This window comes from Acinetobacter sp. ANC 4470, from assembly GCF_002135335.1.
In the GTDB taxonomy this organism is placed as follows: domain Bacteria; phylum Pseudomonadota; class Gammaproteobacteria; order Pseudomonadales; family Moraxellaceae; genus Acinetobacter.
This window is the reverse complement of the sequence record NZ_NEGC01000004.1, coordinates 288,357-331,475: the sequence shown is the minus strand read 5'-3', so window position 1 is coordinate 331,475 and position 43,119 is coordinate 288,357. Positions and strand designations below refer to the sequence as shown.

The window sequence follows — 43,119 nt, the reverse complement described above, 5'->3', positions numbered from 1 at the left end:
TAGCATAATCTGTTAATAACTCATTTGGAAAAAGCGAAGGCATACACTGAAAAGTGAATAAATAAGACCCAAGCAAGTATCCATAAACAGTTGTGCTGGCGACAATAGCAAGAGTGAACCACCTGATCCCTTCCCGAACTCAGAAGTGAAACCTCTTCGCGCTGATGGTAGTGTGGGGTTACCCATGTGAGAGTAAGTCATCGCCAGCTCATTATTCCTAAAACACCCCCAACAAGCGTTGGGGGTGTTTTTTTATCCCTGATAATATGATTATTAATTCTAAGCCTATTTGAGCAGAGGCGAAGACTCGATATTATGAAGTTTCTTGTTGTATTGAATTACTGGCATTTTTAAGCATATATAGTAATTGTCCTAAAAGGATGTCTTTCTCTGCTAATGCAATAATAATCATAGGATGATTTACAGAAGGAACAGATGTTAATATGGCCTTGCCATTTTCAGCATCTAAAGTGATTGATTGGCAGCCATTTAAGTGGATTTCCTGCATGAAGGCGGAAACCATAGCGAGAATTGAGCTGCTGACAGCAGCTAACTTCCCATTATTATAATTGTCTTTTTTATGAATAGTCGCGAGTTCAAAACCATCTGTTGAACATAGCATAATAAAGTTAACACCTCTAACACTATGTATAATCTCTTGAATTTGAGATTTAGCAAATTGAATTAGCTCTGGTGATGCTGCTCTATTATTTTTAAGCGCAAACATAATGACTCCTTTATGCAGTTATTTGATGATTAATTTCTATAGATGTGATCAATGCTTCAAGTAAAAGGAGTACATCTTCTTTTTTTCGAGCATCGATAAAAAATAGAGGTGAATATAGATCCTGACTAATGAGCCAATCTTTATAAATTAAAGTTGATTTTGTGTTTTCTACATCTGTATGTGTAATACCAATTGCAATATTGTCAGTATAATTTTGAAAGGTATCGAGGTAGTTTTCGAGTTCTTCAATCGGATTTTCAACCGTATGGTCGATTAAAATAATGGCACCAATAGCGCCTTTACAGATCACCGACCAAATAAAATCAAAACGACTTTGTCCTGGAGTACCATATAAACCGATTTTAATGCCATCCTCAAGGGTTACTTCACCATAATCTATACCAACTGTAGTTTCCATTTTATTGTGGCTTTGCTGATCGGTATTAAAAGCTTCAGTAAGTAAAACGGGTACATCTGAGAGTGAGCGAATGGCCTCTGTTTTACCTGCTCCCATTGAGCCTGCAAAAACTATTTTATATTGTTGTAGAATCATAAATCACTCCTTAAAAGCCAAATTTTCTGCGTAATTTACCGAAAAAGCTTTGTATCGTATTTTGTTCTTCTTGTTTAACTTCTTGTGGTGGCGGGGTGTAATGCTTGTCCCAGATATTTATTTTTTCAATATTATTTGCTGCGATGTTGGTTGCGATAAAGTGCTGTACTGTATTTTGAGATAAGTTAAGTTGTTCAGCTATTTTTGAAATTTTCCCCCCTTGTATAAAACAGGCGGATAATTGAAAAATAATTTTCCGATTGGATTGATCAGATGGTTTTGGCCATGTATGAATTTTATAATGGCCATCTTCAGGAGCTAAATTGTGAATAATTTCAGGTGAGTTCCAGAATAGATTCCATAGCCAATCCTGTAATATCAATTTATCTTTGCGTGAGACTTTGGTTAGATCTGTTGTATTCGCTAAGTTATAATGAAAACTATAGTTTGTAGTCTTAGTTATTCTTTGGGTATTCAGCCAAACTATATTTTGTGCAGGATCTATGACTGCTAGTGTTCCCACGTCATCTTGTAGATGTAATTTTGATTTATGTTGGGTATTATTTAAATTAAGAAAAAATTTTTTATCAAAAGATTCGTTCGCAATGAGTGGTTCTTCAAATAGAGTTTCTTTATGAGTAACATTAATCAGATCGGGATTGATCCATTCAGATACATTTTGTTGTTCAGTTATAGGTAAGAATAGTAGGTTGTTTTTGAGCTGTACTGGGTGAGTGGATGGTTTTGATATCTTCTGTATATTTTCCGTTTTATAGAAGTTTTCATCAATAAATAGGCAATCAATATTTGGATCTGTAGTTGTAACCCACTCGATCATATAATTTTGTGGGATTAAGTTACGTAGCTGAATTTTTAACTCTTCAGAATGGTTGATACTTAATCCAGCAATGGCAATATTGAGATTATGCTTATTCATAAGATCACCCTGTTTTATTAGGTTTAGGGGGATTTAATAATTAAAAAACCCTATATATTTTAATATACAGGGCTTTTTATCCAATTTAAGAAAAACTTAGTCCTTGTTCATAGCCTTTTAATTCATGGCGTGCCATGGCTAAATTTGCTTTAGAGCGGTCAAGTACAAGATAAAGAAAAACATTTTCATTTTTTTCAAGAGGACGAATGATATGGTATTGCTTACCTAGAGTAATTAAGATGTCTTCAATTGAATCATTCAGATTTAATGCTTTTGCCACACGTCGTTTAGAACGAACAACTTCTGTATTGCCGGCAGCAGCTAACTCCAGATCAATGTCACCTCCACCTTGTGTTGCAAGTGCCAAGCCACTTTCACTATCAACTAATGCAGCTGCATGGAAACCATCGATATTTGTTAATGAATCAAGTGATATTTTAGCCATATTTATTTTCTCTCTCTGAATTGTTATAAGGAATTATTTGATATGTTCTTAGCTTGCTTGAATTATTGGTTAACAAGTTAATTTAATTATAGAAGTGCGTTTGATTTTATCAATGTAATTAATTTTCTAACCAAATGATATCGAGAGTGAAGTTGAAAAGTTGATCATTTTAGTTGAGGTAAGTGTGAGTTAATTCACATATTCTCAAAATAACCACGCAGTCGTTGTGTTTTTGTTGTGGTGTTTGGAATTATTTGATAATGTAATTAAATGTAAAAAATAACAGAAAAATTATAAAATTACATGATTTAACGTAAGTTTACATATTGATACATGCTGGGGTTTTAAAGAGAGTAATTTTAAATGTTAAGTCATGAAAAAGATAACCTAAGCTTAGGTTATCTTTTTGGGTGATTAAATAAAGATTTGAGTTGCTGCACAATATAAAACCCAAAGAATAATGAGCGCGACTATAGGTTCAAAAATTTTTGACCACATTGGAACAGGCACTGCTAAAGTTTCTGAGCTATTGTGTAGATCTTTATTTGCATGAATTTGTGGTTGACTGACCATTTGATTAAACTCCTTCATTGTTGAGTCTAATGATATCTCTTCTTGCATGATCGGTTTAGAGCCTTTTAGTTCTGATAGACCATTTGTTAGCCAAACCCAGTCAGTGGCTTGACCTGAAAGATGTTCAATTTGACCTAGAAGTAATTCATGTAATCCGTGAACTTTGAGATTGCCAATATCATTGAGTTGTTTAAGCTCTACTAATTGTAATTTTAATATCTCAGTGACAGTTTGCTCTAATTCATTTTTAGGTAATATGGATTGATTTTTTGAAGAAGTGGTTAGGTGACGTGCCACCTCTTGAATAAAGAGTTCATTAGGTGAAGCTATTTCTTGATAAACTTTTTTGTCATCAGTACGCCAGAGTGTAATCAGCTTACCTAATACCAGCGCATTAATTTCTAATAAGTACTCTTTTCGTTCTTCTTTGGTGTATGGTTCGAGAAGCTGAGGCTTCTGAGTATAAATCTGCTCAGCAAAATATTGTACTAAATCAAAAGCCATCAACTTACTCCATATTATTTTAGTCTAATAACCGTAGGCTCGGTTTTTTCTTAGGTTGTTTAGTTTCTTCTGCCTGTGTGGTTGATTTTAAAGTATCTTCAGGGATTTGGATATCTTCATATTCATTTGGATCAAAGAATAAACCTTGACCATTTTCACGTGCATAAATACCCATTACGGCATTGAATGGGATGTAAATCTCACGTGAAACGCCACCAAAGCGAGCAGAGAACGTGATTGTGTTATTGCTTATATTTAATTTGTGTACGGCATGAGGTGCTAGATTCAGAACGATTTGTCCATCTTGAATAAATTGTTCTGGAACCATGGTATTCGGTTGGGTAGCATCGACCAATAAATGAGGCGTGAGATTATTGTCACAAATCCATTCATAAATTGCACGAGCAAGATATGGGCGTGTAGGAGTGAGGTTTAATTCGGGTTCAGACATTGAAAAATACTCTATTAATTAACTAAAACATCACGATATTTATTTTTTTCCTGCATGGTCATTGACTTGGTAAAAGCAGGACGGCTAAATATACGTTGGCAATATAATAAAATCGGTCGGCAATGTTGTTTCGGGAGTTCAATCCCCATTGAATTTAACCGTAAAAAGATGGGGGCTAACATGCAATCTAGAATGGTAAAATTTTCCGACATGAAGTAAGGGAAATGCTGAAATAGCGGGGTTAAGGAAATCAGTATATCGCGTAGTTGCTTTTGTGCTTTGGCTTTTTCTTTTTCATTTAAACTATCGGGATGACGCAACATAATATCTGCGAGTTTTAGCCAGTCTTGCTCGAAGCGCCAAATATATTGGCGTTGTTCTGAACGTGGCATTGGCGCATCGGCGTAGAGTTTATTTTGACGGTAACGATCATCTAGATATTCAGAAATAATTCCTGTATTAAAGAGTTTAAGTTCATTTTCAATCAGCATCGGTAATTGATTGTATGGATTTAAGCTAGCGAGGTCTTCGTCGTCTTCATCCACCATAATAAGATGATATTTAATTTGCTTCTCGGCAAGGACATAACGAATCCAATGTGAACGAAAGTCATCTGCATGGCTATACAGTGTAATTCCTTGAAGAGGTGCGGTTTCGACGGACATAATCCCAAACAAAGCAAAGTGAATAGAACAGGATACTAAAATTCAGCATGAAAATCACGAGAACAAGTAAGAGAAATTTTAATCAGTTGTTATGATGCAATAATTTATGCTGTTATCATTGATAAATGATTAAGGCACTTTTGGGGGCGTGAGTGTTTTGCGGTAAATATTAAAATTTAAAATATAAATTGTTTTAGCGCATTGATGAAAAATTAAGACATAAAAAAGCCTTGGATAAACCAAGGCTTTTTGTCCGATTCGGTAAACGAATTAACGTTTAGAGAACTGAGGACGTTTACGAGCTTTACGTAAACCAAGTTTCTTACGTTCAACTTCACGAGCATCACGAGTAACGAAACCAGCTTGACGAAGAGCAGGTTTTAAAGTTTCGTCTAGAGCGATCAAAGCACGAGTAATACCGTGACGGATTGCGCCAGCTTGACCACCAATACCACCACCAGCAACAGTGATGAAAAGGTCAAATTTTTCAGTAACTTCAAGAAGTTCTAAAGGTTGACGAACAACCATACGAGCAGTTTCGCGACCGAAATACTGTTCGATTGAACGGTTATTGATTACGAGTTTGCCTGTACCAGGTGACAAGAAAACACGTGCAGTTGCGGTCTTACGGCGACCTGTACCATAATTAGTAGCCATGTGCTGTTATCCCTTAGATGTCCAAAACTTGTGGCTGTTGAGCAGTATGAGGATGCTCAGAACCAGCGTACACTTTCATTTTTTTGATCATTGCATAACCAAGAGGACCTTTTGGTAACATACCTTTTACAGCTTTTTCTAAAACTGTTTCAGGTTTGTGAGCAATTAACTTCTCGAAGTTAGTCTCACGGATACCACCAGGGAAACCAGTATGGCGATAGTATTTCTTATCCTGAGCTTTTTTACCTGTTACAGTAATTTCTTCAGCATTGATAACAACGATGTAATCGCCAGTGTCAACGTGCGGAGTATAAGAAGTTTTATGCTTACCGCGTAAACGACGAGCGATTTCAGTCGCAAGGCGACCTAAAGTTTTGCCAGAAGCATCAACAACATACCAGTCATGTTGAACTTCAGCAGGCTTAGCGCTGAGAGTTTTCATTAAACCACTACCTATTATAGTTGGTTTGGACTATGGAATCTGTCCAAACAAAAGGAGACCGAATTCTACCTGAAAGACAGGTGAATCACAATGAAAATATAGAATTTCAAGCGCTGTATTATAAGCTACTGCTCAATATTTGACTAGTAGCTTTTAAGATATTGCGCTATTTGTTTATTTTGATGAATATCAATGATTTGATTTGAAATAAAAATGCTGAAAGCAAAAATAAAAACGACAGCTCAGAGTGCTAAAGTTCAACTTATTGGATTAATTTTATTTGTACATCTTCTACCAGTTTTATATATCCATTTGTATTTTATTATAATTCAACCTAATGCTGCAGTGTGGATTGGCTTTATTGCCTATTTTACTTTACCTCATTGTGCAATTATTTTTATTAGTACCGATTGTTTACAGCATTTTTTTGCTTAGTATTTTAAGCCTTGCCTACCTTTTGTATCGATCTTTTTCTTTAGTTAATTATTGGCTTCTTATCGCATGCAGTGCCGCCTCTATTGTGGCTATTATTATCTATATTGCATTATTTATTGCTTATTTATCTGATGGTATTGTTCTACCACTGGCTTAGCTAAAAACATAAAAATCAACGGTAATTATTTGAAAAACTCAGTAAAATAACGGCACTGAAATTAAGTCTGCATAGGTCAGCCATGCTTCCTCTATATGTCACCAGCGGTGAACCTTCTGGTATCGGTCCTGATATTTGCCTAAGTTTGGCAGATCGGGTTGATGAGCGTCCAATTGTAGTTTTGGCAGATATTCATATGCTGAAGCAGCGGGCTGAAACTTTAAGTCAGCATATCGAATTGATTGAGTATCAAGGACAACCTGATACATCTGCACTGGGGCAACTTTATGTGGAGCATGTTGCATTAAATACAGAGGTTGTTCTAGGACAATTAAATTCTCAAAATTCAGCTTATGTACTCGAGCAATTACGTCGTTCAGCTGATTATGCCATGCAGGGCAAAAGTGTAGGCGTTGCAACTGCACCGGTACAAAAATCAATTATGAATGATGCAGGCATTCATTTCAGCGGGCATACTGAATATTACCAAGAGTTTGCGGGTGTTGAACGTGTGGTGATGATGCTGGCAACCAAGACTTTACGGGTTGCATTGGCGACTACGCACCTTGCATTACGTGATGTGCCAGATGCCATTACTGCAGAGCGTCTGCATCAAGTGATTGATATTTTAATTTATGATTTAAAAACCAAATTTAAGATTGATCAGCCGCATATTTTGGTCTGTGGCTTAAATCCTCATGCAGGTGAAGATGGTTATTTAGGTCGTGAAGAAATTGAGGTGATTAATCCAGTGCTTGAACGCTATCGTGCACAAGGCATTGATATGAGCTTAAGCTTACCTGCCGACACTTTATTTACGCCTGAGAATTTAAAAGATGCAGATGCCGTTTTGGCGATGTATCACGATCAAGGCTTACCTGTGTTAAAATCTCAAGGATTTGGTGAAGCCATTAATATTACTTTAGGCTTACCGTTTATTCGTACTTCTGTAGATCATGGCACAGCGCTCTCCCTTGCAGGTACTGGACTGGCAAAAAGTTCAAGTTTGCACGTTGCTGTCGATTTAGCCCTTGATTTAGCCCGTCACTGATTTTTTGGTGAATAACCTTCACGTTGGAACTGTTTTTATGTATCAGATTAATGCCCTAAACCCAAAAGAAGAAGGGCATCAGGCTCGAAAACGATTTGGTCAAAACTTTTTACATGATCAACGTGTGATTGCTAAAATTGTGCGATCGGTCAACCCACGTGCAGGCGAAAATATTGTTGAAATTGGTCCCGGTCTTGCAGCATTAACTTCACCTTTGATTGGTGAATGTGATGCTTTAACTGTGATTGAGCTAGATCGTGATTTGGCAGCTGGTTTGCCGGGTCGTGTGCCATATCCTGAGCGTTTAACGATTATTGAAGCTGATGCTTTGAAATATGACTATACCGAGTTGTTTCAAGAAGACCGCCCATTACGTGTAGTCGGGAACTTGCCTTATAACATTTCAACGCCGCTACTTTTTCATCTTTTGCAATTTGGTGACAAAGTTAAAGACATGCATTTCATGTTGCAAAAAGAAGTCGTTGATCGTATTACGGCTTCCCCAAATACCAAAGAATATGGTCGTTTATCAGTGATGATTCAGTATTACTGTAAACCGACATTTTTATTTGAGGTACCACCTGGGTCTTTTAATCCACCACCGAAAGTTACTTCTGCTGTGTTCCGTTTAGAGCCATACGCGGTAAAACCGATTGTGGCTAAAAATGAAAAAGCTTTGGCCCGTTTGGTTTCGCATGTTTTTACACAACGTCGTAAAACCTTGCGTAATAGTTTGAAGGGAATGATCGTAGAAGAAGCTTTCGAGAACGTAGGTATTGACCCGATGGCGCGCCCAGAAACTTTAACTATGGCTCAATTTGTTGCTTTGTCAGATCAAATGGTGGCTTAAAAGTGGCTCGCTCCGATATTAGATACAACTATGTGATAGGTGATATTCAGGGTTGTTTTGAAGCCTTGAAAGCATTACTAAAAGAAATTAAGTTTGATCCCGATCAGGATTTTATTTGGTTTGCAGGTGATTTGGTTGCTCGGGGTGAAAACTCAATAGGTGTACTACGTTTTGTGAAAAAACTGGTTGATCGTGGTGTAGCTGCAACGGTATTGGGCAATCATGACTTAACCCTTTTAGCCTGTGCACGTGGTTTAAAAGAGCTAAAAGATAAAGACAATACGCGTGATGTGATTGATGCAATTGACAGTGATGATCTGATTGATTGGCTACGTAAACAGCCATTATGTCTTTTTCCAAATGAGCACACGATTTTGACGCATGCCGGTATTCCATGTATTTGGTCGGCAGAGCAAACATCTACTTTCGCTAAAGAAGTTGAAGCCATTATTAGCCATGAAAATTTTGACATGGTTGATACTTTCTTAGCTGAAATGTACGGCAAACAACCTGATTTGTGGTCAGATGATCTAAGAGGTAATGCACGGCTACGTTGTATTACCAACTATTTAACCCGTATGCGTTTAACCAATGCGGAAGGGAAAATGGAGTTCAGTTTTAAAGATTCACTTGATGATCCAATGCCTGCTGGTTTTCAGCCTTGGTTTGAATTTGAGTCAGAAGCTGCCAAAACGCATCAAATTATTTTTGGTCATTGGGCGGCATTACAGGGTAAAACTATTAATGCTCAGATTCAGAATGTTGATGGTGGCTGTGTATGGGGCAATCAACTGATTGCTTATCGCTTAGAAGATAAAGCATTTTTAAAAGTCGATAATCCAATGCTGTAATTTTTTGCTTTATTTTAAACGCTGATCTAAGTGACATTGTGGCTTGTTGTCTCGTCCTGAAATAAAAAAAGCCGCAATTGTGCGGCTTTTTTTTTACGATACAGCTTAGTTTATACGAATCCAAGTTTGATTGCGTCCTAATGCTGAAACACCCATATAGGCTCTAAGGGTTAAGCGTTTTCCTGAGGCATTCAATTTCATTTTTGCATCATAGATTTTGCCAGCCAGCGGATCAATCACGCGGCCATGTTCATAGTTGCCTGTGCCTTGAACGTGCTTCAAGCCCTTGAGAAGCTCCATGCCTAAAATTGGTTTATTGGTGTATGGTGCTGGGCATTTATTACATATTTCTTTTGGTGTATAACCAGGACGAGGTGTGATTTTAACAATCTTACCTGTAAATGTGCCGTTGCTTTCTTTACTAATTTCAATAATTGCTTTTGGAGAGCCTGATTTATCATCAATTTGTTGCCAAGTACCACTTAAATCCTGCGCCAATGCAGATCCACTTATTGCCGCACCAAGCAGCAGAAGTCCCAATTTTAAATTTAGTTTCATAAATATTCCTATGCGATTCCATTGCCACTTTAAATTTCAATTGGCGCAAAAAACCTATTCTTGGCGAATCCAGGTTTGTGTGCGACCAATAGCAGAAATACCGATATAGCCCCTTAAAAGTAGGCGTTTACCGTTAGTTGATTGTTTTCCTTTCAGATTGTAAATCTTACCAGAAAGTGGATCAAGAATTTTACCGCCCGCGTACAGGTTTTCTCCTTCATTTTTTAAATTTTTAAATACTTCTAAACCTAAAATCGGCTGATTAGTATAAGGAGCAGGACAATTGACACATTTTTCCCGAGGGGTATAGCCTGGGCGAGGGGTTATTTTAATAATTTTTCCTGTAAAGGTATTATTTGAATTTTTACGAATCTCAATGATCGCTTTCGGTGAACCCGTTTTATCATCAATTTGTTGCCATATCCCTGCCAGATCTTGTGCCAATACATTCCCACTGAAAAATAAACTGGCAAAAGTAACAATCAAAATATTCTTTTTCATATCAATTCCTTTGCTTATGGAGAGTAATTTTTTTATCCAGTAGCAACATATTATGAGTGTCTAGGAATTAGTCAATATATTGCATAATAAAAAAATAACAATAATGTGAATTATTGAAATAACTGTGAATAAAAAAGCCACATAGTGTGGCTTTTTTTCAGAATAGGACATTAATCATTTTTGATCCACGTCTGACTACGTCCCAAAGCCGAAATACCGACATAACCACGTAAATTTAGACGTTTACCATTGGCACTCAATTTTGCTTTCATGCTGTAAATATTGCCAGAAAGTGGGTCGATAATTTTACCGCCACTAAAATTTAGTCCCTCAACGTATTTTAACCCAGTTAACACATCCATCCCCAGAATAGGTTTATTGGTATACGGTGCTGGACATTTGATACAGGTTTCTTTGGGTGTATAGCCTGGACGTGGTGTTATTTTTACAACTTTTGCCGTATATGTACCATTTGATTCTTGGCGAATCTCAAGAATCGCTTTTGATGAACCTGTTTTATCATCAATGTTTTTCCATGTCCCTGTAATGTCATTTGCCAATGTCAGACTGCTGAGTGAAGAAAAAACCAATGCTGTTAAAAATTTAATACTTTTCATTAACAAATTCCTTTTTGATAATTTTGTGACTCATTTTTAGTTTAAGATTATTTTTTATACTAAACAATCATTAATTTATGATTTTTCAGTCACATTTTTTGTAAATAAAGTATAAAAGTTGGCAGCCATATGGCTGTAAATACGGCATTCACTGCCATGCCAAAAGCAGCATAACGTCCTGCTACGCTACCTCTTTGCCATGCTTGGGCGGTACCAATGGCATGTGCAGCTAAGCCTAATGCCAAGCCAGATGCTCTTTCATCATGAATATGACGCAAGATAAATGGGGAAAATGCAGCACCAATTACGCCAGATAAAATCACAATCAGAATCACTAAGCTGAGTGGGGCGTGGAGTAACGTCGCAATATTAATTGCAATTGGCGTGGTCACCGCACGTGTTGCAAATGCCATAATGCTTGCATCTGACATATGTAATAAATAGGCAAGCCCCATGGGTAATGCCACTGCACTAATACTGGCAAAGACCAAAATACCGACAATTGCTTTGAGTGGTAAGTCGTCATAACGCATTGCTGCCAATGGAATGGCTAAGGCAACAGTGACATAACCAAGCAAATGATTAAAAAGTGGATTGACTTGGGTCATATAAGATTCATAAGGAATACCAAATACAAATAACAGCCCAATAATGAAGAACATACCAATCACAATGATTGGAACTTGTGGGAGTCTTTTATTGATAGGTTTAGCAATCAGATACGCCATGAGCGTGATGATCAAACCAGAGAGGACTGCGAACATATGATTTCCCTATAACCAACGTTTGGCCATTTTTGCATAAATCCATAATGGAATAAGGGTACTGATTACCATGACGATGAGAAAAACAGGAATCTCTTTGCCCATTTGTACCAACATAATCAGTGAACCCGCACTAATGGGTAAGAAGGCAAAAGCACTTTCTTTCATAATTTTATTGTTGGTATCGACTAAACGTGCTGGTAATTTATGTACATTTCTCCAAACAAGTAATGCCATTAATAAGCCAATTAAACCAACTAGATTCCCTAATTCAGGGTGATTAAATTGTGTCATTAACCAGACTGCCCCCTCACGAAAGCAGATGATTAATGCAAGTGTACCGATCCATGCTGGCCAGTCGATTCTTTTTATCCAATCCATTTTTACCAAACTTTAAAATTATACTTATCACGTTTTAACCGATTTATCGTTTAATTTCAAATTCCTCAAGCGGTCTTTTAAACTGTATGGCTTTATGACCTAGAATTTCATCAATTGGTAGATGGGCTTGTTTAATTAATTGTTCCAACTTTTGTGGGGCAATAATGATGTGTAAATGCAGGTTGCCTGCATCATCATAATGTTCAGTTTGAATGACATTTAAGGCATACAATTGAGTGCGCAATTTGCCATATTCTGGTTTTAACACCAACTCGAAGCTTTGCAGTTGTCCCATCAGGCATTCTTGAACGGCTTGGCGTAATAGGTTTAAGCCTTGTTTAGAATGTGCCGAGGCATAGACACGATCGGGTACATGTGGTTTGGCATAGACAATTTTGGCATCTTCGCCGCTGATATCTATTTTGTTATAGACACGCAGTACAGGAACGTTTACCCCGATTTCTTTTAAAACTTTCTCAACTGCTTCAATTTGCTCCATCATATCGGGACTACTAGAATCAATAACATGTAGCAGTAAAGTCGCCTCTAAAGTTTCCTCAAGCGTGGCTTTAAAGGATTCCACCAAAGCATGTGCGAGGTTACGGACAAAACCTACGGTATCTGCAAGGACTAAAGCACCAATACCATCCCAATTTAAACGACGCAAAGTGGGGTCAAGCGTTGCAAACAATTGATCTGCAGCATAAACGTCGGAACGGGCCAATATATTGAATAATGTCGATTTACCAGCATTGGTATAGCCGACGAGAGAGATTGTTGGAATCGCGGCTTTTTGCCGTGCAGCACGACCTTGGATACGGGTCTGGCGAACTTTTTCTAGTTTATCTTTCAGCTGTCCAATACGTAAACGCAGTAAGCGACGGTCTGTTTCCAGTTGTGTTTCACCGGGGCCACGTAAACCAATACCGCCTTTTTGACTGTCTAAACTAATGCCACTACCAACCAGTCGAGAAGACAGATAGTCTAATTGTGCCAATTCAACTTGCAGTTTACCTTCATGGGTACGTGCACGTTGTGCAAAGATATCTAAAATCAGGCGAGTACGGTCGATGACACGACATTGCATAACTCTTTCTAAATTACGTTCTTGAGAGGGGCTGAGGGCATGATCAAAAATCACCAAATCTGCTTCTAAAGCTTTTACTAATTCAGCGATTTCTTCAGCCTTTCCTGAGCCGATAAACAGTTTAGGATCTGGTTTAATGCGTTGAGCGGTAATGTGTTCTAGAATTTCAGCACCAGCAGACTGCGCCAATAAGCGAAATTCTTCAACATCAAGGTCATCTAACAGTTGTACTGATACACTGACTAATATGGCGCGGTTGCTATCTTGATGTCGCTCAATATATTCCACTAAATGCGATCTCAACTACATGAAAACTTTATTTTAGTGGAAAATTAACCCTGATAGTGAAAAATAGCGAAAACTTCAGTATGCATCGTAACAAAACGTTGAGTTAACGAAAATAGAGCAATGATTTTCTCGTGCGACCCGCCTTCAGTTTTTAACTGACTGACAAATTTGAAAATTTTAAAGCTTAAAAGTTGTTTATTTCCGCTATATCGCGATTCGTGTAATTTATGTTTTAGATGGAAAAAGAGCTTTCAGTGATTTTAATTATCCAACAAAAAGTATCGGGTGGTTTTTATGATCAATGCAAGATGAAAATGAACAGTATAGAATGGCAGAAAATAAACGATTAAAAGCTGTATTTGCTAATTAGTGATCAATCTATGACTCAATCCTCTGTAACTGAAAGTTCGTCGTTAAATAGCATGTCTAAATTTTTCTTATATAGTAAAAAATTATTGGCTGGTTTGGGCGCGATTACACAAGGGTTTTATTTGGTTTTTCGTCATCGTTTATATAAAGATCCGAACAACCCAAATAATACACGCTATGTGCAACATTTTTGCCGACAATTAAGCAAAGTGTTTAATATTGAAGTTCAAATTCATGGTCAGATTCCAAGACAACCTGCTTTATGGGTGAGTAATCATATTTCTTGGTTAGATGTCGCTGTTTTAGGTTCAGGCGCTCGAGTTTTCTTTTTAGCAAAAGCTGAAATTGAAAAGTGGCCATTATTTGGAAAATTGGCTAAAGGTGGCGGAACGCTGTTTATTAAACGAGGTTCTGGTGATTCAGTTAAAATTCGTGAACAAATTGCCACGTTCTTAAAACAAGATATTCCAGTGCTGTTTTTTCCTGAAGCCACGACTTCTGATGGTTCAAAAATAAAAAAAATCTATGGTCGTATTTTAGGTGCTGCAATTGAAGCCAATCGCCCGATACAAATTTGCTTAATTTGTTATGTGAATCAACATGGGCAACTGGATATGGTTGCACCGTTTGTCGATAACTTACGTTTTATTGATCATGTCAAAAATGTTTTGGAAATGCCTAAAGTGACTGCCCATTTAATGACATTGCCAGCAATTTCAGTTGAAGGACATAGTGTCGAGACTTTAACTCAAGAAGTCCAAACCAAAATGGTTGAAGGTTTAGCGCAGTTACAGCAAAAAGTTCTTCGAACCACAGCTTAAAATAGCCAAGAAAAAGAGTGCCTCCTAATAAAGGAGGCTTACATAAAGCCTTCGATCGGTAACCATGAAATGACTTTCATCCCAGCTTTTTGCCACCATTTCATTTTCGGTTCTTTGAGATAGGTTTTAATGTCGCCATTATGCTTTTTAATTTTCCAGTTGATATTTTGATTGGCATCTAAAACCAGTTTATAGGCGTATTTAGATAAATTTTCATCCATCGTCTGATGAATTGCTTTGGCTAAGTTTGGGCTATTGAGTAGAACGCCAATTTCAGTATTTAAATAAGCAGAACGAGGGTCAAAATTGAAAGAACCAATAAAGACTTTTTTTTGATCAAGCACCATGAGTTTGGCATGTAGGCTAGAGCGGCTTAAACCTTTTAAGCTCACTTTGGTTTTTTCCGCAATTTCATCTGTATTTGCATTTAAGTTTTCAGCTTCAGGTGCAGACAGAAACTCATATAGTTCTACATTATTTTTTAATAAATTTTTGCGATATTTCGCATAAAAAGCATGGACTACAGCGACATCATTGGCTTTAAAAGAATTGGTCAGTACACGGACTTGAATATTGCTTTGTGCTAGATCGCTGAGCATTTTTTCGCCTTTTTTTTCAGGAACGAAATAAGCTGAAACGATATCAACACTTTCTTCTGGTTGATCTAAATGATTAATCAGTTGAAAATTTAAATATTGTTCTTTCTTGGCTTTAGATTTGATTTTACTTGGTGAATCATGCACAACTTCGGCTTTGACCCAATCAAATTGAATACTATTATTGAGCCACTTTTCAACATCATGTGATCGGGTGGCTAAATCAAGATAATTTTGTACGGTAATTTCTTGATAATAATAATTGAGTTGTTGCTTTAAACTTTCAAAACGCAATGCATAGTGTCTTGGATTAACAATTTGTTTCACTGGAAAGGCGTAATCATCATTCCAATACTCATCAAAAGAATGAATAATTTCATCAGATGCAGAGCCCACCAGCATGACATCGACATCAGAAAATTGATAATTGTCACTGACGTTATAATATTGATTACTCATATTGCGACCACCAATCAGGGAAATTTGATTGTCTGCAATAAAGCTTTTGTTATGCATACGGCGGTTGATGCGTTTTAAGTCGAGCACCATATCCATGGCGCGGTAATGTCTAAATCGGTAGGGGTTATAGAGTTTGACATCGATATTCTGATGTTGATCGAGTGCAAGATAAATACCTTCCATTTTTTGGGCATTGTTATCATCCATCAATAAACGGACTTTTACACCACGATCAGCCGCTTTAATAATAGAATAGAGTGCAAGTGAACCAATTCTGTCGTTATCCCAAATATAATATTGCAGATCTAAAGTTTTTTCTGCTTTATCAATCAAGTGGATACGTGCTGCTAAAGCTTCAAGCGGATCATGTAAAACATGATAACCCGTAAGGTTAGGATTTTTTTCTCTTAATGGCTCAACGATTTTAGCCAGTGATGTTTGCTCTGTTTCTGTATCGAAGGCATATTCCATCGGTTGTGGTATTTGTTTAGGGAGGGTGGAACATGCAGGAACCCCTAAAATTAGGCTACAACTCAACAATACGGCAGTTTTATAGGTAGAAAAACTAGACCATTTGCCGCTGTTTAATTGTGCTATTTGCTGGGGAGATCGCGCCATATTTTATAAACAATACCAAAAATTGGTTTGAGTATAAGTGCCAGCTGTGAAAAGATAAATATCAAAAGAGATGAATGATGTCATATCATCGTTATCATTAGAGAAGTTACTATGTGGGATACACACTCAGTCGTTTTTTATTTTTATATCAGTTTTGTCGTGATCGGAGTTTGGTGTGTTGCACAGGCATGGCTAAGTCAAACGCGTACTGAAACCATTCATCCATTTAAAGCCTTTGTTCATTTATTGGCATTTTATTTATCTTATTTACTTTTTCCTTTATTTTTCTTCAGCTTGTATGCAGGGTGGAGTGGTTATTACTCTATTCATGAAGCCATTTTTATTTTCTTACTCAGTTGTTTGCTGATTTATGCACGCTTTATTGAACCCCATCATGTCGGGGTGAAAACCATGCAATATCAGTTGAATCCCGATCAAAAAATGCAGCAGCCGATTAAAATTGCACTGATTGCCGATTTACATATTGGTTTATTTTCAGGACATGAACGTCAACTCAATATTATTGTAGCGAAAATTAATCAGCAGAACCCAGATTTGGTTGTGGTTGCTGGGGATTGGACTTATGAACCAGAAAATACACTTGCAGATGAACTGGCGATTTTAAAAGATATTAAAGCACCGGTTTATTCGGTTAATGGCAATCATGATGAGCAATATCCCGGACCACCGATTCAAAATTTATTAAAACATGCTTTGAAGGTCAATAATGTGATTGATATTGAAGGTCAGATGGTGGAGTTTAATGAATTTCGTTTGCTTGGGGTCGGTGATTTATGGGCAGGAAAAACCGATATGCGTTATATGCCAGACTTACCGCAAGATAAGCCATGGATACTTTTATCACATAATCCTGATACGGTAGATATGGTGCCAAAATTGCCAACACGTCCATTGATGCTGTCAGGGCATACGCATGGTGGGCAAGTGGAGCTGCCGTGGCTCACCAACTATATTATGAAGAAAGTCTCTATTCTTGGACACAAGAAGGGGCTGTATCAACACGAAAATGCCAATGTATTTGTGACGGTGGGAACAGGCATGGTCGGTGTACCATTTCGTTTTCGCGTCCCCCCAACTATTGATATTATTGAGCTGATTTAACGCTGAAATATAAATTTTCGTGTTGAGAAATTGCGATATGATAAAGATTAAATTAAGAACCATAGGAGGAGACAATGTCTTTTTCGCAAGAAGTGGGTCAGTTTTTCGCTTTAACAGAAACGCAATCGGCACAGCTCGAAGTGGGTTTAATCACGTTAGAAAAGGATTTTCAGCAAGTAGGAAAGGATGAGGTGAATACGCCAGAATTTGCGCGTGCATTTTATCAAAAATTTGAGCAACTGGTCGCGGCATTTGGCTTTGATGAAAATAATGTGGAAGCATTGCTTGAGCATTTATATGGCACAGAACGCTATCGCCAACTGGTGACTTATATTGTTCCAAGTTATTACAATGCAGGTGGCGATCGCATGGTTTTTGAAGAGATCTATCAAGAAATGTTAAGTGATGAACAAATCTGAGAAAACTATATAAACAGCCATAAAAATTATATAAAAAAACCAGCGTAATGACGCTGGTTTTTTTAGGGTGTGGCGACATTAAACTTGGTTATTTACGTCATCATTTTTTGTTTCACGAATGGCTAAGAAAGCAAGAAGTGACAAGATGGATGCAGCTGTTAAATAATAACCGACTGCTTGTAAACCATAAGTAGTGGCAAGTTTGGTTGCAATCAATGGTGCAAAAGATGCTCCAAAAATACCTGCAAGGTTAAAGGTTAATGCAGAACCGGTATAACGAACTGAAGTCGGGAAGATTTCAGACAGTACTGTTCCGATTGGACCATAGGTCATGCCCATCAAGGATAAACCTAAGCATAGGAACAGAAAGACCATAACTGTGCTGCCAGATTCAAGCATACTTGAGAACACTAAACCGAATAACGCACAGGCAATACACACACCAACGGATGTCGCTCTACGTCCAAACTTTTCAGCGAATATCGCAGAAAGAGGAATGAATGCAGCAAAGCAAAACGTCGCAATCAATTGAAGTTTTAAGAATTCGGCACGGGTATAACCAAGTTGTGTAGTTCCCCAGTTGAGTGCGAAGACTGTGGTTAAATAGAACACGACAAAGGTACAAATAGCAGCGATTGTACCCAAAATAAGCATGCGCCAATGTTTGGTCATGACTTCTTTAAATGGAATATTGACTTCTTTTTGCTTATCCAAGACTTTCTGGAATGCAGGTGTTTCGTGCAGTTTTAGACGAATCCAAAGACCAACAATTACCAGCAGTGAACTGGCAATGAATGGAATACGCCAGCCCCATTGCATGAAGTCTGCTTCAGACATCAATGCACCTAGGGTTAAAAAGGAACCTGTTGCTAAAATAAAGCCGATAGGTGCCCCGAGTTGCGGGAACATGCCATACCAAGCACGTTTACCTTCAGGTGCATTTTCGGTTGCAAGTAATACCGCACCACTCCATTCACCGCCTAAACCAAGTCCTTGCCCTAAACGACAAAGTGCCAGTAGCAGTGGCGCAGCAATACCAATTTGCGCATAGGTGGGTAGTAAACCGATACATACCGTTGAGATACCCATGGTCAGCAATGCTGCAACCAGTGTGGCTTTACGTCCAATACGGTCACCTAAATGTCCAAATAGTGCTGCACCAATAGGGCGAGCAATAAAGGCAATTGCAAATGTGGCTAACGATTGGATGGTTGCTGTGGTCGGGTCTGTACTTGCAGGAAAGAACAGATGAGGGAAGATAATAACGGCAGCTGTGGCATAAATATAAAAATCGAAAAACTCGATTGTTGTACCAACAAGGCTTGCGGTAAGTACACGTGTTTTAGAATTTGTAGCGGCTTCTGGAGTCGCAATAATAGAATTTGATGATGTCATGGATGACCTTACGCTTATTAAAAATAAAAAATTAGTTTTAAAAGGGTAATCTTTTTAAAAAAAGCGTAATTTCTTAAAAAAATACGAAATACCGACTTATGTCTACGAATTTAGGGTTGCTAAAAAATGTAGAAATAGAGGGTTATATCACGTAAAGATAGATGGCTAAGAAATGTGATCCAGCACCAATCAATACAAAAACATGCCAGATAGCATGGGTGTATCTTACTCTTTTTAAGGCATAAAACAATGCACCAATGGTATAAGCAAGCCCGCCAATGATGAGGTAGGTTAAAGCTTGTTCACTTAAAAAGCGTTGCATATCATCCATGACCAGTACGGCAAGCCAGCCCATCAGCAGATAAGCGAAGAGCGAAATTTTCTGAAAACGATGGATGAAAACTAACTTGAATAGTGTACCAATAACAGCAATAACCCAAAGCGCAATTAATAAGTAATGTGCCTTTGTTGTTGGAAGCGCGATAGATAAAAAAGGGGTATAGGTTCCAGCAATCAAATAATAAATAGCGGTGTGATCCAGTTTTTTGTACCAATAACGTTTGGTGTCGTCAGTGGCAAAGTGATAAAGGGCGGAACTTGAAAAAAGTAGGATCATACTGAACGCATAGACAGATAAGCCCAGAAATTGTCCTAGTGGTAAATAATTGCCTTTAATCAACAGCAAGATACTCGCAATAACTGCGAGTATTGCGCCAAGTGCATGACTCATTGCATTAATTTGCTCTTCACGTGGATCGTAAGATTGAATATTGAAAGACGTCATGGTTGATTTCTATAATTAAAAATACATTTGTATAGTAATGAGATTTTACCTTTAAAGTAAGAAGTTTTACACTCACAGCTTAATTTATTCGAGTTATCTTCATGTCGCAATTGGCTTCTTCTTTTATTCAGGAACAACAATTCTTAGATGCCTTTCAGCAAGCTATTGAAACACAAAGTTTTGATCGAATAATTCTGAGCCAATATAAAGGTGAATTAGAACATTTAGAGAAAATCACGTTACGCGTTATTTTATTACAAGATCAGCCTGTTTTAAGTGGCCTGTATCGTTATAAGACTCAGGATGTCACGAAAAACTATCCTTTGGCAGAAGCGCAGCAACTCATTCAAAATTTATTGGCACACTGTAAGCAAGCCAATCTTTTTACCAGTACCGAGGAGCTACAACTGAAAAAGAATAAGAAAAAAGCCATGTTAACGGTCACTAAAAATCAAGCTGTAGCAAAGTCTCAGACTTTAGAACACCAACAGGGGCATGATCGTGCCAAGCATCGTTATGTTGATCAAGACAGTTATTTTTTACAACCGTTAGGGATTACCGACAACAAAGCACAAATTATTCCAAGCATGGCGCGTAAGTGGAAACAGATTAATAAATTTGTGGAAATTTTTTCAGGTGCTTTAGCTCAAATTACGCCGCAAGAGCATACTTTACGTGTGGTTGATTTTGGTTCGGGTAAAGGTTATCTGACCTTTGCTTTATATGACTATTTAGCCAAACAAGGTCAAACGCCATTTGTCACTGGGGTCGAGCTGAACCCTAAAATGGTCGAATTTTGTCAAAAGGTGGTGCAAGAATCGCAATTTACGCAACTGGATTTTTTCCAAGGTGATGTCCGAACCTATCAACCTGAACACTTAGATGTGATGATTGCACTACATGCCTGTGACGTGGCCACGGATTTTGCCATTCATACAGGAATTCGTTTAAATGCCCAAATGATTATGTGCGCGCCGTGTTGCCATAAAGAATTACGTCCACAAATGCAAAGTCCAGCTGTGTTGAAGCCGATGTTGCAATTTGGGATTCATGCTGGACAACAAGCGGAAATGCTGACCGATACCATTCGTGCCTTATTGTTAAAAGCCTATGGCTATGAAACCAAAGTTTTTGAGTTTGTGGCTTTGGAACATACCAGTAAAAATAAAATGATTTTGGCGACCAAACGTCAAGATTTTGAAGCACCTGATCAGGCAGTTTTAGCGCAAATTGTGGCGTTAAAACAAATGTATGGTATTCAAAAACATTCACTTGAATTGTTACTGAATCATCAGTGGGATCAGCAAAATATTGGCGAAAAGTGTTAATTTAAGTTGTTAAAAATAGTGTTCAAGTTGCTTTTAGTTCTAGGATAAAAAATTGTAATGTCAGAGTTTAAGATATATTCAGGTCTGTGGACTGATTTACAGCAAGATGCCAAATACATTCGTGAGACGGTGTTTATTCAAGAACAACAAATTGCACCTGAAGATGAATGGGATGCAGAAGATGCCATTTCTTTACATTTTGTGGTTTTAGATCAGCATCAGCCGATTGCTACGGCACGACTTTTGAAAAATAACAGTGTCGGGCGTGTGGCTGTACTTAAGGAATATCGTGGCAAGGGCGTTGGTCGTGTGTTGATGCTTGAAATTATTCAGCAGGCGAAACATGAACAACGTGAATTTTTAAAGTTGTCGGCACAGGTTCATGCCATCGCATTTTATGAAAGTTTGGGTTTTAAAGTTCAGGGCGATGAATATTTGGATTGTGGCATTCCACATGTAGATATGAGGCTTTTATTTGCTTGATGGAATGATTGATTTTGAAAAAATAAAAGCCACTTTTCGTGGCTTTTATTTGATGAATCTAAAAATTAATGACCCTGTTCAGATTCTGTTGCTGTTTTATTTTCTGCCATCCCAGCATGCTCGTCTGCCGGCATATGAGGAGCTTCTGTGGTTGCTGACGCACTTGCCTCACTTAGATTTTTTTGTTTTTCAGCTTCAGTCAGTGCTTCTTGAGACATGACTGGTGCATTTTTAAAAGCGGTCTGATTGCTCTCAGCACGCTTCTGACTTGGCATGTAATCAGGTTCGTTGCTTATAGCAAGATAGAAAAAGCCGAGGAAAAAAGCACTTAAAATAAAAGCGATAATGAGGGCTTTCCAACCCCAAGGCGATTTTTCAGGAGAAGTGTTATCAGTCATGAGAAAATACCAAAATGGATAAAAATAAATCAGAATTATGTAACTTTATAACACATTATTGTTTGAAAGCCGATGAATAAATGACTGAACCCTTTTATTTAAGTAAGAGATTAAAGTCAATATTAAAATCCTGATTTTTATTTTAAATATGACCAAATTTATATCTACTTTGAACATAAGAACATCAAAGGTGGAGATGTGTTTTGAATGAGAAAAAATGATTGAGATATGATCGCCCTAATCTTGAATGGAAAAAAGAGCGATCATATTGTGTATTTATCAGCAGATATTATGCAATTTTTTCGCCAGTATGTGCTTTATCTATCAGTAGTTGTGGTGCTTTAAAACGCTCACCGTATTTCGCTTGCAGTGTATTGGCACGGATTAAGGCTTTTTCTAAACCATATTGATTGAGAAACTGCAATGCACCACCTGTCCAAGGCGCAAAACCAATACCAAAAATAGAACCGACATTGGCATCGACCACGGATTCTAAAACACCTTCTTCAAAACATCGCAAAGTATCTAAAGACTGTACAAACAGGAAGCGATCAATCATTTCCTGTTCTGAAATATCCGTGTCTTTTTTCCAGTGGCTTAAGCCATCCCATAAATGTTTTTTGGCATTTTCAGGATATTCATAGAAACCCGCACCCGCAGCTTTACCTTTACGTTGAAATTGATGAATCATGGTTTCAATCACATCATCTGCACCTGAGCGAGGTAGGTCTTTGCCTTCAGCTTGCAGGGCTTTACGGGTCTCATTTGCTATATGTTCAGATAAGGTCAGAGACACCTCATCTTGAATAGCAAGTGGTCCTATAGGCATGCCTGCTTTAAGGGCTGCCATTTCAATTTTAGCAGGATGAACCCCTTCCGCGAGTAAACGTAAGCCTTCTTGAACAAAGGTACCAAATACGCGACTGGTAAAGAAACCACGACTGTCATTGACCACAATCGGTATTTTGCCAATTTGCTGTACATAGTCATACGCTTTGGCTAATGTTTCAGCTGAGGTGTTTTTACCTTTAATAATTTCAACCAGTTGCATTTTGTCGACAGGGCTAAAGAAATGTAGACCAATAAAATGGCTATCGTCTTTAGAGGCTTTGGCAAGTTCTGTAATCGGCAGGGTCGAGGTATTGGAAGCCATAACACCATCATCGATCAAATAGCTTTCAGCTTCTTGGGTGACTTTGGCTTTTAGTTTTGGATTTTCAAAAACTGCTTCAATAATTAAATCACAGCCTTGTAACTCCTCAGCAGATGCTGTTGCCGTAATAAACGCTAAAACTTGCTCACGTTTTTCGGCAGTCATCCGACCTTGTGATACTTTTTTATCTAGCAGTTTTTGGCTATAGGCTTTGCCTTTTTCTGCATTTTCCAGCGTAACATCCTTGAGTACAACTTGAATGCCTTTACTTGCCGTTGTATAGGCAATACCTGCACCCATCATACCTGCACCAAGTACACCGACTTTTGTTGCTTGCCATTTCGCGATATCTTTAGGACGGCTTGCACCAGACTTAATTGCATTTAATCCGTGCCAGAATGTTCCAATCATATTTTTGGAAATTTGACTTGTGGCAAGGTAAGTAAAGTAACGAGACTCAATGGTCAGTGCAGTATCGACATCAACTTGAGCACCTTCAACGGCTGCGGCCATGATGGCTTCAGGCGCAGGGTAACACCCTTTGGTTTTATCGCGTAGCATGGCGGGAGCAATCGCAAGCACTTGAGCAACAGCAGGTGTTTTGGGATCACCACCTGGGATTTTATAGCCTTTTACATCAAAAGGTTGTTGCGATATTGGATTGGCTTTGACCCAAGCCAATGCTTTTTCGAAGAGTTCTTCTTCAGACTCAGCCGTATCGTGGATTAAGCCTAAGGACTTGGCTTTATCAACCGTAAATTGTTTGCCTTCTATCAGGAAAGGAAAAGCATTTTGCAGACCAAGTAGGCGCACCATACGCACGATACCGCCACCGCCTGGTAGTAAACCTAGCGTGACTTCGGGTAAGCCAAACTTGGCTTTAGCATCATTTAAGGCAATACGATGATGGCAGCCTAAAGCCAGTTCCCAACCGCCACCCAGAGCCGTACCATTTAAGGCTGCGACCACAGGAATTCCACGCGTTTCGATATAACGCAGTTTGGCTTTCATCTCTTCAATCATGTTAAAGAATGCTGTGGCATGCTCTGGCTCTGCTTGAATCAGTTCATCGAGGTCACCACCGGCAAAAAAAGTTTTTTTCGCTGAACGGAAAATAATGCCTGAAATTTCTGCATCGGCTTGTAGCTTGGAAACGGTATCTTCCAGTGCTGCGCGGAAATCAGCGTTCATGGTGTTGGCAGATTGGTTTGGAGAATCTAAAGTTAAAATGACGATATTATCAGCATTTTTTTCATATTGAATTGCGCTCATGATAGTTCTCCTTATACCAACTCAATAATCGTTGCGATACCCATACCACCACCAACACACAATGTTGCAAGGCCACGCTTTTTGCCTTGACGTTCCAACTCATCTAGCAATGTGCCTAAAATCATTGCGCCTGTTGCACCCAGTGGATGTCCCATTGCAATTGCACCACCATTAACATTGACTTTGGCAGGATCAACCTTAAGTTCTGTGATAAAACGCATCACCACCGCAGCAAAAGCTTCATTGACTTCAAACAGGTCAATATCATTAATCGTTAAGCCTGCTTTGGCTAAAGCTTTACGTGCAGCAGGTGCAGGGCCTGTCAACATGATAGTCGGGTCACTACCGACCAATGCCGTTGCCAAAACTTTGGCACGCGGTTTTAGCCCTTGCTCCTTAACTGCTTTTTCAGAAGCCAACAAAACAAGTGCAGCGCCATCGACAATGCCTGATGAATTCCCTGCATGATGCACATGGTTAATATTTTGAACTTCAGGATATTTTTGTAGGGCGATGGCATCGAAACCCATTTGTCCCATCATGGCAAAGCTAGGATTGAGTTTTGCTAAACCTTCCGCAGTGGTATTGGGTTTAATAAATTCATCTTTAGCTAAAATAATGACGCCTGCTTTATCTTTTACAGGGATAATCGATTGATTAAAATAACCTTTGGCTTGTGCAGCAGCGGCTTTCTTTTGTGAGTTCTCGGCAAAATTATCGACATCAGAACGCGTATAACCATCAATTGTTGCAATTAAATCTGCACCAATTCCTTGGGGAACAAAGTTTGCTGCCATGTTGGTTTCAGGATCCAGTGCCCAAGGGCCGCCGTCTGAACCCATCGGCACGCGAGACATCGACTCAACTCCACCGGCAACCACAATATCTTCCCATCCTGAACGGACTTTTTGTGCAGCCATATTAACTGCCTCGAGTCCTGAGGCACAGAAACGGTTAATTTGTACGCCAGCAACATCATTGTCCCAACCTGCCGCAATGGCAGCCGTTTTGGCAATATCAGAACCTTGATCACCAATTGGGGTGACACAGCCCAACACAATGTCATCGACTTTAGAGGTATCCAGTTGGTGACGATCTTTCAGTTCATTGAGCAATGTGGTGAGTAGGGTGATGGGTTTCACTTCATACAGTGAACCGTCTTTTTTCCCTTTTCCGCGTGGTGTGCGAATGGCATCAATGATGTAGGCCTCGCTCATAGTTGTTCCTTTATAATAAATTTAAAATTGTTATGATTTTGAGTGTAATGATAATTTTTTGAAGTGCAATGACCAGAACGAATCAGATCATTTGAAGTTTCTTGCCAAGTCTGAAACGGTTTAATGTAGCACTTTAGCCGAATTTATTTTGCAATAGATTGAAGAGGGCTTAAATTGCAGCAAGCACCATCATAATGCGGAGTTGATCAAATGAGAAATATTCGGGCAAAAGCAGTCTGCCTGTTTAGGCATGATGATCGAGTGCTCTTGGCACAAGCTTTTGATCCAAAAAAGAATGAACATTATTTAATGCCTATTGGTGGTGGAGTAGAATTTGGTGAACGTGCTGTAGAGGCTATTCAGCGCGAAGTGATGGAAGAAATTCAACAGCAGATCTGCAATGTACAGTTGCATCAAATTTTTGAAAATATTTTCACTTTTGATGGGCAGCAAGGCCATGAAATTGTTTTTGTTTATAGTGCTGATTTTGTCAGCCAAGCTGTTTACAACATGTCAGAGCTATGCGGTGTGGAATCGAATGGCGCATGTTATACCGCTGCTTGGTATAGCCAAACGCAGCTGGATATTTTGAATGATCCAATTTATCCAGATGGAATTAGTCTGTTGCTGTTTCCGTTAATAGAAGGGACATAAAAAAGCCCAGATACATGATCTGGGCGGAGAAACTATGATGAATTTAAAAGATTAATGATAGCCGTGTAATTGACGGTACAGTCCCGGTGTTACACCTGTCCATTTCTTAAATGCACGGTGGAAGGTACTGGTTTCACTAAAGCCAACTTGTTGTGCTACATCTTCTAGTGTTAAGTTTGGATTCAATAACAGATGGATTGCAGCATCACGGCGTAAGGCATCTTTTACGCCTTGATAACTTTTACCTTCCGCAGCCAAACGACGACGCAAAGTTTGCGGTGAAAGATAGAGCATCGAAGCGACATCATTCAAGGTTGGCATTTCTTCACCAATTTGGCTTTTTAATACGTCACGAATACGTGAAGTTAAAGAGTTGGTGTTTTTAAATTTAACCAAAAGCTGAGCAGGTGCTGCTTTTAGGAATTCTTCAAGATTTTCTTCTGTTTGACGCAGAGGTAAATCTAGATAGTCTGCGGCAAAGGTAATTTCGGTACGCTGTGAATCAAATTGTATTACAGGTGCAAAGAACAGTGCATCGTATTCATCTGCATGCGCAGGACGAGGGTAACCAAAATGGACACGTTCTAGTGGAAGACGGCGTTCAATCAACCAAGAGGCTAAACCATGCCAAATCATCAGCATGCTTTCAGTAATGAAGTGATCTGGATCTAGGCTCTTTGGAATAAGCGGAACCAGACGTGCTTCATGTTTGTCGCGTTCAAGGGTTACCGACCATTCATCACCAAAGAGCTTATAAAACTGTGATGAAAGCTCCAAAGCCTCACCTAAAGTTTTCGCGTGAATAATCAACTGGCACATAATGGCAAAAGTGCCCAAACGACGTGGCTGAATATCAAAGCCGATATGTTCGTCTTGGGTCACCATCCACAACATTTTAATAAATCGGGTGTACTGTTCTGGGGAGATACGTGCTTTAGGCTGACGTAATAACTCAGCCTCTATGCCGACATGGGACAATAAGGTTTCAACGTCCATGCCTAGACGTTTGACGCCTGTGAGAGCCGCATTGACGAAGTGGATACTAATCGTATCGCGACTCATGTTAAATCCTTCAGTCTCTTTTATATTCACTTTAGTTGACCTAAATGACGCTAAAAATTGTTTGAGTGGCAATTTACAATAAATATTTTGCCTTGTTTACATCTTAAATTGCCGAAATGATCAAGGTAAATGGCTGAACATGACATTGTTTTGTTACTTTTATATTTCTAATATGGGTAAAAAATCAACATAGAATGAGTAAAAATAACATGAATGCAGCTTTAAAAGGATTAAAAGTCCTCGATTTTTCTACACTTTTACCTGGACCATTTGCCACATTGTATTTGGCAGATTTAGGTGCAGAAGTGATTCATGTCGAATCACCTTCACGTCCAGATCTGATTCGTCTACTCCCGCCGTATGCCAATGGGCAAGCGACTTCACATAGTTATTTGAATCGTAATAAACAATCTATAGCCTTAGATTTAAAAGATACTCAAAACATAGAACTGATTAAGAGTAAAATTGCTGACTTTGATATTGTGGTTGAGCAGTTTAGACCTGATGTGATGAAGCGATTAGGTCTGGACTATCAGACACTGGCAAAAATTAACCCACGATTGATTTATTGTTCCATTACGGGGTATGGGCAAACAGGACTTTACAAAGATAAGGCGGGTCATGACATCAATTATCTCGCACTTTCTGGGATTGCAGGACATAGTGGTCGACAAGACAGTGGTCCACCACCGATGGGTGTTCAAATTGCCGATGTTGCAGGTGGTTCTTTACATGCTGTGATTGGGATTTTATCTGCTGTGATTGAGCGTCAACGCAGTGGGCAAGGGCAGTATGTTGATATTTCTATGACGGATTGTGCAGTAACTTTAAATAATATGGCTGCTGCTGCGACGCTGGCTGGGAAAACTCCCCAATATGCTGAAAAGAGTCATTTGAATGGTGGAACTTTTTATGATTATTACCAAACGCAAGATGGTCGATATTTATCGGTAGGCAGTCTTGAACCACAGTTTATGTCAGGCTTAGCCACTGTTTTAGAATTGCCGGTTCTTTTAGAAAAAGGCGCTTCTTTTGATGAAACAGATCGAAAATTGGTGAAGCAAGTACTGCAAGAAAAAATTAAAACCAAGACCTTTACAGAATGGTCATCTATTTTTGCAGGACTAGATGTATGTGTAGAACCTGTTTTGCAATTAGATGAAGCATTAACATCGCCTTTGGCAAAACAACGGCAATGGGTAGTCGATATTCCGCTTTCTGAAGGAAGTGCACAGACAGAGCCTCAATTGGCATGTCCAATTAAGTTTTCACGCTCAAAAATGAGCTATAGACACATTGGTAAAACGTTGGGTGAGGATTCTTTTTAAATATCACAATTTGATAAAAAGTAGCCATATTAAAACAATAAAATAACAAAAATATGTGCTATTTACAAATAATGGGCGTAACCTATACATAGGTTACAAATTGTTAATAAGGTCACTAATTATGAATAAATATAGAGGTCGTATCTATTTTGGAGTTAGCCTTTTAACTTTAAGTTGTGGCATTCAAAGTGTTTACGCGAATAATGCATTTTCTCCAGAAAGCCAGTGGATGCTGGGTGACTGGAATGGGCAGCGTACAGCACTGCAACAACAAGGCTATGATTTTAGCTTTGGTTATACAGGTGAAATAGCAACAGTTTTAGATGCCAAACAGCATTCCAGTGATGGTACAGAATATGCGGATCAATTTGCGCTTGGTGCACATCTGGATTTGGAAAAAATTCTAGGTTGGCAGGATACTGAAGCACAAATTACGATTACCGAACGGAATGGTCACTCCCTTTCACAAACTTCGGATGCACTTGCAGGACATTTAAGTTCCGCTCAAGAAGTATGGGGACGTGGACAAACGTGGCGTTTGACTGATTTTTGGATTAAAAAACAATTTCTGGATCAGAAACTTGATATCAAAGTCGGTCGTTTTGGTGAAGGTGAAGATTTTAATAGTTTTGACTGCGATTTCCAAAATTTGGCACTTTGTGGTTCTCAAGTGGGGAACTGGGTTGGCGACCAATGGTATAACTGGCCCGTTAGCCAATGGGCAGCTCGTGTCAAATATAATGTTCGCCCTGATCTTTATGCTCAAGTCGGTGTGTATGAATATAATCCAGAAAACTTAGAACGAGGCAAAGGCTTTAATTTAAGTACTGATGGTTCACATGGTGCAATTATTCCTGCCGAAGTCGTTTGGCAACCGAAAGTCGGTAACGAACAACTTTCAGGTGAATACCGCGTAGGTTATTACTATAGTACTGCGGATGCTCAAGAAATTACCCAAGAGGCCACTTCGCACAAACAAGGTGGATGGTTAGTTGCGAAACAACAATTAACAGCTCATCAAGGGGATGCATCACGTGGTCTTACGGGTTTTATAAACTTAACTTTACATGATAGCGACACAAATACTGTCAGTGATATGCAAAATGTGGGTTTAGTTTATAAGGGTTTAATGAACTCTCGTCCGCAAGATGAGATTGCTATCGGTGTAGCTCGAATCAGCATCAATGATGATGTCAACAATATAGTAGACACTCGTGGTCTACAAAATGAAGAATACAATGCCGAAATTTATTACGGCATGCATGCTACAAATTGGTTAACCATTCGTCCAAATGTGCAATATGTTCATCATGTTGGTGCATACAAAAATGGAGAAAATGCTTGGGTTGGCGGCATTAAGTTCCAAACGGTGTTCTAGTTTCTAGATGATAAATACTTGATCTAGAACACGGAACGCATTGATACGTAACGATACAACGTATGCTTGGCTAGGTCAGGTATTTAATATCTAAAAACTACAAAAATAGGTGCTCATATTTGTTAAGCAAATATGGGCTTTAAAATTAAGAATTTTAGAAATAGGTGGTTCATATGAATACTCCATCTTCAGGTTCAGGATTAAAAACGATTTTGGCAATTGTTGCTATAATTATCGGTTTAGTCCTGCTGATTGGAGGAATTTATCTTGCAGTGCTTGGTGGGTCTTGGTACTACATCATTGCAGGTTTATTCTTCATCGCGACTGCAATTTTATTGCAAAAATTAAAAAGCTCGGCACTCATTGTTTATGCTGTATTTGTATTGGGTACAGTGGTGTGGGGCTTATGGGAAGTGGGTTCTGACTTCTTTGCGTTAGCACCTCGTTTAGATATTTTGGGTGTATTTGGTCTGTTATTATTAATTCCAGCGGTCACTCGTGGTTTTAACAATACGAAAGGCGCAAAAATTGCTCTGACAGGTACATTGGCAATCACTATTGCAGTGATGATCTATTCTATTTTTAATGATCCTCAAGAAATTCGAGGTGAATTAACGACCAAGCAGCCTACTACTGCACAGCCGATACCCGGTATTGCTGATGCGGACTGGCCAGCCTATGGTCGTACTCAGTCAGGTCTACGTTATTCTCCATTAAATCAAATTAATTCAGAGAACGTGAAAGAATTGAAGGTTGCTTGGACATACAACACAGGCGATTTTAAAACTGAAAATGACTCAGGTGAAACAACCAATCAGGTGACGCCAATTAAAGTTGGCGACAATATGTACATCTGTACAACGCACCAAAAATTGGTTGCGCTTGATCCTGCAACAGGTACGGCGAAATGGACATTTGATCCGAAGTTAAAAGCGGATAAGACATTTCAGCATTTAACCTGTCGTGGTGTTTCGTATTTTGATGCGAGTAATACAGTAGGCTTTGAAACCAGTTTAGCTGCGAAGAAAACTACTTCAGCAGAATGTCCTAAAAAAATTATTTTACCTGTTAATGATGGTCGTCTAGTTGCGATCAATGCTGACACGGGTAAAGCATGTACAGATTTTGGTAAAAATGGCGAAGTTGATTTACAAAAAGACATGCCATTCCCTTATCCGGGCGGTTATATCCCAACGTCACCTCCAGTGATTACGGGTACAACTATTATTATTGCGGGTTCAACCACAGATAACTATTCTACTGAAGAGCCATCTGGTGTTATTCGTGGTTATGACGTTAATACTGGAGCATTGCTTTGGGTGTTTGATACGGGAGCGGAAGATCCAAATAAAATTCCAGGTCCTGGTCAAAAATATGTTCAAAACTCTCCAAACGCATGGGCACCTTTAGCTTATGACGCTAAGTTGGACATCGTGTATGTTCCAACGGGTGTTGGTACGCCTGATATTTGGGGCGGCAACCGTACTGAATTACATGAGCGTTATGCAAACTCGATGTTGGCGATCAATGCATCTACGGGTAAATTGGTTTGGGACTTCCAAACCACGCATCACGATTTGTGGGATATGGATGTACCATCTCAACCGACATTGACTGATATTAAAAATCAATCGGGTCAAACCGTCCCTGCAATTTATGTATTAACGAAAACAGGGAATGTCTTTGTTTTAGATCGCCGTACTGGCGAAGCGATTGTACCGATTACTGAGAAACCGGTGCCACAAACAGTGAAACGTGGTCCTCAAACTAAAGGTGAGCGCTATTCTCCAACGCAACCATTCTCTGATTTTGATCTTGCACCAAAAGAAAGATTGACGGACAAACAAATGTGGGGTGCCACCATGTTTGATCAATTGATCTGTCGTGTGTCTTTCCATAAATTGAACTATGACGGTATTTATACTCCACCTTCAGAAAATGGAACTTTGGTATTCCCTGGTAACTTGGGTGTGTTTGAATGGGGCGGCATGTCAGTCAACCCAGACCGTCAAATTGCCGTGATGAATCCGATTGGCTTGCCATTTGTGTCTAAACTGATTCCAGCAGATCCGAACCGTCCAAAAACGGCCAAGGGTGCAGGTACTGAAGCGGGTGTTCAGCCGATGTATGGCGTGCCTTACGGTGTTGAAATTAGCGCGTTCTTGTCTCCATTCGGCTTGCCATGTAAACAGCCTGCATGGGGTTATGTGGCGGGTGTAGATTTAAATACGCATGAAGTGGCTTGGAAACGTCGTATTGGTACGATTCGTGACAGTATGCCGGGTATTCCTTTACCACCATTTAAAATGGGTGTACCAATGCTGGGTGGTTCAATTTCAACTGCCGGCAACGTAATGTTTGTGGGTGGAACTCAGGATGATTACATTCGTGCAATTAATGTCACTAATGGTGATGAGCTTTGGAAAGGGCGTTTACCCGCAGGTGGACAAGCAACACCAATGACTTATGAAAGCAACGGTAAACAATACGTGGTGATTATGGCAGGTGGTCATGGTTCCTTTGGCACCAAGATGGGTGATGCACTGGTTGCCTATGCGTTACCAGATCAAAAATAATTTGTTGTAAATTAATTGATTAAAAAGCCTGATTCGTCAGGCTTTTTTATGGTTTAAATTGAATCATTTTTAAATATCTAATTCGCTTACTTAAAATAGAGATCAGTTTTTTTGCTTAGATTTGCATATTTAGGTTGTATATGAAAAATAGTGATAAACAAGTGAAAATAACATCAAATCGGATAAAAGCAGCAGGATTCTGCTGTATTTCGCTATATCAGTGAACTCTTGATACCCTTATCAGTAAAACCGCTATTAAATATGTAAAAAACGCATTTTGTTGATAGGTTAAATCTCGTTATGCTGTGCATCGTTATAATAGAAACTACTAGCTGTACGCCATGTATTTATATACTGATTTTGATCAGCAACTGGTCAATGAACGTGTTGCACAATTCCGTGACCAAACGGAACGTTATTTAGCGGGTAAATTGACGGAAGATGAATACCGTCCGCTACGTCTACAAAATGGTTTATACGTTCAACGCTATGCGCCAATGTTACGTATTGCTGTACCTTATGGATTAATGAATTCAAACCAACTGCGTAAAATTGCAGATTTGGCCAAAGAATATGACCGTGGTTACGCGCATGTATCAACACGTCAAAATATTCAGTTTAACTGGCCTGCACTAGAAAATGTGCCTGACATGTTGGCAGAACTTGCAACGGTTCAAATGCATGCCATTCAAACTTCGGGTAACTGTATTCGTAATACCACGACTGACCAATATGCAGGCGTGGTTGAGGGTGAGATTGCCGACCCACGTCCAACCTGTGAATTGATTCGTCAATGGTCAACATTTCATCCAGAATTTGCATTTTTGCCACGTAAGTTCAAAATTGCTGTATCAGCATTGGCGGAAACAGACCGCGCCGCAGTTTCATTCCATGATATTGGTATATATATCGTGAAGAATGAAGCAGGCGAAATTGGCTATAAAATTAAAGTGGGTGGCGGTTTAGGTCGTACCCCAGTCATTGGCAGTTTTATTCGTGACTTCTTGCCACGTGAAGATTTAATTGCGTATTTAGAAGCAGTTTTACGAGTCTATAACTTACATGGTCGCCGTGATAATAAATATAAAGCACGTATCAAAATTTTAGTTAAAGCTTTAACGCCTGCGGTATTTGCGGAAAAAGTTGAAGCTGAATTTGCGTATACCATTCAGACTTTAAAAATTCAGCCTGAAATTTTGAAAAAATTAGATGAAGAATTCCCCCCATTTGATTATCAAGATTATGCAGATGAAGACTTTACTGAATTGTTTGCAGCTCATCCAAAATTCAAGCAATGGTTTAATATCAACACCAATGCACATAAAGTAAAAGGTTATCGTATCGTTACGATTTCATTGAAACGTACAGGTATCGCACCGGGTGATATGAGCACGGAAGAAATGAACTTGATTGCTGATTTAGCAGATCAATTTACTTTCGGTGAACTTCGTACCACCCATGAACAAAATATTTCATTGGTTGATGTACCGCAAAAAGATTTATTTGCAGTATGGCAAACGCTTGAAGCAAATAACTTGGCACGTGCGCATATTGGTTTTATCACTGATATTATTTGCTGTCCGGGCGGTGATTTCTGTTCATTGGCAAATGCGAAATCAATTCCAATTTCAGAAGCGATTTCACGCCGTTTTGATGACCTAGATACGATTTATAACTTAGGTAAATTGGATCTCAATATCTCAGGTTGTATGAATGCTTGCGGTCATCACCATGTAGGTAATATTGGTATTTTAGGGGTCGACAAAAAAGGCGCCGAATTCTACCAAATTACGTTGGGTGGTAATGCAGATCATGATGCTTCAATTGGTGACATTCTAGGACCATCATTTGCAGCAGACCGCGTGCCTGACGTGATTGAAGAAATTTTAAATACCTATCTTGACCTTCGTACTGAGGGTGAAGAATTTGTAGAAACTTATCGCCGTGTTGGCATTCAACCCTTTAAGGAGCGTGCATATGCTTAATACCGCATTACAAGTGCTCTCTAAAGATGGCACGATTGCAGACAATACTTATCAAGTGATTGGCGAAGATGGCGTATTGCCACAAGGTGATGTGGTTTTAACGGTTGAACAGTTAGAGCAAATCGCAAATGTATCTGGTAAAAAAGCGCTATACATTACCGTGGATGCTTCTCCTGAAGTAAACCAATTTCCACTGGATCAATTAGATGCAATCTTTATTGAGTTTGCAGGCTTTAACGATGGTCGTGGTTATTCATTTGCAGCATTGCTGCGTCGTCAAGGCTATCAAGGTGAGCTTCGTGCGACAGGTGATATCTTTAAAGATGTGTTGAACTATTTAAAACGTTCGGGCTTCGATACTTTTGTGGTGAAAGAAGGTAAAGATATTCATGAAGCAGCAGCAGGTTTACATGATTTTAAACAGCCTTATCAGGCTTCCACCGCAGTTGCACAGGCAAGCTATCAAACAGGTGCTTAATCTCCATTAAGTCATCAATAAAAAAGCCGGCTGAATGTCGGCTTTTTTGTGGTTAAAGAAAATATTACATTTCTTCTAGCTGGCAATTGACCATCCATTTCACTCCAAACTGATCGGTGAAAGCACCATATAGCGCTCCCCAAAAGGTCTTTTCTAAAGGCATTTCAATTTGACCATTGACAGATAAAGTATCAAACAAGCGTTTTGCTTCGGCTTGCTCACTGGCATCTAAATTAATTGAAATATAGTGATTATTGCCTTGAGTAAATATGCTATTGGTTTGTGCACAGAATTGATCATTGGTGTCGGATGCCATCAATTCGGTAAATTTATTGATCGGTAGGGATACATGCAGAATAAGATTTTTATCGGCTTCTGATAAAGTGACACCTTCTTCAGCAGGTAATTCACCATAACGGGTAAGATTCGAAAACTCACCACCAAAAACCGATTTATAAAAGTTAAAAGCAGCCTCAGTTTCACCCTGGAAATTGAGGTAATGATTGAGTTGCATCTCGATGTGTCCGTATTGTTGTTTTGAGTTTTCTAATTTAACAGGCTTAGGCAGAAACAATGATGAAAAAGTGTAAGTGTAAAAAAATCCCTCAATAATGAAGGATAAAGTTCTCTCTCCCTATGGGAGAGAGTTAGAAAGAGGTGAAATTATAGTAACTCGATCGCTACAGCAGTAGCTTCACCACCACCGATACATAAAGCAGCAATACCTTTTTTACCGCCAGTACGTTTTAATGCATGAATCAAAGTCAAAATGATACGTGAACCAGTAGAACCTACTGGGTGCCCAAGTGCGCAAGCACCGCCATTAATATTCACTTTTTCAGCATCTAATTTGAAATCATCAATTGGGCACATGGTGACCATAGCGAAAGCTTCGTTAATTTCCCACAGATCAACATCGGAAGCTGTCCAGCCCGCTTTATCCAAAGTTTTTTGAATCGCACCCACTGGTGCAATGGTAAATTCTGAAGGGTGTTGAGAATTTGATGCATAAGCAACAATTTTTGCAAGCGGATTTAAACCTTTTGCTGATGCATTTTCTGCTGAAGTTAGTACTAATGCAGAGGCACCATCAGAAATAGAGCTGGCATTTGCAGCGGTAATTGTTCCATCTTTGGCAAAAGCAGGACGGAGTGTTGGAATTTTTTCTATATTGGCGTTAAACGGTTGTTCGTCTTTATCAATGACAATATCACCTTTACGTGTTGAAACCGTAACAGGAGCGATTTCATCTGCAAAATAACCTTCGGTAATGGCTGTTTGAGCACGTTTGAGTGAACGAATGGCAAAATCATCCATTTGTTGGCGTGTATAGCCACGGGTATTGGCCATATCTTGAGCAAAAGAACCCATTAAACGACCTGTTTCAGCGTCTTCTAAGCCATCAAGGAACATATGGTCTTTAATTTCACCGTGACCCATACGATAACCACCACGTGCTTTTGGCAACACGTAAGGTGCATTGGTCATAGATTCCATGCCGCCTGCAACCACAATTTTAGCAGAACCCGCTTTGATCATATCTGCGGCTTGCATCACAGCTTTCATGCCAGAACCACAAAGTTTATTAATGGTTACTGCGCCTGTTGAGTCAGGAAGGCCAGCTTGGCGCATTGCTTGACGTGCAGGACCTTGCTTTAATCCAGCGGGGAGTACACAACCCATAATAACTTCTTCGATATCAGTTGGTTGTAATCCTGAACGAGCAATCGCTGCTTTAATGGATACTGCGCCCAGTTCGGGTGCTGTTACACCAGCTAAACTGCCTTGAAAACCGCCCATTGCTGTACGTGCACCATTTACAATTACGATGTCTGTCATTTTCTTTACTCCGATATTTACTTTTAAGTCGATTATTTTTCAAACTTAAGCAGTATATTGAAAAATACTCAGGAATAAAGTCTGATAGCTCGCTAGTTGTAGACTCATGGGTTCTTAGCAAGTTGAAGGGTTTTCAATACGGATATGTCCCATATTACTGAGTATTATTTTATGCAGTGGTTGCTGATAGGTGGAACAATAATAAAAACTACCATTCGAACCAATAGGAAGCCCATTTGCTGCTTGAAAAGTTAAACTTGGAATGCTTAAAGTTCCTCTCCAGTTTAAATTGCCATATTTCAAGTTGGTTGATTCGGTCAGGATAATTTTTTCACTGACATCTACTTGTCTACTTTTATTGGAATCGAGAAAAACAATAAAACCTGAATTCCAATGGTTTATTTGACAATTTAATTTATCTTGGCTAGGACAAATGACAACATTGGTATGTTGAAGTGTGGCATGCGATTTTGCCAATTGAATACTTGAAATCAGTTTGTTGGTTGTTTTTATTGTTTCTTGTTTTGCCATTATTTCATGAAAATGAGGTAGGGCGAGAGTTGTGATAATTGCTAAAATAGCGATCGTAATGATGAGCTCAATGAGCGTAAAAGCATTTTTTTGTTTAAAAAACATTGAATTAACCTTTTGGTATATTTTTTTAATGGTTTATGTTGTTAATGGTTTATGTTATTAGTGTTTTGTTTTTGATCGTTTTTTCTGTAAGTAATATTTATTACTCAACTTTTAAGAAAACTGTTAAAATAATGCGCAAGTGACAATAAGCTATTCGCAATAAGAAATTGAGTAAAAAATTACCTAATTACAACGGAAATTGTAAGTAATTTTGTCAATAATTTACTTGATTAAATTTATCAAGCACTTGGAAAAAAATAAAGTGTTTGTATGATTCATAGTGAGTAGCTTAAAAATAAAACTGGGTATTAGAAAGCCTATTTCAGGATAGCCAAATTTTAGGCTTGAACTTGAACAACAATTGTTATCTCTGGAGGATAAATCCATGAAAATGAGTCGTATTGCACTAGCTATGCTAGTTGCTGCACCTTTAGCTGCTGCTAATGCTGGCGTAACTATTACCCCATTAATGGTTGGTTATACTTTCCAAGACACTGAACACAATGATAGCCGTGGTAACTTAATGAATGGTGGTCAAGAAATTCAAGACGATTTATTCGTTGGTGCAGCGATTGGTATTGAATTAACTCCATGGTTAGGTTTCGAAACTGAATATAACCAGGTTAAAGGTGATTCAGACCTCAATCAGGGTGAATATAAACAAACTCAAATCAATGGTAACTTCTATGCTACTTCTGATTTGATCACTAAAAATTATGATAGCAAAATCAAACCTTATGTATTGTTAGGTGCTGGTCATTATAAATATGATCTTGATAGCGTTGTTGGTCGTGAAGATCGTGGTACTACAGAAGAAGGTACTTTAGGTAACGCAGGTCTAGGTGCTTTCTGGCGCTTAAACGATGCTTTATCTTTACGTACTGAAGCTCGTGCTACTTACAATATCGATGAAGATTTCTGGAACTACACAGCTTTAGCTGGTCTAAATGTTGTTCTTGGTGGTCACTTGAAACCAGCTGCACCTGTAGTTGAAGTGGCTCCAGTTGAACCTGTTGTTCCAGTTCAACCAGTTCCACAAGAGTTGACTGAAGATCTTAACATGGAACTTCGTGTGTTCTTTGATACGAATAAATCAAACATCAAAGATCAATACAAACCAGAAATTGCTAAAGTTGCTGAAAAGTTAGTTGAATATCCAAACGCTACTGCTCGCATCGAAGGTCACACAGATAACACTGGTCCACGTGCATTAAACGAACGTTTATCTTTGGCTCGTGCTAACTCTGTTAAATCTTCACTTGTAAATGAATACAATGTAAACCCATCTCGTTTGTCTACTCAAGGTTTTGCTTGGGATCAACCGATTGCTGACAACAAAACTAAAGAAGGTCGTGCTATGAACCGTCGTGTATTCGCGACTATTTCTGGTAGCCGTACTGTAGTTGCTCAACAAGCTCAATAATTTATTATTGAACTGATCTAAAAAGCAGCCGTCAGGCTGCTTTTTTTATGAAAACAAAAATATATTTTTAGAATAATTAAAAGGTGTAGCGGTTAGATGCTTAATTCAATTTTTTAATTATTAAGTCATTTGATTTTTCAGCTCTATGTAACTCTCAGCCTTTGGGATTCAATAAATTTAGCTTGAGTAAGAGTGATCAAAGTCTTACTACAATCTGAACCAGAACAACAATACGCTCAATCTCTTTATCTTAGGTGGACAGCTCATATTTTGATTTATTCCTTATTGGAGTGAGAAGATTTATTCTGGTGCTAACTAAAGTATTCAATTATTTAACTAAATAGAATGGATATAGAAAGTCTTTTAATTTGAAAATTAAAATTTTGTCTGATTGAAATTATGTTAAGGCTAGAAATGGAATTTATTTTGTTCAGAGTATCTTGTAATGAATAGATGTATCAAAAGGTCATGTTGATCAGATATTTATTATTTTTGAAAAAGAAAAAGCAGCCTTAAGGCTGCTTTTTCTTTTTAGTAGAAGGTTAATTATCTTCTATATTTACGGGTTGGACATCCATTTCTTTGTATGGAATAAGCTTGGTTTTATATTTCCACTTATAACCTAACCAGATGACAAGAAATAGCGGAATACTAATATACGTTGAAGCTAAGCCTAACCAATCCACTTTTCCACCAATCAGTGCTTCATAGTTTTGACCTAGAATAATGATCGAGCAGAGGATAAAAGCAAACCATGGTGCAAATGGGAAGAACTTTGCCGTATAGGCTAAATCTTCCAGTTTATAACCTTGTGCTAAATAGCCTTTACGGAAACGATAGTGTGAAATCGCAATTCCTAACCAGACAATAAAGCCACACATCCCCGACATATTAAGCAACCAATTGAACACTTGTTGCTCACCAATGAAGGTGGTTAAAAAACAGAGTGCCGCAACTGCAGTCGTTGCATAAAGTGCATTCATCGGTACACCACGAGTATCCAGTTTTGCAAACCATTTGGGTGCGCGGCCTTCACGTGCCATGTCAAATAACATGCGTGTAGATGAATACATCCCAGAGTTACCCGCAGATAAAATGGCCGTTAAGATCACCGCATTCATTAAACTTGCAGCAAAAGCAAATCCTGCTTTTTCATACAGTAATGTAAATGGTGAAAGGGCAATATTGTCACCTGCAGCAGCTTGTAATAAACTCGGATCATCATATGCGACGAGTGTGCCAATAATGAAAATACACACCACATAAAATAATAAGATACGCCAGAAAATTTGCTTAATGGCAACAGGAATAGTTTTTTTAGGATCTTTAGATTCTCCCGCGGCAACCCCGACCATCTCTGTTCCTTGGAAGGAGAATCCTGCAATCATGGCAACACCAATCATGGCTTGTAGTCCACCGACAAAAGGTGCATCGCCTTTGGTCCAGTTGGAGAAAGTGACCATATTGGGTGTCAGGATGATTTTTGCAATCATGGCAATGCCAATAATAATAAAGACAATAATCGCAATGACTTTGACCAGTGAGAATAAAAACTCACTTTCACCAAAACCTTTCACGGTTAGTGAATTAATCGCAAAAATAATCGCAAGAAAAATGGCACTCCAGTAGAAACCGGGAATATCGGGAAACCAGAATTTCATAATGAACTGAACCGCAACCAGCTCAAAAGCAACCGTAATTGCCCAGTTGTACCAATAGTTCCAACCCAAGGCGAAACCAAAACCACCTTCTACATATTTAGTACCATAGGTAAAAAATGCACCTGAAGTGGGGTTGTGCGTGGCAAGTTCGCCTAAACTTGTCATTAAGAAATAAATCATTAAACCAATAAGAGCATAAGCGAGTAATGCGCCACCAGGACCTGCATTGGCAATGGTTGCACCAGAAGCGAGGAATAAACCTGTGCCGATGGAGCCACCAATCGCAATCATATTTAGATGGCGAGCACCAAGCTTCCGCTGTAGGTGCATCGGTTGATCAGTTGCACTCATCATTGTTCCTTAGATTTTTTTTGAGTGTTGGCGAACAGCACTTTAAAGCCTTGTTGATCTGCTTTAGTTGTACATTGACCAAAATTTTGCTCAATTAATAATGGGTAATTTAGAAAACGGTTGGCGACAATCCATAATTCACCGCCCGATTTTAAATGACGTCGTGAAGTTTTACATAAGCTTTCACTGGCGTTGTAATCAGTGTGGATACCTTGATGGAAGGGAGGATTGCTGACAATGGCATGTAAGAATAGTGGAGCATCTTCAATACCTGTCACTGCTTTAATTTCAAGTTGTTCTAGTGGGAGATTATTTTTTTCAAAGGTCATGCGAGTGGAAGCCAAAGCAAAAGCGTCAACATCCATCGCAAAAATTCGATTTTTAGGATTAAGTTTGGCTAAATAAGCACTGATGACACCCGAACCACAACCAAAGTCGGCAATTTTACCCGCAGTGACTTGTGATAAATAAGGTAAGAGAACCGCAGTACCAATATCTAAACGATTTTGACTAAAGACACCCGGTAAGGCACAGATATTCAAGTCGCCATTCGGTGTGGTAACGGTATATTGTTGTGCCCAGTCTTCCAGTTTTTTTGCGGTCACTGTTTTTTCAACGGTCATTTGCCACATTTGACAGTGACGTGCGCTATCTAATTTACAGGCTTTACCAAAAGGTAATAATTGTTTGGCAGCACGTTCAACGCCAGATTTTTTTTCGCCGACAAGGAAAATTGAAGCACCGATATTTAAACGGCTGACCACATTATGCAGGATGTAATTGAGTAATTCTTTTGACTTAGGGACAAAAATAATGGTTTGATCAAAACTGTCTTCAGGAAGATCAACACCAAAATGTACATTGGCTTGTTGGGTCTGAAAATATTGTAATTCATTATAATCCCATGTCCAGAAACATGGGGTGATGTCTTTCTCTAAATTGGAAAGTAAGTCATCCGTAGGTGCATTAATGAGTAGTACACGTCCAGATAGATATTCGTGCTGTCGAATGACAACTTCACTTCTAGGATCCATTTTTTTATCTCGCCATTGAAAAACTCTGCCCAGACAATGCTGGGCAGAGTTGATGCTGAAATGAAATTATTTCTTCGATTCAGGAAGAATAATGTTTAATAACAATGCTGCAATACCGCCTGTCGCAACACCAGAACTGAAAATATTACGAAATAATTCAGGCAGATGTTCAAGAATTTGAGGTACTTGTGCAACACCTAAACCAAGTCCTAGGGAAATGGCAATAATAAGTAAGGCACGACGGTCAAGTTGAATACCAGACAAAATATTAATGCCTGAAGCTGCAACCGCACCGAACATCACCATGACTGCACCACCAAGTACCGCTTGTGGTACGGCCTGAATCACGCCTGCAACAGCAGGAAATAAACCCAGAATAACCAGTAATATTGCAATCCAGATACCAACATAACGACTGGCCACACCCGTTAGTTGAATCACACCGTTATTTTGTGCAAAAACAGAACTTGGGAAGGTGTTAAAAATACCAGCAAGAAAAGAATTTGCACCATTGACCAGTACGCCACCTTTAATACGTTCCATCCATACTGGGCCATCTACAGGTTGATTCGATATTTTTGAAGTTGCGGTGACATCACCAATGGCTTCTAAAGATGTGACTAAATAGATGAATGCCATTGGAATAAATAAGCTCCAAGAGAAATTTAAACCAAAATGCATAGGTGTTGGAATTTGAATAAGGGGAGTGTCTTCTAAACCTGAAAAATTAAGATGTCCCATAAAACCAGCAACAATATAACCAATCACTAAAGCAATTAAAATAGC

General features: G+C 38.8%; 43 protein-coding genes and 1 rRNA gene (1 of these 44 cut by a window edge). 16 read left to right on the top strand and 28 right to left on the bottom strand.

Translation table 11 applies throughout. From position 1 onward, the window contains the following. Nucleotides 1–94 precede the first annotated feature (94 nt). A 5S ribosomal RNA gene (rrf, locus tag B9T25_RS08510) occupies nucleotides 95–209 on the top strand. A gap of 104 nt (nucleotides 210–313) precedes the next feature. Here rrf and B9T25_RS08505 read toward each other — a convergent pair. From B9T25_RS08505 to rplM, 9 genes are all read right to left on the bottom strand, one after another. Then, nucleotides 314–727 (bottom strand): roadblock/LC7 domain-containing protein, encoded by a 414-nt coding sequence (locus B9T25_RS08505; RefSeq protein ID WP_086188007.1) that lies wholly within the window; start codon nucleotides 725–727, stop codon nucleotides 314–316. A 10-nt stretch (nucleotides 728–737) separates the two neighbouring features. Beyond that, complete coding sequence (locus B9T25_RS08500) at nucleotides 738–1,280, bottom strand: GTP-binding protein (RefSeq protein ID WP_086188006.1); 543 nt, start codon at nucleotides 1,278–1,280, stop codon at nucleotides 738–740. 10 nt (nucleotides 1,281–1,290) lie between these two features. Further along, nucleotides 1,291–2,217, bottom strand: a complete 927-nt coding sequence (locus B9T25_RS08495; protein ID WP_086188005.1) for a hypothetical protein — start codon at nucleotides 2,215–2,217, stop codon at nucleotides 1,291–1,293. An 85-nt stretch (nucleotides 2,218–2,302) separates the two neighbouring features. Next, nucleotides 2,303–2,662 (bottom strand): hypothetical protein, encoded by a 360-nt coding sequence (locus tag B9T25_RS08490; RefSeq protein WP_086188004.1) that lies wholly within the window; start codon nucleotides 2,660–2,662, stop codon nucleotides 2,303–2,305. Between the two features lie 414 nt (nucleotides 2,663–3,076). Next, nucleotides 3,077–3,739: a hypothetical protein gene (locus B9T25_RS08485; protein ID WP_086188003.1), complete on the bottom strand. Its 663-nt coding sequence runs from the start codon at nucleotides 3,737–3,739 to the stop codon at nucleotides 3,077–3,079. Nucleotides 3,740–3,758: 19 nt separating this feature from the next. Then, nucleotides 3,759–4,190, bottom strand: a complete 432-nt coding sequence (locus B9T25_RS08480) for a ClpXP protease specificity-enhancing factor (protein WP_086188002.1) — start codon at nucleotides 4,188–4,190, stop codon at nucleotides 3,759–3,761. A 14-nt stretch (nucleotides 4,191–4,204) separates the two neighbouring features. Beyond that, a complete protein-coding gene (locus B9T25_RS08475; RefSeq protein ID WP_086188001.1) occupies nucleotides 4,205–4,855 on the bottom strand; it encodes a glutathione S-transferase N-terminal domain-containing protein in 651 nt (216 codons plus the stop codon). 270 nt (nucleotides 4,856–5,125) lie between these two features. Further along, nucleotides 5,126–5,512, bottom strand: coding sequence for a 30S ribosomal protein S9 (gene rpsI, locus B9T25_RS08470; RefSeq protein WP_086188000.1), 387 nt, complete (start codon nucleotides 5,510–5,512; stop codon nucleotides 5,126–5,128). A 13-nt stretch (nucleotides 5,513–5,525) separates the two neighbouring features. Continuing rightward, the gene (rplM, locus tag B9T25_RS08465) at nucleotides 5,526–5,954 is read right to left on the bottom strand and encodes a 50S ribosomal protein L13 (protein ID WP_004647928.1); all 429 of its coding nucleotides are present in this window, start codon (nucleotides 5,952–5,954) and stop codon (nucleotides 5,526–5,528) included. A gap of 674 nt (nucleotides 5,955–6,628) precedes the next feature. Between rplM and pdxA the strand changes: the two genes are divergently transcribed. Genes pdxA through B9T25_RS08445 form a run of 3 tightly spaced genes read left to right on the top strand, consistent with a single transcriptional unit; the run spans nucleotide 6,629 to nucleotide 9,298 of the window. Beyond that, on the top strand, nucleotides 6,629–7,597 hold the full coding sequence (gene pdxA / locus B9T25_RS08455) for a 4-hydroxythreonine-4-phosphate dehydrogenase PdxA (RefSeq protein ID WP_086187998.1): 969 nt from the start codon (nucleotides 6,629–6,631) through the stop codon (nucleotides 7,595–7,597). Between the two features lie 37 nt (nucleotides 7,598–7,634). Next, on the top strand, nucleotides 7,635–8,447 hold the full coding sequence (gene rsmA, locus B9T25_RS08450) for a 16S rRNA (adenine(1518)-N(6)/adenine(1519)-N(6))-dimethyltransferase RsmA (RefSeq protein WP_086187997.1): 813 nt from the start codon (nucleotides 7,635–7,637) through the stop codon (nucleotides 8,445–8,447). A 17-nt stretch (nucleotides 8,448–8,464) separates the two neighbouring features. Then, entirely contained in the window at nucleotides 8,465–9,298 is an 834-nt protein-coding gene (locus B9T25_RS08445; protein WP_171262752.1) for a symmetrical bis(5'-nucleosyl)-tetraphosphatase, read from the top strand. A 105-nt stretch (nucleotides 9,299–9,403) separates the two neighbouring features. On the opposite strand, the gene B9T25_RS08440 is transcribed toward B9T25_RS08445, so the two are convergent. From B9T25_RS08440 to hflX, 6 genes are all read right to left on the bottom strand, one after another. Next, the gene (locus B9T25_RS08440) at nucleotides 9,404–9,856 is read right to left on the bottom strand and encodes a DUF2147 domain-containing protein (protein ID WP_086187995.1); all 453 of its coding nucleotides are present in this window, start codon (nucleotides 9,854–9,856) and stop codon (nucleotides 9,404–9,406) included. Between the two features lie 54 nt (nucleotides 9,857–9,910). Then, entirely contained in the window at nucleotides 9,911–10,357 is a 447-nt protein-coding gene (locus B9T25_RS08435) for a DUF2147 domain-containing protein (RefSeq protein WP_086187994.1), read from the bottom strand. A 170-nt stretch (nucleotides 10,358–10,527) separates the two neighbouring features. Then, the gene (locus tag B9T25_RS08430; protein ID WP_086187993.1) at nucleotides 10,528–10,974 is read right to left on the bottom strand and encodes a DUF2147 domain-containing protein; all 447 of its coding nucleotides are present in this window, start codon (nucleotides 10,972–10,974) and stop codon (nucleotides 10,528–10,530) included. Nucleotides 10,975–11,063: 89 nt separating this feature from the next. Continuing rightward, nucleotides 11,064–11,738 carry an LrgB family protein gene (locus B9T25_RS08425; RefSeq protein ID WP_086187992.1) on the bottom strand — a complete coding sequence of 225 codons (675 nt, stop codon included), beginning with the start codon at nucleotides 11,736–11,738 and terminating at the stop codon, nucleotides 11,064–11,066. Between the two features lie 9 nt (nucleotides 11,739–11,747). After that, on the bottom strand, nucleotides 11,748–12,119 hold the full coding sequence (locus B9T25_RS08420) for a hypothetical protein (RefSeq protein WP_086187991.1): 372 nt from the start codon (nucleotides 12,117–12,119) through the stop codon (nucleotides 11,748–11,750). Nucleotides 12,120–12,162: 43 nt separating this feature from the next. After that, nucleotides 12,163–13,494 carry a ribosome rescue GTPase HflX gene (gene hflX / locus B9T25_RS08415; protein ID WP_086187990.1) on the bottom strand — a complete coding sequence of 444 codons (1,332 nt, stop codon included), beginning with the start codon at nucleotides 13,492–13,494 and terminating at the stop codon, nucleotides 12,163–12,165. 380 nt (nucleotides 13,495–13,874) lie between these two features. On the opposite strand from hflX, the gene B9T25_RS08410 reads away from it, so the two are divergent. Next, nucleotides 13,875–14,684 (top strand): lysophospholipid acyltransferase family protein, encoded by an 810-nt coding sequence (locus B9T25_RS08410; protein WP_086187989.1) that lies wholly within the window; start codon nucleotides 13,875–13,877, stop codon nucleotides 14,682–14,684. Between the two features lie 38 nt (nucleotides 14,685–14,722). Here the strand turns inward: B9T25_RS08410 and B9T25_RS08405 are convergent, their stop codons facing one another. Further along, on the bottom strand, nucleotides 14,723–16,357 hold the full coding sequence (locus B9T25_RS08405) for a phospholipase D family protein (RefSeq protein ID WP_143222465.1): 1,635 nt from the start codon (nucleotides 16,355–16,357) through the stop codon (nucleotides 14,723–14,725). Nucleotides 16,358–16,468: 111 nt separating this feature from the next. Between B9T25_RS08405 and B9T25_RS08400 the strand changes: the two genes are divergently transcribed. Together B9T25_RS08400 and B9T25_RS08395 are read left to right on the top strand one after the other, a co-directional pair. Further along, a complete protein-coding gene (locus tag B9T25_RS08400) occupies nucleotides 16,469–17,479 on the top strand; it encodes a metallophosphoesterase (protein ID WP_086187988.1) in 1,011 nt (336 codons plus the stop codon). Nucleotides 17,480–17,553: 74 nt separating this feature from the next. Beyond that, entirely contained in the window at nucleotides 17,554–17,898 is a 345-nt protein-coding gene (locus B9T25_RS08395) for a hypothetical protein (protein WP_086187987.1), read from the top strand. A 78-nt stretch (nucleotides 17,899–17,976) separates the two neighbouring features. On the opposite strand, the gene B9T25_RS08390 is transcribed toward B9T25_RS08395, so the two are convergent. Continuing rightward, nucleotides 17,977–19,293: an MFS transporter gene (locus B9T25_RS08390; protein ID WP_086187986.1), complete on the bottom strand. Its 1,317-nt coding sequence runs from the start codon at nucleotides 19,291–19,293 to the stop codon at nucleotides 17,977–17,979. Nucleotides 19,294–19,435: 142 nt separating this feature from the next. Continuing rightward, a complete protein-coding gene (gene trhA / locus B9T25_RS08385; protein WP_086187985.1) occupies nucleotides 19,436–20,077 on the bottom strand; it encodes a PAQR family membrane homeostasis protein TrhA in 642 nt (213 codons plus the stop codon). A 101-nt stretch (nucleotides 20,078–20,178) separates the two neighbouring features. On the opposite strand from trhA, the gene B9T25_RS08380 reads away from it, so the two are divergent. Further along, nucleotides 20,179–21,405 carry a class I SAM-dependent methyltransferase gene (locus tag B9T25_RS08380; protein ID WP_086187984.1) on the top strand — a complete coding sequence of 409 codons (1,227 nt, stop codon included), beginning with the start codon at nucleotides 20,179–20,181 and terminating at the stop codon, nucleotides 21,403–21,405. Nucleotides 21,406–21,462: 57 nt separating this feature from the next. Beyond that, nucleotides 21,463–21,888 carry a GNAT family N-acetyltransferase gene (locus tag B9T25_RS08375; RefSeq protein WP_086187983.1) on the top strand — a complete coding sequence of 142 codons (426 nt, stop codon included), beginning with the start codon at nucleotides 21,463–21,465 and terminating at the stop codon, nucleotides 21,886–21,888. Nucleotides 21,889–21,953: 65 nt separating this feature from the next. Here the strand turns inward: B9T25_RS08375 and B9T25_RS08370 are convergent, their stop codons facing one another. From B9T25_RS08370 to B9T25_RS08360, 3 genes are all read right to left on the bottom strand, one after another. Then, nucleotides 21,954–22,286 carry a hypothetical protein gene (locus tag B9T25_RS08370; RefSeq protein WP_086187982.1) on the bottom strand — a complete coding sequence of 111 codons (333 nt, stop codon included), beginning with the start codon at nucleotides 22,284–22,286 and terminating at the stop codon, nucleotides 21,954–21,956. A gap of 289 nt (nucleotides 22,287–22,575) precedes the next feature. Further along, nucleotides 22,576–24,711: a 3-hydroxyacyl-CoA dehydrogenase NAD-binding domain-containing protein gene (locus tag B9T25_RS08365; RefSeq protein ID WP_086187981.1), complete on the bottom strand. Its 2,136-nt coding sequence runs from the start codon at nucleotides 24,709–24,711 to the stop codon at nucleotides 22,576–22,578. Nucleotides 24,712–24,722: 11 nt separating this feature from the next. Beyond that, nucleotides 24,723–25,928 (bottom strand): acetyl-CoA C-acetyltransferase, encoded by a 1,206-nt coding sequence (locus tag B9T25_RS08360; protein ID WP_086187980.1) that lies wholly within the window; start codon nucleotides 25,926–25,928, stop codon nucleotides 24,723–24,725. A gap of 210 nt (nucleotides 25,929–26,138) precedes the next feature. On the opposite strand from B9T25_RS08360, the gene B9T25_RS08355 reads away from it, so the two are divergent. Continuing rightward, the gene (locus B9T25_RS08355) at nucleotides 26,139–26,582 is read left to right on the top strand and encodes an NUDIX hydrolase (protein ID WP_086187979.1); all 444 of its coding nucleotides are present in this window, start codon (nucleotides 26,139–26,141) and stop codon (nucleotides 26,580–26,582) included. A gap of 51 nt (nucleotides 26,583–26,633) precedes the next feature. On the opposite strand, the gene B9T25_RS08350 is transcribed toward B9T25_RS08355, so the two are convergent. Then, entirely contained in the window at nucleotides 26,634–27,644 is a 1,011-nt protein-coding gene (locus B9T25_RS08350) for an AraC family transcriptional regulator (RefSeq protein ID WP_086187978.1), read from the bottom strand. A gap of 209 nt (nucleotides 27,645–27,853) precedes the next feature. Between B9T25_RS08350 and B9T25_RS08345 the strand changes: the two genes are divergently transcribed. From B9T25_RS08345 to B9T25_RS08325, 5 genes are all read left to right on the top strand, one after another. Beyond that, the gene (locus B9T25_RS08345) at nucleotides 27,854–28,972 is read left to right on the top strand and encodes a CaiB/BaiF CoA transferase family protein (protein WP_086187977.1); all 1,119 of its coding nucleotides are present in this window, start codon (nucleotides 27,854–27,856) and stop codon (nucleotides 28,970–28,972) included. A 121-nt stretch (nucleotides 28,973–29,093) separates the two neighbouring features. Then, on the top strand, nucleotides 29,094–30,350 hold the full coding sequence (locus tag B9T25_RS08340) for a carbohydrate porin (protein WP_086187976.1): 1,257 nt from the start codon (nucleotides 29,094–29,096) through the stop codon (nucleotides 30,348–30,350). A gap of 173 nt (nucleotides 30,351–30,523) precedes the next feature. Then, a complete protein-coding gene (locus B9T25_RS08335; protein ID WP_086187975.1) occupies nucleotides 30,524–32,926 on the top strand; it encodes a glucose/quinate/shikimate family membrane-bound PQQ-dependent dehydrogenase in 2,403 nt (800 codons plus the stop codon). 341 nt (nucleotides 32,927–33,267) lie between these two features. Next, nucleotides 33,268–34,911, top strand: coding sequence for a nitrite/sulfite reductase (locus B9T25_RS08330; RefSeq protein ID WP_086187974.1), 1,644 nt, complete (start codon nucleotides 33,268–33,270; stop codon nucleotides 34,909–34,911). Beyond that, entirely contained in the window at nucleotides 34,904–35,389 is a 486-nt protein-coding gene (locus B9T25_RS08325; protein WP_086187973.1) for a DUF934 domain-containing protein, read from the top strand. The genes B9T25_RS08330 and B9T25_RS08325 overlap by 8 nt, the downstream gene beginning before the upstream one ends. Nucleotides 35,390–35,453: 64 nt before the next feature. Here B9T25_RS08325 and B9T25_RS08320 read toward each other — a convergent pair whose 3' ends face one another. From B9T25_RS08320 to B9T25_RS08310, 3 genes are all read right to left on the bottom strand, one after another. After that, entirely contained in the window at nucleotides 35,454–35,903 is a 450-nt protein-coding gene (locus B9T25_RS08320; RefSeq protein WP_086187972.1) for a VOC family protein, read from the bottom strand. A gap of 149 nt (nucleotides 35,904–36,052) precedes the next feature. Then, on the bottom strand, nucleotides 36,053–37,228 hold the full coding sequence (locus B9T25_RS08315; RefSeq protein ID WP_086187971.1) for a thiolase family protein: 1,176 nt from the start codon (nucleotides 37,226–37,228) through the stop codon (nucleotides 36,053–36,055). 114 nt (nucleotides 37,229–37,342) lie between these two features. Then, nucleotides 37,343–37,864, bottom strand: coding sequence for a GspH/FimT family protein (locus B9T25_RS08310; protein WP_086187970.1), 522 nt, complete (start codon nucleotides 37,862–37,864; stop codon nucleotides 37,343–37,345). Between the two features lie 385 nt (nucleotides 37,865–38,249). On the opposite strand from B9T25_RS08310, the gene omp38 reads away from it, so the two are divergent. Continuing rightward, nucleotides 38,250–39,287: an outer membrane protein Omp38 gene (gene omp38, locus B9T25_RS08305; protein WP_086187969.1), complete on the top strand. Its 1,038-nt coding sequence runs from the start codon at nucleotides 38,250–38,252 to the stop codon at nucleotides 39,285–39,287. Nucleotides 39,288–39,829: 542 nt separating this feature from the next. Here omp38 and B9T25_RS08300 read toward each other — a convergent pair. The 3 genes from B9T25_RS08300 to B9T25_RS08290 form a co-directional block, all read right to left on the bottom strand. Further along, nucleotides 39,830–41,299: an amino acid permease gene (locus B9T25_RS08300; RefSeq protein ID WP_086187968.1), complete on the bottom strand. Its 1,470-nt coding sequence runs from the start codon at nucleotides 41,297–41,299 to the stop codon at nucleotides 39,830–39,832. Beyond that, nucleotides 41,299–42,333 carry a class I SAM-dependent methyltransferase gene (locus B9T25_RS08295; RefSeq protein WP_086187967.1) on the bottom strand — a complete coding sequence of 345 codons (1,035 nt, stop codon included), beginning with the start codon at nucleotides 42,331–42,333 and terminating at the stop codon, nucleotides 41,299–41,301. The genes B9T25_RS08300 and B9T25_RS08295 overlap by 1 nt, the downstream gene beginning before the upstream one ends. A 66-nt stretch (nucleotides 42,334–42,399) precedes the next feature. Next, nucleotides 42,400–43,119 carry the 3' portion of a uracil-xanthine permease family protein gene (locus B9T25_RS08290; protein ID WP_086187966.1) on the bottom strand. It continues 651 nt past the right edge of the window, so the window shows 720 of its 1,371 coding nt (coding positions 652–1,371); its start codon lies off the right edge, out of view — the gene reads right to left on this strand; the stop codon is at nucleotides 42,400–42,402.

What these genes read in the sequence shown, in the direction of transcription:
- B9T25_RS08505 (WP_086188007.1), bottom strand. Translation starts at nt 727, where the DNA reads ATGTTTGCGCTTAAAAATAATAGAGCAGCATCACCAGAGCTAATTCAA.
- B9T25_RS08500 (WP_086188006.1), bottom strand. Translation starts at nt 1,280, where the DNA reads ATGATTCTACAACAATATAAAATAGTTTTTGCAGGCTCAATGGGAGCA.
- B9T25_RS08495 (WP_086188005.1), bottom strand. Translation starts at nt 2,217, where the DNA reads ATGAATAAGCATAATCTCAATATTGCCATTGCTGGATTAAGTATCAAC.
- B9T25_RS08490 (WP_086188004.1), bottom strand. Translation starts at nt 2,662, where the DNA reads ATGGCTAAAATATCACTTGATTCATTAACAAATATCGATGGTTTCCAT.
- B9T25_RS08485 (WP_086188003.1), bottom strand. Translation starts at nt 3,739, where the DNA reads ATGGCTTTTGATTTAGTACAATATTTTGCTGAGCAGATTTATACTCAG.
- B9T25_RS08480 (WP_086188002.1), bottom strand. Translation starts at nt 4,190, where the DNA reads ATGTCTGAACCCGAATTAAACCTCACTCCTACACGCCCATATCTTGCT.
- B9T25_RS08475 (WP_086188001.1), bottom strand. Translation starts at nt 4,855, where the DNA reads ATGTCCGTCGAAACCGCACCTCTTCAAGGAATTACACTGTATAGCCAT.
- rpsI (WP_086188000.1), bottom strand. Translation starts at nt 5,512, where the DNA reads ATGGCTACTAATTATGGTACAGGTCGCCGTAAGACCGCAACTGCACGT.
- rplM (WP_004647928.1), bottom strand. Translation starts at nt 5,954, where the DNA reads ATGAAAACTCTCAGCGCTAAGCCTGCTGAAGTTCAACATGACTGGTAT.
- pdxA (WP_086187998.1), top strand. Translation starts at nt 6,629, where the DNA reads ATGCTTCCTCTATATGTCACCAGCGGTGAACCTTCTGGTATCGGTCCT.
- rsmA (WP_086187997.1), top strand. Translation starts at nt 7,635, where the DNA reads ATGTATCAGATTAATGCCCTAAACCCAAAAGAAGAAGGGCATCAGGCT.
- B9T25_RS08440 (WP_086187995.1), bottom strand. Translation starts at nt 9,856, where the DNA reads ATGAAACTAAATTTAAAATTGGGACTTCTGCTGCTTGGTGCGGCAATA.
- B9T25_RS08435 (WP_086187994.1), bottom strand. Translation starts at nt 10,357, where the DNA reads ATGAAAAAGAATATTTTGATTGTTACTTTTGCCAGTTTATTTTTCAGT.
- B9T25_RS08430 (WP_086187993.1), bottom strand. Translation starts at nt 10,974, where the DNA reads ATGAAAAGTATTAAATTTTTAACAGCATTGGTTTTTTCTTCACTCAGC.
- B9T25_RS08425 (WP_086187992.1), bottom strand. Translation starts at nt 11,738, where the DNA reads ATGTTCGCAGTCCTCTCTGGTTTGATCATCACGCTCATGGCGTATCTG.
- B9T25_RS08420 (WP_086187991.1), bottom strand. Translation starts at nt 12,119, where the DNA reads ATGGATTGGATAAAAAGAATCGACTGGCCAGCATGGATCGGTACACTT.
- B9T25_RS08410 (WP_086187989.1), top strand. Translation starts at nt 13,875, where the DNA reads ATGACTCAATCCTCTGTAACTGAAAGTTCGTCGTTAAATAGCATGTCT.
- B9T25_RS08405 (WP_143222465.1), bottom strand. Translation starts at nt 16,357, where the DNA reads ATGGCGCGATCTCCCCAGCAAATAGCACAATTAAACAGCGGCAAATGG.
- B9T25_RS08400 (WP_086187988.1), top strand. Translation starts at nt 16,469, where the DNA reads ATGTGGGATACACACTCAGTCGTTTTTTATTTTTATATCAGTTTTGTC.
- B9T25_RS08395 (WP_086187987.1), top strand. Translation starts at nt 17,554, where the DNA reads ATGTCTTTTTCGCAAGAAGTGGGTCAGTTTTTCGCTTTAACAGAAACG.
- B9T25_RS08390 (WP_086187986.1), bottom strand. Translation starts at nt 19,293, where the DNA reads ATGACATCATCAAATTCTATTATTGCGACTCCAGAAGCCGCTACAAAT.
- trhA (WP_086187985.1), bottom strand. Translation starts at nt 20,077, where the DNA reads ATGACGTCTTTCAATATTCAATCTTACGATCCACGTGAAGAGCAAATT.
- B9T25_RS08380 (WP_086187984.1), top strand. Translation starts at nt 20,179, where the DNA reads ATGTCGCAATTGGCTTCTTCTTTTATTCAGGAACAACAATTCTTAGAT.
- B9T25_RS08375 (WP_086187983.1), top strand. Translation starts at nt 21,463, where the DNA reads ATGTCAGAGTTTAAGATATATTCAGGTCTGTGGACTGATTTACAGCAA.
- B9T25_RS08370 (WP_086187982.1), bottom strand. Translation starts at nt 22,286, where the DNA reads ATGACTGATAACACTTCTCCTGAAAAATCGCCTTGGGGTTGGAAAGCC.
- B9T25_RS08365 (WP_086187981.1), bottom strand. Translation starts at nt 24,711, where the DNA reads ATGAGCGCAATTCAATATGAAAAAAATGCTGATAATATCGTCATTTTA.
- B9T25_RS08360 (WP_086187980.1), bottom strand. Translation starts at nt 25,928, where the DNA reads ATGAGCGAGGCCTACATCATTGATGCCATTCGCACACCACGCGGAAAA.
- B9T25_RS08355 (WP_086187979.1), top strand. Translation starts at nt 26,139, where the DNA reads ATGAGAAATATTCGGGCAAAAGCAGTCTGCCTGTTTAGGCATGATGAT.
- B9T25_RS08350 (WP_086187978.1), bottom strand. Translation starts at nt 27,644, where the DNA reads ATGAGTCGCGATACGATTAGTATCCACTTCGTCAATGCGGCTCTCACA.
- B9T25_RS08345 (WP_086187977.1), top strand. Translation starts at nt 27,854, where the DNA reads ATGAATGCAGCTTTAAAAGGATTAAAAGTCCTCGATTTTTCTACACTT.
- B9T25_RS08340 (WP_086187976.1), top strand. Translation starts at nt 29,094, where the DNA reads ATGAATAAATATAGAGGTCGTATCTATTTTGGAGTTAGCCTTTTAACT.
- B9T25_RS08335 (WP_086187975.1), top strand. Translation starts at nt 30,524, where the DNA reads ATGAATACTCCATCTTCAGGTTCAGGATTAAAAACGATTTTGGCAATT.
- B9T25_RS08330 (WP_086187974.1), top strand. Translation starts at nt 33,268, where the DNA reads ATGTATTTATATACTGATTTTGATCAGCAACTGGTCAATGAACGTGTT.
- B9T25_RS08325 (WP_086187973.1), top strand. Translation starts at nt 34,904, where the DNA reads ATGCTTAATACCGCATTACAAGTGCTCTCTAAAGATGGCACGATTGCA.
- B9T25_RS08320 (WP_086187972.1), bottom strand. Translation starts at nt 35,903, where the DNA reads ATGCAACTCAATCATTACCTCAATTTCCAGGGTGAAACTGAGGCTGCT.
- B9T25_RS08315 (WP_086187971.1), bottom strand. Translation starts at nt 37,228, where the DNA reads ATGACAGACATCGTAATTGTAAATGGTGCACGTACAGCAATGGGCGGT.
- B9T25_RS08310 (WP_086187970.1), bottom strand. Translation starts at nt 37,864, where the DNA reads ATGTTTTTTAAACAAAAAAATGCTTTTACGCTCATTGAGCTCATCATT.
- omp38 (WP_086187969.1), top strand. Translation starts at nt 38,250, where the DNA reads ATGAAAATGAGTCGTATTGCACTAGCTATGCTAGTTGCTGCACCTTTA.
- B9T25_RS08300 (WP_086187968.1), bottom strand. Translation starts at nt 41,299, where the DNA reads ATGAGTGCAACTGATCAACCGATGCACCTACAGCGGAAGCTTGGTGCT.
- B9T25_RS08295 (WP_086187967.1), bottom strand. Translation starts at nt 42,333, where the DNA reads ATGGATCCTAGAAGTGAAGTTGTCATTCGACAGCACGAATATCTATCT.